47 protein-coding genes are annotated in these 44,342 nt (G+C 67.4%); 27 read left to right on the top strand and 20 right to left on the bottom strand.

The window, feature by feature from the left end; translation table 11 throughout:
- The 6 genes from VF643_RS06730 to VF643_RS06705 all read left to right on the top strand — a co-directional run.
- Nucleotides 1–625: hypothetical protein (locus VF643_RS06730; RefSeq protein WP_331042601.1), on the top strand; the 625-nt coding region annotated here is incomplete at its 5' end.
- Nucleotides 626–636: 11 nt separating this feature from the next.
- Nucleotides 637–1,149, top strand: a complete 513-nt coding sequence (locus tag VF643_RS06725; RefSeq protein ID WP_331042600.1) for a hypothetical protein — start codon at nt 637–639, stop codon at nt 1,147–1,149.
- Nucleotides 1,146–1,526, top strand: coding sequence for a hypothetical protein (locus VF643_RS06720; protein WP_331042599.1), 381 nt, complete (start codon nt 1,146–1,148; stop codon nt 1,524–1,526). The genes VF643_RS06725 and VF643_RS06720 overlap by 4 nt, the downstream gene beginning before the upstream one ends.
- The gene (locus VF643_RS06715; RefSeq protein ID WP_331042598.1) at nt 1,523–2,293 is read left to right on the top strand and encodes a hypothetical protein; all 771 of its coding nucleotides are present in this window, start codon (nt 1,523–1,525) and stop codon (nt 2,291–2,293) included. Before VF643_RS06720 ends, VF643_RS06715 begins: the two co-directional genes overlap by 4 nt.
- A gap of 22 nt (nt 2,294–2,315) precedes the next feature.
- The gene (locus tag VF643_RS06710) at nt 2,316–4,196 is read left to right on the top strand and encodes a Calx-beta domain-containing protein (protein ID WP_331042597.1); all 1,881 of its coding nucleotides are present in this window, start codon (nt 2,316–2,318) and stop codon (nt 4,194–4,196) included.
- An 11-nt stretch (nt 4,197–4,207) separates the two neighbouring features.
- A complete protein-coding gene (locus VF643_RS06705) occupies nt 4,208–5,245 on the top strand; it encodes a right-handed parallel beta-helix repeat-containing protein (protein WP_331042596.1) in 1,038 nt (345 codons plus the stop codon).
- Nucleotides 5,246–5,432: 187 nt separating this feature from the next.
- On the opposite strand, the gene thrC is transcribed toward VF643_RS06705, so the two are convergent.
- The 7 genes from thrC to VF643_RS06670 are packed head-to-tail and all read right to left on the bottom strand — an operon-like array spanning nt 5,433 to nt 10,382.
- Complete coding sequence (thrC, locus tag VF643_RS06700; RefSeq protein ID WP_331042595.1) at nt 5,433–6,833, bottom strand: threonine synthase; 1,401 nt, start codon at nt 6,831–6,833, stop codon at nt 5,433–5,435.
- A gap of 10 nt (nt 6,834–6,843) precedes the next feature.
- Nucleotides 6,844–7,419 carry an SURF1 family cytochrome oxidase biogenesis protein gene (locus VF643_RS06695; RefSeq protein WP_331042610.1) on the bottom strand — a complete coding sequence of 192 codons (576 nt, stop codon included), beginning with the start codon at nt 7,417–7,419 and terminating at the stop codon, nt 6,844–6,846.
- Nucleotides 7,420–7,424: 5 nt separating this feature from the next.
- A complete protein-coding gene (locus VF643_RS06690; RefSeq protein WP_331042594.1) occupies nt 7,425–7,793 on the bottom strand; it encodes a DUF983 domain-containing protein in 369 nt (122 codons plus the stop codon).
- Nucleotides 7,790–8,722 (bottom strand): cytochrome c oxidase subunit 3, encoded by a 933-nt coding sequence (locus VF643_RS06685; RefSeq protein ID WP_331042593.1) that lies wholly within the window; start codon nt 8,720–8,722, stop codon nt 7,790–7,792. Before VF643_RS06685 ends, VF643_RS06690 begins: the two co-directional genes overlap by 4 nt.
- A gap of 45 nt (nt 8,723–8,767) precedes the next feature.
- A complete protein-coding gene (locus tag VF643_RS06680) occupies nt 8,768–9,316 on the bottom strand; it encodes a cytochrome c oxidase assembly protein (RefSeq protein ID WP_331042592.1) in 549 nt (182 codons plus the stop codon).
- Nucleotides 9,313–9,474, bottom strand: a complete 162-nt coding sequence (locus VF643_RS06675; RefSeq protein ID WP_331042591.1) for a hypothetical protein — start codon at nt 9,472–9,474, stop codon at nt 9,313–9,315. The genes VF643_RS06680 and VF643_RS06675 overlap by 4 nt, the downstream gene beginning before the upstream one ends.
- Nucleotides 9,471–10,382: a heme o synthase gene (locus VF643_RS06670; protein ID WP_331042590.1), complete on the bottom strand. Its 912-nt coding sequence runs from the start codon at nt 10,380–10,382 to the stop codon at nt 9,471–9,473. Before VF643_RS06670 ends, VF643_RS06675 begins: the two co-directional genes overlap by 4 nt.
- A 182-nt stretch (nt 10,383–10,564) precedes the next feature.
- On the opposite strand from VF643_RS06670, the gene VF643_RS06665 reads away from it, so the two are divergent.
- On the top strand, nt 10,565–11,215 hold the full coding sequence (locus tag VF643_RS06665; protein ID WP_331042589.1) for a DUF2490 domain-containing protein: 651 nt from the start codon (nt 10,565–10,567) through the stop codon (nt 11,213–11,215).
- A gap of 74 nt (nt 11,216–11,289) precedes the next feature.
- On the opposite strand, the gene ctaD is transcribed toward VF643_RS06665, so the two are convergent.
- Together ctaD and coxB are read right to left on the bottom strand one after the other, a co-directional pair.
- On the bottom strand, nt 11,290–12,975 hold the full coding sequence (gene ctaD / locus VF643_RS06660) for a cytochrome c oxidase subunit I (protein ID WP_331042588.1): 1,686 nt from the start codon (nt 12,973–12,975) through the stop codon (nt 11,290–11,292).
- Between the two features lies 1 nt (nt 12,976).
- Nucleotides 12,977–14,149, bottom strand: coding sequence for a cytochrome c oxidase subunit II (gene coxB / locus VF643_RS06655; RefSeq protein ID WP_331042609.1), 1,173 nt, complete (start codon nt 14,147–14,149; stop codon nt 12,977–12,979).
- 226 nt (nt 14,150–14,375) lie between these two features.
- Between coxB and pyrE the strand changes: the two genes are divergently transcribed.
- The 7 genes from pyrE (at nt 14,376) to VF643_RS06620 (ending at nt 19,332) form a co-directional block, all read left to right on the top strand.
- Complete coding sequence (gene pyrE, locus VF643_RS06650; RefSeq protein WP_331042608.1) at nt 14,376–14,957, top strand: orotate phosphoribosyltransferase; 582 nt, start codon at nt 14,376–14,378, stop codon at nt 14,955–14,957.
- A complete protein-coding gene (locus tag VF643_RS06645; RefSeq protein WP_331042611.1) occupies nt 14,954–15,205 on the top strand; it encodes a hypothetical protein in 252 nt (83 codons plus the stop codon). Before pyrE ends, VF643_RS06645 begins: the two co-directional genes overlap by 4 nt.
- Nucleotides 15,103–16,026 (top strand): serine hydrolase domain-containing protein, encoded by a 924-nt coding sequence (locus VF643_RS06640; protein WP_331042587.1) that lies wholly within the window; start codon nt 15,103–15,105, stop codon nt 16,024–16,026. Before VF643_RS06645 ends, VF643_RS06640 begins: the two co-directional genes overlap by 103 nt.
- A complete protein-coding gene (locus tag VF643_RS06635) occupies nt 16,023–16,751 on the top strand; it encodes a pyridoxine 5'-phosphate synthase (protein ID WP_331042586.1) in 729 nt (242 codons plus the stop codon). Before VF643_RS06640 ends, VF643_RS06635 begins: the two co-directional genes overlap by 4 nt.
- 151 nt (nt 16,752–16,902) lie before the next feature.
- Nucleotides 16,903–17,313 carry a holo-ACP synthase gene (gene acpS / locus VF643_RS06630; protein WP_331042585.1) on the top strand — a complete coding sequence of 137 codons (411 nt, stop codon included), beginning with the start codon at nt 16,903–16,905 and terminating at the stop codon, nt 17,311–17,313.
- A complete protein-coding gene (gene lepB / locus VF643_RS06625) occupies nt 17,310–18,266 on the top strand; it encodes a signal peptidase I (RefSeq protein WP_414713809.1) in 957 nt (318 codons plus the stop codon). Before acpS ends, lepB begins: the two co-directional genes overlap by 4 nt.
- Entirely contained in the window at nt 18,256–19,332 is a 1,077-nt protein-coding gene (locus tag VF643_RS06620; protein WP_331042583.1) for an AI-2E family transporter, read from the top strand. The genes lepB and VF643_RS06620 overlap by 11 nt, the downstream gene beginning before the upstream one ends.
- A 281-nt stretch (nt 19,333–19,613) precedes the next feature.
- On the opposite strand, the gene VF643_RS06615 is transcribed toward VF643_RS06620, so the two are convergent.
- The gene (locus VF643_RS06615; RefSeq protein WP_331042582.1) at nt 19,614–20,828 is read right to left on the bottom strand and encodes an LL-diaminopimelate aminotransferase; all 1,215 of its coding nucleotides are present in this window, start codon (nt 20,826–20,828) and stop codon (nt 19,614–19,616) included.
- A 352-nt stretch (nt 20,829–21,180) separates the two neighbouring features.
- Here VF643_RS06615 and VF643_RS06610 point away from each other — a divergent pair, with 352 nt between their 5' ends.
- The 5 genes from VF643_RS06610 (at nt 21,181) to VF643_RS06590 (ending at nt 26,231) form a co-directional block, all read left to right on the top strand.
- A complete protein-coding gene (locus VF643_RS06610) occupies nt 21,181–22,770 on the top strand; it encodes a class I poly(R)-hydroxyalkanoic acid synthase (RefSeq protein ID WP_331042607.1) in 1,590 nt (529 codons plus the stop codon).
- An 88-nt stretch (nt 22,771–22,858) separates the two neighbouring features.
- Entirely contained in the window at nt 22,859–23,578 is a 720-nt protein-coding gene (phaP, locus tag VF643_RS06605; RefSeq protein ID WP_331042581.1) for a TIGR01841 family phasin, read from the top strand.
- Between the two features lie 171 nt (nt 23,579–23,749).
- The gene (clpS, locus tag VF643_RS06600) at nt 23,750–24,088 is read left to right on the top strand and encodes an ATP-dependent Clp protease adapter ClpS (RefSeq protein ID WP_331042606.1); all 339 of its coding nucleotides are present in this window, start codon (nt 23,750–23,752) and stop codon (nt 24,086–24,088) included.
- 101 nt (nt 24,089–24,189) lie between these two features.
- Nucleotides 24,190–25,473 (top strand): UDP-N-acetylglucosamine 1-carboxyvinyltransferase, encoded by a 1,284-nt coding sequence (gene murA / locus VF643_RS06595; protein WP_331042580.1) that lies wholly within the window; start codon nt 24,190–24,192, stop codon nt 25,471–25,473.
- Nucleotides 25,474–25,562: 89 nt separating this feature from the next.
- Nucleotides 25,563–26,231, top strand: coding sequence for a DUF4893 domain-containing protein (locus VF643_RS06590; protein ID WP_331042579.1), 669 nt, complete (start codon nt 25,563–25,565; stop codon nt 26,229–26,231).
- A 92-nt stretch (nt 26,232–26,323) separates the two neighbouring features.
- Here the strand turns inward: VF643_RS06590 and VF643_RS06585 are convergent, their stop codons facing one another.
- The 6 genes from VF643_RS06585 to lgt all read right to left on the bottom strand — a co-directional run bounded on the left by VF643_RS06585 (nt 26,324) and on the right by lgt (nt 32,357).
- Nucleotides 26,324–26,842 (bottom strand): phosphoribosyltransferase, encoded by a 519-nt coding sequence (locus VF643_RS06585; RefSeq protein WP_331042578.1) that lies wholly within the window; start codon nt 26,840–26,842, stop codon nt 26,324–26,326.
- A complete protein-coding gene (locus tag VF643_RS06580; protein WP_331042577.1) occupies nt 26,842–28,158 on the bottom strand; it encodes a cystathionine gamma-synthase family protein in 1,317 nt (438 codons plus the stop codon). Before VF643_RS06580 ends, VF643_RS06585 begins: the two co-directional genes overlap by 1 nt.
- An 819-nt stretch (nt 28,159–28,977) precedes the next feature.
- Nucleotides 28,978–29,736 (bottom strand): peptidoglycan editing factor PgeF, encoded by a 759-nt coding sequence (pgeF, locus tag VF643_RS06575; RefSeq protein WP_331042576.1) that lies wholly within the window; start codon nt 29,734–29,736, stop codon nt 28,978–28,980.
- Nucleotides 29,733–30,242 carry a GNAT family N-acetyltransferase gene (locus tag VF643_RS06570; protein ID WP_331042575.1) on the bottom strand — a complete coding sequence of 170 codons (510 nt, stop codon included), beginning with the start codon at nt 30,240–30,242 and terminating at the stop codon, nt 29,733–29,735. Before VF643_RS06570 ends, pgeF begins: the two co-directional genes overlap by 4 nt.
- Nucleotides 30,239–31,219 carry a class I SAM-dependent methyltransferase gene (locus VF643_RS06565; protein ID WP_331042605.1) on the bottom strand — a complete coding sequence of 327 codons (981 nt, stop codon included), beginning with the start codon at nt 31,217–31,219 and terminating at the stop codon, nt 30,239–30,241. The genes VF643_RS06570 and VF643_RS06565 overlap by 4 nt, the downstream gene beginning before the upstream one ends.
- Nucleotides 31,220–31,427: 208 nt before the next feature.
- The gene (gene lgt / locus VF643_RS06560; protein WP_414713808.1) at nt 31,428–32,357 is read right to left on the bottom strand and encodes a prolipoprotein diacylglyceryl transferase; all 930 of its coding nucleotides are present in this window, start codon (nt 32,355–32,357) and stop codon (nt 31,428–31,430) included.
- A 65-nt stretch (nt 32,358–32,422) separates the two neighbouring features.
- Here lgt and VF643_RS06555 point away from each other — a divergent pair, with 65 nt between their 5' ends.
- The 4 genes from VF643_RS06555 to phbB all read left to right on the top strand — a co-directional run bounded on the left by VF643_RS06555 (nt 32,423) and on the right by phbB (nt 38,206).
- Nucleotides 32,423–34,099, top strand: coding sequence for a class I adenylate-forming enzyme family protein (locus VF643_RS06555; RefSeq protein ID WP_331042574.1), 1,677 nt, complete (start codon nt 32,423–32,425; stop codon nt 34,097–34,099).
- A gap of 136 nt (nt 34,100–34,235) precedes the next feature.
- Nucleotides 34,236–36,449 carry a molybdopterin cofactor-binding domain-containing protein gene (locus VF643_RS06550; protein ID WP_331042573.1) on the top strand — a complete coding sequence of 738 codons (2,214 nt, stop codon included), beginning with the start codon at nt 34,236–34,238 and terminating at the stop codon, nt 36,447–36,449.
- Nucleotides 36,446–37,450, top strand: coding sequence for a ferrochelatase (hemH, locus tag VF643_RS06545; RefSeq protein ID WP_331042572.1), 1,005 nt, complete (start codon nt 36,446–36,448; stop codon nt 37,448–37,450). Before VF643_RS06550 ends, hemH begins: the two co-directional genes overlap by 4 nt.
- A 33-nt stretch (nt 37,451–37,483) precedes the next feature.
- The gene (gene phbB, locus VF643_RS06540) at nt 37,484–38,206 is read left to right on the top strand and encodes an acetoacetyl-CoA reductase (RefSeq protein ID WP_331042571.1); all 723 of its coding nucleotides are present in this window, start codon (nt 37,484–37,486) and stop codon (nt 38,204–38,206) included.
- Nucleotides 38,207–38,350: 144 nt separating this feature from the next.
- Here the strand turns inward: phbB and VF643_RS06535 are convergent, their stop codons facing one another.
- Entirely contained in the window at nt 38,351–38,707 is a 357-nt protein-coding gene (locus tag VF643_RS06535) for a GFA family protein (RefSeq protein ID WP_331042570.1), read from the bottom strand.
- Between the two features lie 465 nt (nt 38,708–39,172).
- On the bottom strand, nt 39,173–39,565 hold the full coding sequence (locus VF643_RS06530) for a glycine zipper 2TM domain-containing protein (protein ID WP_331042569.1): 393 nt from the start codon (nt 39,563–39,565) through the stop codon (nt 39,173–39,175).
- A 160-nt stretch (nt 39,566–39,725) separates the two neighbouring features.
- Between VF643_RS06530 and VF643_RS06525 the strand changes: the two genes are divergently transcribed.
- Entirely contained in the window at nt 39,726–40,754 is a 1,029-nt protein-coding gene (locus VF643_RS06525; RefSeq protein WP_331042603.1) for an esterase-like activity of phytase family protein, read from the top strand.
- A 37-nt stretch (nt 40,755–40,791) separates the two neighbouring features.
- Here the strand turns inward: VF643_RS06525 and rpmB are convergent, their stop codons facing one another.
- Nucleotides 40,792–41,118, bottom strand: a complete 327-nt coding sequence (rpmB, locus tag VF643_RS06520) for a 50S ribosomal protein L28 (RefSeq protein ID WP_331042568.1) — start codon at nt 41,116–41,118, stop codon at nt 40,792–40,794.
- 174 nt (nt 41,119–41,292) lie between these two features.
- On the opposite strand from rpmB, the gene VF643_RS06515 reads away from it, so the two are divergent.
- Together VF643_RS06515 and VF643_RS06510 are read left to right on the top strand one after the other, a co-directional pair.
- The gene (locus VF643_RS06515; RefSeq protein ID WP_331042567.1) at nt 41,293–41,502 is read left to right on the top strand and encodes a hypothetical protein; all 210 of its coding nucleotides are present in this window, start codon (nt 41,293–41,295) and stop codon (nt 41,500–41,502) included.
- A 56-nt stretch (nt 41,503–41,558) separates the two neighbouring features.
- A complete protein-coding gene (locus VF643_RS06510) occupies nt 41,559–41,987 on the top strand; it encodes a nucleoside deaminase (RefSeq protein ID WP_331042602.1) in 429 nt (142 codons plus the stop codon).
- A 489-nt stretch (nt 41,988–42,476) separates the two neighbouring features.
- Here VF643_RS06510 and VF643_RS06505 read toward each other — a convergent pair whose 3' ends face one another.
- Nucleotides 42,477–43,157 carry an OmpA family protein gene (locus tag VF643_RS06505; protein WP_331042566.1) on the bottom strand — a complete coding sequence of 227 codons (681 nt, stop codon included), beginning with the start codon at nt 43,155–43,157 and terminating at the stop codon, nt 42,477–42,479.
- A 195-nt stretch (nt 43,158–43,352) separates the two neighbouring features.
- Between VF643_RS06505 and VF643_RS06500 the strand changes: the two genes are divergently transcribed.
- The coding region (locus VF643_RS06500; protein ID WP_331042565.1) for a hemolysin family protein at nt 43,353–44,342 on the top strand (990 nt) is incomplete at its 3' end.

Below are 44,342 nucleotides of genomic sequence, written 5' to 3'. Positions count from 1 at the left end.
CGCGCAGACGGCGGCGGCGCGGCTCACGCTCGAAGCGGTGTCGCCGGGCGGCCGCGCATACTTCTCGCTGTTTTCGAGCTCCGCGATCGGCGCAAAATGGGCGCTGGGCGGCGACGGCGAGATCGACGGCAATCTTACCGTTAACGGCACGATCGTCGCGCGCAAGTTCGACCGCGCCTCGATGTCGCGCGTCGCAACTTCGTCTTTCAGCGGGAGCATCACACCCGCGCTCGGGCAGACAGTCTCAGTCCCGTGGAGCCTCGCTCTCGGCGTCCTGCCGCCCGTAGGTCGGTTTATCTATGAGATGGCCGTCGCGCTGACCACCAATGCGGGACAGCAGAACGTCACCACCTACAACGGCGAGCCGCTCTACACCAACTTCGTAGCCGATGGCGGCTTGGTGCTGGGCGCCAGCGATGCGCAAGGCAACGGCTATGCGCCGCGTGCCAACAGTTCGGACCCGGTCCTGGCCACGACGGACTTCAACGCGGTCTTCACCGCTTCGGTCGTCCGCGGCAGCGCTGACAGCGGCATCATCGACGACGGCGACTATTACTATCGCGACGTCAGCGCGACCTACACCCTGACCGACATTTACCTGCGCGTGACTTGGGTCGCCGTCTGAGGAGGAAGACTGTGGAATATTGGATCGTGTACGACATTGAAAGCGGCGCCGAACTCTATCGCGGCAGCGGTAGCGTGGGTACGTCGGCGTTCCAGCAACTGCCAGAAAGCGCAGCTTTGGTTGTCGTGCCGCTGGCCGTAGTTGCCAGGCCGGTGCTAGACCTCGCCGCGCTGCGCGTCGCGCTCTCGGCCAAGGTAGATGTCGAAGCAGAGAGTGTCCGCATGCGCTTCCTGACCGCCGGCGCCGGTCAGGCGAAGACCTATCAGCGCAAGGAAGCCGAGGCTCGCGCGTGGATCGAGGACAACAGCGTCGTCACGCCGTTCCTCTCTGCCGAGGCACCGGCGCGCGGCATGACCGTCGCCGCCCTTGCGGCCGAAGTTGTAGCGCGCGCGGATGCGTGGACGGTGACCGGTTCGACGATCGAGGCGCTACGCCTGGGCGCCAAGGATGCGATCGAGCAGAACGCTTCGCTGGGCGCTATCATTGCGGCGAGCACCATCGACTGGTCGGCCCTGGGGGCATGAGCGCGGTCGATCCTCTCTTTGCGCAGTGGCTCCAGGCGCCGGCGGACTATGCGGTTCGCGCGGATGCCGCTGCGGTCGCGCGCTGGGGAGCGACCGCGCTCACGACCGAGCGGCTGACGGGCATCGCCACCAAGGCTGCGGCTGAGGCCGAGGCGAACCGGCAACTGACGTTCTTCGGTCGCGGACCTTTCGCGATCGACGTCCACCAGTTCGTGGGAACCGACTGGATCGGCGCGCTTGGCAGCGTCGTCACCATCGCGATCGACCAGCTCGGCTATGACGCGGGCATCGACGTCTTCGTGCTGGAGGCGGAGATCGACCGGGCGAGCGGCACCAGTAATGTCACCGTTTTGCGCCCGCTAAGAAGCCTCTCATGAGCCTCTTATTGATCGTCCAGCCGTTGCCGATCGCGGCCATCGTCGCCTCGCGCGGCAGCGGCGCGGCGAACCTGGCGACGCGCGATCCCAAGGAAGTGTGGGCCGACACCGTGGTCGGAAGCGCCGCCACGCTCACGATCGACCTGGGTGCGGTGCGTACCATCGACACGATCTTCCTCGGCTACGTCCGTCCGCCCGCCGCAGACGCGATCTGGTCGATCACCGGCGGGGTTGCCGACGCCGCTGAGACACAGATCCTGGCTGCCTCGACGCTGCGCGTCCCCGACGTGGCGGGGCACGCACCGGCGCTGACCCATGCTTTGTGGCACGGCGCGCCGCTCGCGGTCCGTTACCTGGCGGTCTCGGTGAACCAGCCTGGCGCCGCGCCGTCGCTGACCGCCGGTGTGCTGGTCGTGGGCAAGTCCTTCGTGGCCGAGCTGGGTCAGGAATGGGGCGCGGGACGCCAGCCGATCGACACCGGCACCGCCACCGCGCTGCCGTCCGGCGGATTCTCGACCGTCGAGGGTGTGCGCAAGGTGCTCTTCAGCTGGACGTTCGGCGATCTCACGCGCGACGAGGCCGACCGGCTGGAGCTGATCGGGCTGGGGCTGGGAGAGACGCTCCCCGGCCTCGTCATCGAGGACGCGAGCGCGACCGCGGGTCTGCGCAGCCGCATCCACTACGGCCTGTTCAAGCGCTGGCGCGCCTTCGAACGGCGCAACCATCGCCAGACGCGCTGGGAAATCGGGATCGAACAATGGGTGTGACGCCCGAACATCAGGAGCAACCATGACCATCGCCAGCCTTCTATTTGCACGCGCCGAAAGCGTTACACCTGGCTCTTTCGGCGGCGTCTACACGATCTCCAGGGCGCTGGGGGCCGCGTCCACCCTCTCGCTGGGCGTAGGGACGAACGGCAACCTCTCGCTTGTCGGGACCACGATCAATGCAGCCGCGGCGATCGCCGCTGGCGTGACCCAGAAGGCAGTGGTCTTCGAGGAGCTGGGCGACCAGGCGCAGCGATACGCCGTGCTGATCACCGGCCGCAGCGCGGCCGCCACGCCCACGCCGCCGGCCACGACGCCGACCGTCACCCTTTCGGCCGCGCAATCGGCGGCTGAGGGCGCAAGCGGCGCGACCGTCTACACCTACACCGTCACGCGCTCAACGATCGCAGGTGCGGTTGCGGTGCCTTGGTCCTTCACCGCCGGGACCACCAGCGCCGACGACTTCACCGGCGGTGTCTATCCTACGGGTGGCGCGGTCAACCTCGCGGACGGTGCGGCAAGCGGTACGTTCCAGGTCAGCGTGAACGGGGACGCGGTGGTGGAGGGGAACGAGACCTTCACGGTGATGATCTCGACGCCCGCGGGGTACGCGGCAGACGCGACGACGAGTGCGACCGGCACGATCCTCAACGACGACATTGCGGGTGCCCCCGCAACCTACCGTCAGGCCGCGAACGCCGGATCGACGCCGGACGGGGTCAGCGCGATGGCGGCGACCAAGCGGCGCACCCGCACGATCAGTCCGATTTTCGTCGCGGGCAACACCGGCCCGTGCAGGATTACGATGAACGGCCACTACATCAACAGTAGCTGGCAAGAGGTCGAGGTCAGCTGGGCGGGCGTCACCGCCTACGGCGTCCAGGTCCAGCTCCTGAGTTCGACCGGGACTTCGCTCGGCGTCTTCCGCGCAAAGGTCGGCGGACAGGAGTCGGTGGTCCCGGCACCCGGTGACGTCGTCCTCGATCCCTTTCTGCCAGCCGACTTCGGCCAGACGACGTGGCCGATGGGCGGCTCGTTCGCGCTCATGACCGAGATCGACGGCGCGATCGGCACGCTGATCCCCGTTTCGTACATCGCTGGCAGCGTGGGTGACAGCGGCGAGTCGAGCTTCTCTGGAGGCACCACGTCGTTCGGTCAGATCGGATCGCTGTCCGCCAACGGCGGCTCCTCGACAAACGCGCTGTGCCGGCCGCTCAAGATCGAGTTCCAGCATACCGCACCGGCCGTCATGTACATCGCCGACAGCCGGGCGAACGGCAAAGGCAACGAGCCATCCGGTCGCGGGCTTGTTCGCGGCGGCTACGCCTTCCAGTCCGCAAAGAATGCTCAGCGGCCGCTTACGAAGTATGCGATCGACGGGGACCGGCTCAGCTACTGGGTCGCAGGCTCGACCTGGCGCCTGGCGCAGGCTGCCAGCTACACCGACTTCTACATCGACCTCGGCTACAACGACATCAACAGCGTGGCTGCTGCAACGGCGTTTTCGAGCCTGACCGCACTCTGCGACATGATCAGGGCCGCGAACCCGACCGCGCGCATTCATATCGTCGCGATCGGCCTGCGCACCTCGTCAGCCACCAACAACTGGCTCGCCCCGCCCGACCAAACGCCCAACGTCGAATACGCCGACGGGGCTGGCACCAGGCGATCGGTCTACAACGACAGCCTCGCGGCGCTCGTCGGCACACGCGGCATCGTCGAGGTGATCGACCTGAAAGCCGACTATTACCACGATGCGGCCAACCCGGCGGTCTACTTCAGCGACGGCACGAACAAGAAGACGACGATCGACGGGGCGCATCTCAGCGCGTTCGGCGAGGCGCGCGTCGGCGGCGTCGGGACCGTGCTGACGAACTCCCTCACCAACCTTCCCAACTCATAGGACATTGCGGCATGATTTATCGCCTCGGAAGTGTCGCGATCATCCTCTGGCTGGTCGCTCCCGCCTTTGCTCAAACCGTGACCGCCGAAGCGCCGCTGCCCGACGTCAAACGCGACGGACGTATCAAGGTCGTCGCGATGGCGGCTCGGCTGGGCGTGCCGAAAGGTACGGTCCTCACCCGCTGCGGCGAGACGCTGGTTTACGTCTATGGCAGCGCGGCGTGTCCCCAGGCGGACCCGTTCGCCGGATTGGCGGCGAAGCGCGGCACGGCCAAGCGCGGCAGCTATGCGGTCAAGGCAGCGAGCGGCAAGGCGATCGGACCTGTCTGGTACGACGGCTGGTATCGGGCCATTGAGGGCAGCAACACCGCGCCCAGCGTTGGTGTGACGGTGCGGGGCGTAAAGATCACCAACGCCGCGCGCGACGGGATCAGCTTCTGCGCGGCGCGTGAGGTAACGGTCGAGGACTTCGACATCAGCCACGGCGATGCATTCAATGTCGGCGCGGACCTGCCGACCGGGATCGGGTTCGGGCGATCAGGCTGCGGCGTCTCCGGGGGCAACATCACGATCCGCAACGGGCGTGTGTCCGGCTTCCGCATGGGCAAGCAGGCGGGCGTTTACCTCAATGGTGATGGCATGGCGATCGAGCGCTACACCGGCGTGTTGATCACGAACGTGACCGCCGAAGACAATGCCGATGCTGGGTTCGACCTCAAGAGCACCGGCACCCGGCTCGATGCCCTCGTCGCGCGGCGCAATGGCCGCAACTTTCGGTTTTGGGGCAGCGGCGACGCCGGAACGCTCACGAGCGAGGAGCCGCGATCGGCGCACGTCTGGATCAATGCCAAGTCGGCTCAGACCTGGACGATCGCCAAGCTGGTCGCCCGTTCGACGACGACGGCCCCGATACTGCGCATCGAGAACAGCTTCCCCGTCACCATCATCATCAAGCAATGCGAGCTGGCCGTCCCGGCGGGCACGCCGATGCTCTGGGGTGGCAGGAAGGCGAAGGTGACTTGGGGTGTCGGGTGCGAGGTCCGCCGCTAAGGGGCTTCTCATTGACCTCTGAGCGGCAGCTTGCGAAGAAGCGAAGTGCTCCAGACTCTGTTGTCAAAGACTCCAGAAACTCTTGTCACGCTACACTCACCCTTCGACGCTGCGCGTCTCTCCCTCTCCCGATGGGAGAGGGAGGGAGCGGCGTAGCCGCGGAAGGGCGAGGGCGGCAAACGGCGGTTCATGCCGACGGGCTGGCGCGCTCGGCGATGTAGGCGGTGACCGCTTCGTAGGTGGCGGGCAGCGTGGCGTAGCGTTCCTCGCGGTCGAACAGGTCGCCGAGGCGCGCGGGTAGCGCGGGGCGGAAGCCGGTGGCGCGCTCCACCGCGTCGCGGAACTTGGCCGGGTGCGCGGTGGCGAGGGTCACGATCGGCGTTCCGCGGTCGACCGTGGCGCGGCGGGCGGCGGCGAGCGCGATTGCGGTGTGGGGATCGAGGATCTCGCCGGTCGATTCGCTCGCCCAGCGCATGGCCAGCGCCATGTCGTCCACGCTGACGCTGTCGCTGACCAGCAGGGGTGCGCAGCCCTGTCCCTGTGCATTGGTCAGCCGCATCGCGCCCGACGCCTCGAACCCCGCCATCTGGCGGCCGAGCGCGGCGCCATCCCGCCCGCCGAGATCGTGGAGCAGGCGTTCGAAATTGCTGCTGACCTGGATGTCCATCGACGGGGTCGGGGTCTGCTGCACCGTGCCTTTGGAATAATCGCCCGACGACAGCGCGCGGTGGAGGATGTCGTTGACGTTGGTGGCGACGATCAGCCGGGCGATCGGCAGGCCCATCTTTGCCGCGACATAGCCCGCGAAAACGTCGCCGAAATTGCCGGTGGGGACCGAGAAGGCGACCGGGCGACCGGGGGCGCCCAAGCGGACGGCGGCGTAGAAATAATAGACCACCTGCGCCATCAGCCGCGCCCAGTTGATCGAATTGACCGCCGACAGCGCGAAGCGATCCGCAAAGACGCGATCGTTGAACATCGCCTTCACCAGCGCCTGGGCGGTGTCGAAGTCGCCGTCGATCGCGATATTGTGGACGTTGGGGCTGAGCACCGTCGTCATCTGGCGGCGCTGGACGTCGGAGACGCGGCCTGCCGGGTGGAGCATGAAGATGTCGATGCCGCTGCGCCCCGCAACCGCGTCAATCGCCGCCGAGCCGGTGTCACCGCTGGTCGCGCCGACGATGGTCAGGCGCTTGGTCGTGCCGGTCAGGAAGCGTTCGAAGAACTGGCCGAGCAGCTGGAGTGCCACGTCCTTGAAGGCAAGGGTGGGGCCATGGAAAAGTTCGAGCAGCCATTGGTCCGAATCGAGCTGGACCAGCGGGGTGACCGCGACATGCGCGAAGCGGGCGTAGGCGGTATCGCACAGGCCGCGCAGTTCGGCCGGGGTCAGCACGCCCTCGACAAAGGGCGCCATCACGGTGACCGCGGTATCGACGTAGGAGAGGCCCGCCAGCCCTGCGATCGTCTCGGGCGACAGCATCGGCCAATGTTCGGGGACGTACAGCCCGCCGTCGGCGGCGAGGCCGGTCAGCGTGGCGTCGCGGAAGTCGAGGATGGGGGCGTTGCCGCGGGTGCTGACGTAGCGCATGGCGCCGCCGTTAGCCGTGCCGCCGCCTGAGCGCCAGCACGTAGATCACGCCTGCGACACCGGCGAAGAAGAACCACTGGATGCCGTAAGCCAGGTGGCTGTTGGGGATGGCGGACAGATCCGGGCGGGCATTGGCGGTCAGCCCCGGCGGCGGGGTGTCGGCGACCAGCATGAGGGGGGTGGGCGCCAAGTCGAACAGCCCGGCGATCAGCGGGCGGGCATCGGGGGCGTGGGCGATGTAGCCGGTAACCGCGTCACCACCCCAGGCGGCGTCCTTGGCGGGATCGCGGGTGGTGCCGAGCTGGACCTGCAGTCCGCTAGCGCAGGTCGCGATCAGGCGGAATCCGGATGCACCGGCGCCGGCGCGGCGGATGGCGGCGGGGGGCGGGCATGTGGCGGTGGCGCGGCGGAAGAGCAGCCGCTCGTCGGCCACCGCGGGAAAGGGGATGGCGGGCTTGGTCGGATTGGCGGCGAGCTGGGCGAGAAAGGCTTCCTTGCGCGGCAACCGGTCGAATAATTGCCAGCAGCCCAGCCCGATCATCGCGCAGACCGCGAGGACGACCACGATCGTCGCCACCACCGGCACGCGCTTCAAAGGATGCGCCCCTCGGCCACGGCGTTGCGATATTCAACCGCCATCAGCGCGCCCTTCGCCAGCCGCAGTGACCCGATCACGCCGGCGGCGGTGAAGGGAATCCAGATCAGCATGTGGAGCCACAGCGGCGGGTGGAGTGTCAGTTCGAGCGTGATCGCGAGCGCGACGACGATCGCGCCAAGGATCAGGGTGAGGAATGCGGCGGGGCCGTCGCCGACGTTGAAGCTGGAGAAGTCCAGTCCGCAGCGCGGGCAGTTATCGGCGAAGCGCGCGGTGCCGGCGAACAGGGTGGGCGCTCCGCACCTGGGGCACAGTCCTTTCAGCGCCGCGTCGACAGGACGCGGGGCCGTGAAGGATGTGCTCACCCGCCCTCGACCGGTGCGCCCCAGCCGCCCCAGACATAGACGGTGACGAAGAGGAACAACCACACCACGTCGACGAAGTGCCAATACCAGGCGGCGGCTTCGAACCCGAAATGCTGGCGGGGCGTGAAGTCGCCCCTATAGGCGCGGATCAGGCAGACGATCAGGAAGATCGTGCCGATCAGGACGTGGAAACCGTGGAAGCCGGTCGCCATGAAGAACGCCGCGCCGTAGTTGATGCCCTTGAACGGGAACGGCGCGTGGGCGTATTCGAACGCCTGGATCGCGCTGAACAGCACGCCGAGCAGCACCGTCAGCCACAGCCCCTTGAGCACGCCGTCGCGGTTGCCCACGCCGACCATGCCCCACAGCCCGGTCTTCTCGCCGCCGCGCTGACCGTGGATCAGCGCGTGGTGCGCCCAGGTGACGGTGGTGCCGCTGGTGAGCAGGATCAGGGTGTTGAGCAGCGGGAGTTCGAAGGCGTTGATGACCTCGATCCCCTTGGGCGGCCAGCTGGCCGCGACCGCCGCGGCCCCTTCGGCGGCGCGTTCCACCTGACCATCGACGAAGGTCATCGCGGTGGGGAAGAGCGAAAAATCGAAGAAAGCCCAAAACCAGCCGACGAAGAACATCACCTCCGAAGCGATGAAGAGGATCATGCCGTAGCGGAAATGCAGCTGGACGACGGGCGTATGGTCCCCGTGATGCGCCTCGCGCACGACATCGGCCCACCAGGAGTACATCGTGAACAGCACGCCCGCGAGACCGGCGAAGAATATCCAGCCGCCGCCGTTGGCGTTCTCGGCCGCCTTGTGCGCGCCGTGCATCCACATGATGCCGCCCGCCGCCATCACCAGCGACGACAGCGATCCGAACAGCGGCCAGATGCTGGGGGGCAGGATATGATAATCGTGGTTCTTGGCGCCGGCCATCGTCGCTTCCCTTGTACGTCGGTCTTTTACGGTCTTCGCCCTGCTCTAGCTTGCCGCCTTGCCGGAATCCACCGGGTAAAACGTGTAGCTGAGCGTGATCGTCTCGATGTCCTTGGCGTCGGTGTCGGCGAGCATCTTCGGGTCCACGAAGAAGATCACCGGCATCCGCTGCGTCTCACCGGGTTGCAGCGTCTGCTGGGTGAAGCAGAAGCATTCGATCTTGGTAAAATATTTGCCCGCCTGTGCCGGGGTGACGTTGAACGTCGCGGTGCCCGTGACCGGCCGGGTCGAGCGGTTGGTCGCGGTGAAGAACACCATGTCGCGCGCGCCGACGTCGACGACTTCGTGCGAATTTTCGGGCTTGAAGACCCATGGCAGCCTGGCGCTGACGTTGGCGTCGAAATCGACGCGGACCTGCGCGTTGACTGCGCCCGGCGCACGCTCACCGCGCTGGGTGGTGCCGTTGAGGCCGGTCACCTGGCAGAACATGCGGTAGAGCGGTACGCTGGCCCAGGCCAGGCCGGTCATGAAGCAGATGAAGACCACCGCCAGCAACGCGGTGCGGACCTGCCGGGTGGCGAGGGACTGGGTCACGGGTGCGGCATCCCGGCGCGGATCTTCACGATCGAGATGGCGAAGATCAGGATCACCAACGCGCCCATGATGATCGCCATGACAGTGGCGCGCGCCTGTTGACGGCGGCGGATTTCGTCCTGGCTGGACAAAGGAGCGTCATCCTGGGGGGGCGTCATGCGACCCACCGGTCGGCGACGAGCGCGCCAAAGACGACGAAAAGATAGAGGATGGAATATCTGAACAAGCGCTTCTCCGGGATCATCGCATCGCTGGCCGAGGTGGTGCGGGTCGCGACGACCAGTGCCAACGCGGCGAAAACCGCGGTCGTCGCCACCGCCACCCAGCCATAGATGGGGCCGGCAAGCCCCAGCGGCCAGGGGGCGACCGCGCAGATCGCCATCGGAACGGTGTACAGGCCGATCTGCGTGCGGGTGACGCGTTCACCCGCGACGACGGGGAGCATCGGCACGCCGGCATTGGCGTAATCGGTCTCGACGAAGAGCGCGAGCGCCCAAAAATGCGGCGGCGTCCAGAGGAAGATGAGCGCGAACAGCAGCAGCGGCAGCGGCGCGACGTCGCCCGTCGCCGCCGCCCAGCCGATCAGCGGCGGGAACGCCCCCGCCGCGCCGCCGATCACGATGTTCTGCGGCGTCCGGCGCTTCAGCCACACGGTATAGACGAGGACGTAGAAAAGGATCGAGACGAGCAGGATCGCCGCCGCGGTCAGATTGATCGCGAGACCCATCAGGATCACCGAGAACACGCTCAAGCCGACGCCGAAGTGCAGCGCCGACTGACGCTCCATCCGCCCGTCGGGCAGCGGCCGGCCGCGGGTGCGCCGCATCGCCGCGTCGATATCGGCCTCATACCATTGGTTGAGCGCCCCCGCCGCGCCCGCACCGAGCGCGATGCACAGGATCGCGGTGAAGCCGAGCACCGGATTGATGATGTGCCTGTCGACGGCGGGGGCCGCGAGCATTCCGCACAGTCCGGTGAAGACGACGAGTGTCATCACCCGCGGCTTGGTAAGTGCCAGGAAGTCGCGCCATTCGGCGGGTGGGAGGAGGGGGGTGGCAGGAGTCATCGGTCGCACGCGGCTTACTCGCATGGGGGTGCCGTGGGAAGCGATGCTTCGCGTGGTGGGCGCGTCTACTACCCTGAAAGGTTTTTGCGGCTATTGGGTCAGGCATGACTCGTCCCCCTTCATCCGACCGCTCGTCACGCCGCCGCATCAGCAGGCGCGCCATAGCCGTCGGACTGGCCGTGGTGACAGCCAGCGTCGCGGCGCCTGTCACTGCGCAGACCAGCGAGGATCACCAGGTCTGGGTGAATGCCACGCTGTTTGGTTCGATCTCCGACAAGGTCGTCTATTTCCTGGAGGCGCAGCCTCGATTCGGCAGCGAAGCGTCGCGGCTGGAGGCGCTGCTCCTGCGCCCGGCGATCGGCTGGAAGCTCTCCAAGCGCGTGACCGTTCATCAGGGCTATGTCCATGTCATCCTACCGATCGAAGGTGGCCGCGACCGCAACGAGGAGCGTAGTTTCCAGCAATTGCTGTGGACGCGCCCCATCGGCGCGCGGTTCGAGGTCCAGGCGCGCTCGCGGTTTGAGCAGCGATGGCGCTCCGACGGTGACCAGATGGGTCTGCGGCTGCGCCAGATGATCCGGGGGGAAATGGCCGTGGCACGGCCGGGCGGCGTGGCGCTGATCGGTTCCGTGGAAGGGTTCGCGGCGCTCAACGACACGGATTGGGGTGTGCGCTCGGGGTTCGACCAGGTGCGCAGCTTTGCCGGGGTGGAGATACCGGTGGGAGGCAGATCTACCGTCGAGGCGGGCTATATGAACCAGGTGGTGAACCAACCCGGGGCGCGGACACGGGTGAACCACATCGCCGCGCTGAACATCTTCATCCGGCGCTGACGCAAACTACGCTGCCGAATCAAAAAAAGCCCCGGCGTCGCTGCCGGGACTTTTTCACGACGAGCCTGACCGGCTCAATGGTGGCGGTCATCCTCGATCACAGGCAGCGTCTCGAACTGGTGATACGGCGGGGGCGAGGACAGGGTCCATTCCAGCGTCGTCGCGCCTTCGCCCCACGGGCTGTCGCCTGCGGGCTTGCCGGCCGCCAGCGACCAGATGAGATTGATGAAGAACACCACCATGCTGACGCCCATGACCATATAGCCGACGGTCGCGATCGTGTTCCAATGTTCGAATTGCGGCGTGTAATCCGGGATACGGCGCGGCATGCCCTGAAGCCCGAGGAAGTGCATCGGGAAGAACAGCAGGTTCACGCCGGCGAAGAAGACCCAGAAGTGCACGTGGCCGAGCATTTCATTGTACATCTTCCCGGACATCTTGGGGAACCAGTAATAGAAGCCGGCAAAGAGCGAGAAAACGGCGCCCAGGCTGAGAACATAGTGGAAATGCGCCACCACGTAATAGGTGTCATGCATGTAATCGTCGATGCCGCCATTGGCGAGCACGACGCCGGTGACGCCACCGACGGTGAACATGAAGATGAAGCCGATCGCCCAGACCATCGGCGTCTTGAAGCTGAGTGAGCCGCCCCACATCGTTGCGATCCAGGAGAAGATCTTGATGCCGGTCGGCACCGCGATCACCATCGTTGCGGCGGTGAAATACATCTTGGTATTTACGCTGAGGCCGGTGGTGAACATGTGGTGCGCCCACACCACGAAGCCGACGACGCCGATCGCGACCATCGCATAGGCCATGCCGAGATAGCCGAACACGGGCTTGCGGCTGAAGGTGGAGATGATCTGGCTGACGATGCCGAAACCCGGCAGGATCATGATGTACACTTCGGGATGGCCGAAGAACCAGAACAGATGCTGGAACAGCACCGGATCGCCGCCACCGGCCGGATCGAAGAAGGTCGTGCCGAAATTACGATCGGTCAGCAACATCGTGATTGCCGCCGCCAGCACCGGCAGCGCGAGCAGCAGCAGGAAGGCGGTGACCAGCACCGACCACACGAACAGCGGCATCTTGTGCAGGGTCATCCCCGGCGCGCGCATGTTGAAGATGGTGGTGATGAAGTTGATCGCGCCCAGGATCGACGAGGCGCCCGCGAGATGGAGCGACAGGATCGCCATGTCGACCGAGGGCGAAGGTTCGCCATAGGTCGAGAGCGGGGCATAGATCGTCCAGCCGGTGCCGGCGCCGCCGAAGAACGGTGAGGCGAGCAGCAGGGTGAAGGCGGGGATGAGCAGCCAGAAGCTGACGTTGTTCATCCGCGGGAACGCCATGTCCGGCGCGCCGATCATGATCGGTACGAACCAGTTGCCGAAGCCGCCGATCATCGCGGGCATCACCATGAAGAACACCATGATGAGGCCGTGCGCGGTGATGAGCACGTTCCACAGATGGAGCGATTCGTCGAGGCTGGCCGCGCCGCCCTGCATCATCCCGGCCCAGCCCTGAAGATACTGGATGCCCGGATGCGCCAGTTCGGCGCGCATCAGCCCGGATATCGCACCGCCGATGACCCCCGCGACGATCGCGAAGATCAGGTACAGCGTGCCGATGTCCTTGTGGTTCGTCGACATGAACCAGCGGGCGAAGAAGCCCGGTTTGTGATCCGCGTCATGCGCATGGTCGTGCGCATCGTGCGCGACGAAGCCCAGGGTGGACGGGTGGAGTGCGGTGTCGGTCATATCACTGTCCAGCGTTGCCGGTGCCGCCGCCGTTGCCGGAGGCACCCTGGGTTGTGGCGGGCGCGATCGTCGTCGCGTTCTCGGTCGGCCCGGTCATGGTGTTGGTGGTGGCGGCTTCGTCCAGCTTGGCGGCCGAACCGGCGGCGCCCGGCTGCGGGATCACCTTGTCGGAAGCCTGGCCCGGCGTCGGCATCGTGCCGCCCTTCGCGCGCACCCAGGCCGCGAACTGCGCCGGGGGCACGGCCTCGACCGCGATCGGCATGTAGGCGTGACGCGCGCCGCACAGTTCCGAACATTGGCCGAAATACAGGCCGGGCTTGTCGATCGTGAAGCTCGTCTCGTTCAGGCGTCCCGGAATCGCATCCAGCTTCATCCAGAAGGCGGGCACGCCCCAGCTGTGGATGACGTCGTTGGCGGTGGCGATCAGGCGGATCGGAACGCCGACCGGCAGGACGATGCGATTGTCGGCGGCGAGCAGCGGCGGGCCGTCCGCGTCGGTGCGGAAGCGGGTGCCTGCCTGAACCTCCCCGCGCTCCTTGAGCATGTTCGCGGTGACCTCGAACCCGCCGTGATCGGGGTATTGATACGTCCAATACCATTGGTTGCCGATGGCCTTGAGCGTCACGGCGCCCGAGGGTGCGGGCTTGAACTGCGCTTGCAGCAGCCCGATCGACGGCACCGCGATGAGGACGAGGATCACGACCGGGAGCAGCGTCCAGAGCACCTCGATCAGCGTGTTGTGCGAGGTCTTCGACGGGATCGGATTGGCGGCGCGGCGATAGCGGAACACCACCCAGAACAGCAGGGCAAGCACGAACAGGCTGATCGCGGTGATGACCGGTACCAGAATGGCATCGTGCATCCAATGCGCGAACACGCCGTTCCTCGTCACCTGCGGCTGAATGCCGTAGCGGCCGTCGACCGGCTGGCCGATCCCCGCCTGCGGCACCATCGCCGGTGCGCCGTCCATCGCGAGCGTGGGCGAGGCGGCATCGGCAGGCGGCGTCGCGGCGGACGTGGTGGGCGCGATATTCGACACGCCCGCCGGAGCCGCCGCCGCCTGGGGAGCGGGAACGACCGCCGCCGGGGGAACCGGCGCAGCGGCCTGCGCGCCCGCGACGCTGGCGAGCGCCAGGCCCGCGGCGACCGCGATTCTCAACCCCAGATTGCGCATGCGTGTCACCTTCGTGTTCCTGTCGCGTGGGCTTCGCCCGGCGTGTCGGGCGTGGATGAACGGGGTTGCAAGGCCCCTTGGTCGGCACTGCCTTTACGGGCTTTACGGGGCCTATACGCGCCGCTGCCCCCCGTCTCAATGGCACGATCCAACATTTTTGGGGAAGTTCCGACACGTTGCGCACCGGCGGTGCGATCCGTAGAGGAAGGCGATGACCCAAGCCGCGATGACCGAAGCCGATGTGCTGGCCGAATTCCGTGCCGCCGATGCGCTGCTGGAGGGCCATTTCATCCTGTCGTCGGGGCTGCGATCATCGCGCTATCTGCAATGCGCTCGGGTGCTGATGGACCCGGCGCGGGGGAGCCGGCTGGCGCAGGCGCTGGTGGCGATGCTGCCCGGCGACATCCGGGCGCGCATCCAGGCGGTGGTCTCGCCGGCGATGGGGGGGGTGATCGCGGGGCATGAGATGGCGCGCGCGCTGGGTGTCCAGGCGATGTTCCTGGAGCGGCCCGAAGGCACGTTCGAACTGCGCCGCGGGTTCCGGCTGGCACCGGGCTGCCGCGTGCTGATGATGGAGGACGTGGTAACGACGGGCCTGTCGAGCCGCGAGGCGATCGCTGCGATCGCGCGGGCCGGCGGCGAGACGGTGGCCGCGGCGGCGCTGGTCGATCGGTCGAACGGCATGGCCGAGCTGGGGGTGCAATTCTTCCCGCTGATCCGGCTGGACGTGCCGACCTATGCCGCCGACGGGCTGCCGCCCGAACTGGCGGCGGTGCCTGCGGTGAAGCCGGGGAGCCGGGCGGCGTGATCGGCAAGTTGATGCTGATGGCAGCCGCGCTGCTGCTCGCGCCCGCGAACGCGCCGGTTCCGCCGGGCGGCGGACAGGTGGCCGACGTTCTTGCTGCCAACGGCTTCGAAGGCTTCGCTATGGTGGCGAGTGCCGACGCCGTGCTGTGGCAGACCCCGCGCAGCGCCTGCCGGCGGTCCAAACCGGCGACGTTGTCCTTTGTCACCCGCGCGCCACCGATCAACTGCGCTGGCCGTGGGCCTCGGTGAGCAAGCAGGTGCTGGCGATTCTCATCATGCAGCAGGTCGATGCGGGGGAAATCGCATTGGACACCCCCGCCGATCGGTATCTGCCCGCTTTGAAGGGGGCGCCCGCACCGACGATCCGTCAACTGCTCCAGCACCGCGCCGGCCTGCGCAACCCGAATGATTCACCCGTCGATAAGAACGGCAACCCATCGTTCTATTCGGATGGAGCTACCGGTCTCGAGTGGTGCGTGGCCGGGCGGAGCGCGCCGGGTGGCGACTGGCGATACAACAACTGCGATTCCATCGTGTTGGGCGCGATGCTCCAGCGGGTGAGCGGCACGCCGCTGCCGGCGTTGTTCGCCGCTAGGATTGCGGCTCCCTTGGCACTCGACGGCACCGCCTATGCCGGTCAGCCCGCCACGGCGCTGCCCGCGCTGGCCGGGCCGCTGCCGCCGGGCTATGAGACATCGCTCGAACGTTATGGCGCAGCGGGTGGGCTGATCGGCACGGGGGCGGACCTGCTTGCGATCGACCGGGCGTTGCTCGCGGGACGGCTGCTATCGCCCGGCGCGCGGGATGCGATGTGGGCGGGAGACGCCAAGCTCGGCTACATGGCGCTGGCGCAATGGGTATTCGATGCGCCGATCAAGGGATGTCCCAAGCCGGTGCGGATCGTCGAGCGGCGTGGCGCGATCGGCCGGTATCAGGTGCGCAATATCATCCTGCCCGACCGCGATCGCATCATCATCCTGTTTACTGCCCGAGAGAAGCAGGAGTTTGGCGAGGTATGGCAGGGCAAGGGACTTGCCCATGACCTGCTCTCTGCTGCGGCCTGCGCATGAGCCGGAACCTGCGCCTGGGCGTCAACATCGATCACGTCGCCACTGTGCGCAATGCGCGCGGGGTTGGCTATCCCGATCCGGTGCGCGCGGCCTTGCTGGCGGCCGAGGCGGGGGCGGACGGGATCACGGCGCATCTGCGCGAGGATCGGCGGCATATCACCGACGAGGATATCGCGCGGCTGTCGGCCGAACTGACGATCCCGCTTAATCTGGAGATGGCGGCGACCGAGGAAATGCTCGCCATCGCGCTGCGCCACCGTCCGCATGCTGCGTGCATCGTGCCGGAGAAGCGCGAGGAACGCACGACCGAGGGCGGGCTGGACGCGGCCGGGGGGAACAACCACCTCGCGCCGATGGTCCGCGAACTGAAGGGCGCGAACATCCGCGTGAGCCTGTTCATCGAGCCTGATGCGGCGCAGATCGATGCCGCGATCCGGCTCGGGGCGCCGGTGGTCGAACTGCACACGGGCCGCTATGCCGAACTGTCGGGGGACGCGCAGGCCGACGAACTGCGGCGGCTGGCGGATGCGGCGGCGCTGGCGGCGAAGAACGGCATAGAGGTTCATGCCGGGCATGGGCTGACCTTCGACAATGTCGCGGCCATAGCGGCGATCCCGCAGGTGCGCGAGTTGAACATCGGCCATTTCCTGATCGGCGAGGCGTTGTTCACCGGGCTGGGCGCGGCGGTGCGGCGGATGCGCGATGCGATGGATGCGGCGCGGTGATCTGTGCAAAGCCCATTCCTCCCCGGCACGGCGAGGGGGACCGCGCGCGCAAGCGCGGGGTGGAGGGGGTTTGCCACATGCGTCTCGCCCGTGGAGGCCCCCCTCCACCATGCTTCGCACGGTCCCCCTCCCCGTGCCGGGGAGGAACCCGGTGATCCTCGGACTCGGTTCGGACCTTTGCAATATCGAGCGGATCGCGGCTTCGCTGGCGCGCTTTGGCGGGCGGTTCGAGCAGCGTGTGTTCACCGACGTCGAGCGTGCCAAGGCCGATCGGCGACCGTTCACCAAGGCGGGGACGCTGGCCAAGCGCTTCGCCGCCAAGGAGGCGTTTTCCAAGGCGGTGGGCACCGGCTTCAAGCGCGGCGTGTTCATGCGCGACATCGGGGTCGTCAACGCGGCATCGGGCGCGCCGACGCTGTCGCTGACGGGTGGGGCCAAGGCGAGGCTTGACGCGTTGACCCCGCAAGGCCACGTCGCCCGCGTACATCTCACCATGACCGACGATCATCCCTGGGCGCAGGCCTTTGTGGTGATCGAGGCGATCCCGGACCGGATTCTATGAAGGACGCGGCGTTGGACGCTCATCAGTTTCCCGACAGCGCCGCTGCCGATGCTCCGCACGAGGTGCCGCGAAAGCGCACCGATTGGTGGGCGGAGATCAAGGGCATCTTCTGGCTGATCGTGATCGTGCTCGGCTTTCACAGCTTCATCGCCAAGCCCTTCTATATCCCCAGCGAGTCGATGCTGCCGGGGCTGCGCATCGGCGACCGGCTGGTGGTGTCCAAATGGGCCTATGGCTGGTCGTTCGTGTCGCCGACGATCCCCGATCCGGCCGCGATCTTCCGCAGCCTGGTGTTGCGCCAGCCGCAGGACAGCTGGATCGTCGGTCTGCCGCGCTGGAAGGGCCGGCTGCTCGGATCGCTGCCCGAGCGCGGCGACGTGGTGATCGTCACGCCGCCGGGCACGCGCAACGATTACATCAAGCGGGTGATCGGCCTCCCCGGCGATCGGCTGGCGGTGCGCGGCGGCCGGGTGTGGCTGAACGGCGTGGCGCTCACGCGCGGGCCGGTCCATTCGCTCGACATACCGGTCGATACCAACAGCCCGTGCGGCGCCGATTATTACGGCGCACGCCGGACGACGCCGGACGGCCGCATGGTGTGCCGCCTGCCGCTGGTCACCGAAACCCTGCCCAACGGCCGCCGCTACGACACGGTCGAACTGGGCCAGAGCCAGGGCGACGACTATCCCGAAATCCGCATTCCCGCCGATCACGTCTTCCTGATGGGCGACAACCGCGATCGTTCCGCCGACAGCCGCTTCTCGCTGACGGAAGACGGGCTTGGCGGGCCCGTGCCGTTCGAGAATCTGGGCGGGCGTGCCGAGTTCGTGACCTTCAGCATGGACGGCGACGCGGTCTGGTGGAACCCGCTGACGTGGCCGGGCAGCTTGCGGGGGGGGCGTGCCGGAACGTCGCTCCATCCCGAGCGGACGGGAATCAGCGATGGTCGGTAGCCCCAAGCCGGTCGAGCAGGACGCAGCGCCTGCCGAAATGCGCGACCCGTTCGTCCGCCGCGAACTGAGCCGCGCGGCGATCTGGCTGGGACTGGCGGCGACGATGGCGGTGGCGGTGCTGCTGGTCCAGCCGCTGCTGCTGATCTTCGCGGGACTCGTCTTCGCCTCGCTGCTGGACGGGGGGGTGCGTTTGCTGGGGCGGGTGCTGCCGATCGGGCGCGGGTGGCGACTGCTGATCGTCGTCTTGCTGGTCATGTTGTTCCTGATCGGCACCTTCTATCTGACCGGCGTGCAGGTGACGCAGCAGGTCACGCAATTGCGCTCCACGCTGGAGATACAGGCCGCGCGTGCGGCGGCGTGGCTGTCGGGGCAGGGGCTGATGCCCGGAGCGTCGGACGTCGGCGGCATGGTGCGCCAGGCGATGGGATCGGTCGGGCGGCTGACATCGTGGGTGGGCACCGCGATCGGCGCGCTCACCAGCATGTTCATGATCGCGGTCATCGGGTTGTTCGTGGCGATGGAGCCGCGCACCTATGGCCGCGGCATCGAATGGATGGTGCCGACCGACAAACGACCCGAGTTCGCGCTGGTCGTCGACCGGATGAGCAAGACGCTGCGCCGCCTGCTCGCCGGGCGGCTGCTCGGCATGGTGGCAGAGGGTGTGCTGACCTGGTTCGCGCTGATGATCGGCGGGGTGCCGATGGCGATGATCCTGGGCGTGCTGACCGGGCTGCTCGCCTTCATCCCCAACATCGGCGCTTTCGTCAGCGGCGCGCTGATGATCGCGGTGGGCTTTTCGGCCGGCAGCGATGCAGGCATCTGGGCGATCGGCACCTATCTGGTGGTGCAGACCTTCGACGGTTACGTGCTGCTGCCGATCGTCGCGCGCAAGACCGTCGACCTGCCGCCCGCGCTGACGCTGGGCGCGCAGATCCTGGCGAGCGCGCTGTTCGGGATCATGGGGCTGGCGCTGGCCGACCCGATGACCGCAATGATCAAGGCCGCGCTGGAGCGCAGTTCGGAGCGGTCGGAGGAAGACTTGGGCGATGACGCTCGCGCTGTATGATGACGGGTGGTCGTCAAACAGGCAAACCCGGGGCGGGTCACCGGATACGCCTTAACGTCGCCAGCGCGACACGATCCCCCGTATCGTGAGTGCCACGCCGAGCCCGAGCAGGATTATCGACCAGCTCGAATAATCATCGCCGCCTTGGCATGCCGGATCGTCAGAGCGGCCCTCGCAACGTCCGAATGTTGTGAGGAACGCGTTTATGAGCAAGAGCGCGGCCAGCAGAACGCCGAATCCGCATCCGATCTTCATCCCCGCCGTATCCGGCGGCCGGTAGGTCAGTATCCCGCACCTTGTGCCGGCGTATTCACCCCCATGGACTGCAGATACCGTTTCACGTTGCGCGCGGCCTGGCGTAGCCGCTGTTCGTTTTCGACCAGCGCGATGCGGACATAGCCTTCGCCGTTCTCGCCGTAACCGACGCCAGGGGCGACCGCGACCTTGGCGTGGGTCAACAGCTGCTTGGAAAATTCGAGGCTGCCGAGATGCGCGACCGCGGGGGGCAGGGGCGCCCAGGCGAACATGCTCGCCGCGGGCGAGGGGATGTCCCACCCCGAGCGCGCGAAACTCTCCACCAGCACGTCGCGGCGCTTGTGATAGAGGGCGCGGTTCGTCTCGACGATGTCCTGAGGCCCGTTCAGCGCGGCGCAGGCCGCCGCCTGAATCGGGGTGAAGGCGCCGTAATCCAGGTATGACTTCACCCGCGTCATCGCGGCGATCAGCTTTGCGTTGCCGACTGCGAAACCGATGCGCCAGCCTGCCATGCTGTAGGTCTTGCTGAGCGAGGTGAATTCGATCGCGACGTCCTTGGCGCCCTTCACCTGGAGGATCGAGGGCGTCGGATTGCCGTCGTAATAGAGTTCCGAATAGGCGAGGTCGGAGACGATCCACACCTTGTTCTCGCGCGCCCAGGCGACGAGGCGTTCGTAGAAGGCGAGATCGACCGCTTCGGCCGTTGGATTGGACGGGTAATTGACCACCAGCACCGACGGCCGCGGCACGGTGAACGCCATCGCGCGCTCCAGCGATGCGAAATACGCTTCGTCGGGCGTCGTCGGCACTGCGCGGATCGTCGCGCCGGCGATGATGAAGCCGAAAGTGTGGATCGGATAGCTGGGATTGGGGGCCAGGACGACGTCGCCCGGCGCGGTGATCGCGGTGGCCAGGCTCGCCAGCCCCTCCTTCGACCCCATCGTCACCACGACCTCGCGCTCGGGATCGAGATCGACCCCGAAGCGGCGGCCGTAGTAATTCGCCTGCGCACGCCGCAGCCCAGGAATACCCTTGGATTGCGAATAGCCGTGCGCGTCGGGCTTGCGCACGACCTCCACCAGCTTCTCGATGACGTGCGGCGGCGGCGGCAGATCGGGATTGCCCATGCCCAGGTCGATGATGTCTTCGCCACCGCCACGCGCCGCGGCCCGCATCGCATTGACTTCGGCGATGACATAGGGGGGCAGGCGCTTGATGCGGTAGAAATCGTCGTCGGACATGGGTTCGCCCCTTTCGGAGGGGTGCTGTACCGGCTGCGGTCCAAGGGGGAAAGCGGTTGTGGGCACGATCTGCACCGCCTTCCGCCACCCCGGCGCAGGCCGGGGCCCATTGTTCAGCATACGAAGAGCCTGGAGCCCCTTTACACTGCGCCCGCCGCACGATGGACCCCGGCCTGCGCCGCGGTGACGGAATGGGAGGGGGCAGCGTTTAGACGCAGATCATTATATTCGCCTGCGATCTTACGAATGCTTCGCTTTCGCGTGCGGCCACGCGCGGCTAGGGTGCTCCGCAAAAGCCGAGGTTATGCCCATGTCCGACCCATCCGAGCGTGACGGCGCCGAGACGCCACAGATGCCGGTCATTCCCGGCTTCACCGACCCTGGGACGGTCGAGCGGATGGGCAAGTTCTGGCTCGATGGCCTCAACTTGTGGCAGCAGATGCTCAGCCCCAAAAGCGCTGAGCCCGAGGCGCAGGCCAGGGACAAGCGCTTCAACGCGCCGGAATGGCACGAAAACCCGTGGTTCGATTTCCTGCGTCGCAGTTATCTCACGCTGTCGGACCATCTGCTGCGCGGTGTCGATGCGGTGGAGGGCGTCAGCGAGAAGCAGAAGGAACAGATGCGCTTCGCCGCGCGCGGGTTCCTGGATGCGATGAGCCCGTCCAACTTCCCGATGACCAATCCGCAGGTCATGGCACGCGCGGTCGAGACCAAGGGCGAGAGCCTGATGACTGGCTTCAAGCATCTGCTCGCCGATTTCGAGAAGGGCCAGTTGACCCACACGGCGCCGGACGCGTTCGAGGTCGGGCGCAATCTGGCGACGACGCCGGGCAAGGTCGTGAAGCGCACGCCGCTCTATGAGTTGATCCAATACACGCCGACCACCGATCAGATGAATGCGGTGCCACTGGTCATCTTCCCGCCGTGGATCAACCGTTTCTACATCCTGGATCTGACGCCGGAGAAGAGCTTCATCCGCTGGGCGGTGGCGCAGGGCTTGAGCGTGTTCATGGTGTCGTGGAAGTCCGCCGATGCCAGCATGAAGGACGTGATCTGGGACGATTACGTCGCCGCACAGCGCGACGCGATCGACACGGTGCGCGACCTGCTCGACGTGCCCGCCGTTCACACGATCGGCTATTGCGTGGCGGGTACGACCTTGGCTGCGACGCTGGCGCTGATGGCCGCGCGCGGCGAGGGGGACCGGGTGGCAAGCGCCACCTTCTTCACCGCGCAGGTGGATTTCCAGGCACCCGGCGAACTGGCGCACTTCATCGACGACGATCAGCTGAGCGCGATCGAGAAGCTGTCCCCGGAAGGGTTCCTCGACGGGCGCTACATGGCGCTGACGTTCAACCTGCTGCGCGGGCGCGATCTGATCTGGAACTATGTCACCAACAACTACCTGCTGGGTAAGGACTATACTGCCTTCGACCTGCTTCATTGGAACGGCGACACGACCAATCTGCCCGCGAAATGGCATCTGTCGTATCTGCGCGACCTGTATCGCGACAATCTGCTGGTCGAGCCCGGACGGCTGAGCGTCGACGGCACCGCGCTCGATCTGTCAAAGGTGCACACCCCCGCCTATGTCCAGGCGGGGCGTGAGGATCACATCGCGCCGGCGGAGAGCGTCTGGCACCTTACCCATCGCCTGTCGGGGCCGGTGCGCTTCGTACTGGCAGGTTCCGGGCATATCGCGGGCGTGGTGAACCCGCCGGCGGCGGGCAAATATCAATATTGGACCAACGAATCCGATCCGCCATCCCTGGCGGACTTCGTTGCTGGGGCGACCGAGACCAAGGGCAGCTGGTGGCCGGACTGGATATCCTGGCTGAACCGCATCGACGCGCAAAAGGTGGCCGCGACCGGTGCTCGTATCCCCGGCGGTGGACGTGCGACGCTGGGTGATGCGCCGGGCGACTATGTGCGAGGACGTTAGGCCGCAAACTGACGATTGCTGCACTGCACAAACGTCTTGACCCGCGCGGAAGTTCCACTATGTTGCAGTGCAGCAAGAGGAGTGGATCATGGCGGACGACATCATCGGCACGCGCGCTGAGGGCGGCGAATCGATCCCGACTATGCTGGCGGCGACGCCCCCTGCCAAGCGCGTGAAGCCGGTGCGTGCACCCAAGGCCGTCGTGCCCGCCACGTCGGCAGACGTACCAATGCCTGCGGTCGCCGACGCGCCAGTGATGGCCGCGAGTCCTGCTCCTGTAGAAACTTCATCCTTTGAAACTCAGTCTCTCGAGACACCGATCGCCGCGGTTCCGGCGGATACCCACAAGGAAAGCACGATGGCTACCACGATCGAGAACGTCGCGAACACCACCACCGACAAGGCGCAGGCGATGTTCGCCGACGTCAACGACCGCGCCAAGGGTGCGATGGCCAAGAGCGCCAAGATGGTCGAAGAGATGAACTCCTTTGGCAAGGGCAACGTCGAGGCGATCGTCGAATCGTCGAAGATCGCTGCCAAGGGCATCGAGGCGCTCGGCCAGGAAGCCGCGGAATTCGCGCGCAAGTCGATCGAAGATGCGACGACCGCGATGAAGACGCTGGCATCGGTAAAGTCGCCGACCGAGTTCATGAAGCTGCAGAGCGATTATATGCGCTCGGCATTCGACGCGATGGTCGCCGAAACCTCGCGTTCGACCGAGACGATGCTCAAGCTGGCGGGCGAGGTCGTCCAGCCGATCTCGAACCGCATGGCGATCGCGGCCGACAAGATGAAGATCGCGGCGTAAGCCACACATCGCGGCGGCGTCAGCCGGGGAGGAAGAGCGGTCGCCCGACGGGGTGGCCGCTCTTTTCGCATGGTCGGCGGTTCCTGGCCCTTTCCTCGACCCGCGCGATGTCCTATTTTGCGGGACACCATGAACCTGCGAACCCCGATCCCGACCCAGACGCCAATCGGCATGGCCGACCGCCGCACCGGCGATCGCGAGGATGAAGGCACGGGCACCGGTACGGGCCTTGCCACGCGCACCCGTTCCAAGACCAAGCAGCCTACGCCGTACCGCGTGCTGATGCTCAACGACGATTACACGCCGATGGAGTTCGTCGTGCTGTGCCTGCAGCGGTTCTTTCGGATGAACATGGAAGAGGCGACCCGCGTGATGCTCCACGTCCACCAGAAGGGCGTCGGCGTCTGCGGCACGTTCAGCTACGAGGTTGCGGAAACCAAGGTGGGCCAGGTGATGGACTTCGCCCGCGCCAACCAGCACCCGCTGCAATGCACGCTGGAGAAGGCGTAAGCGCGCTGGCGCGAGACGCATTGACGGTGCCGTCGAACTAAGTTGCCCCCTACCTTCCGCCTCCTCTTGCACCTTGCGCCGCTCGCGGTAGGACCAGACCGATGGACCGTATCCTCATCCGCGGCGGCAATCGCCTGTCCGGCCGCTTGCCGATATCGGGCGCCAAGAATGCCGCGCTCACCCTGATGCCATGTGCGCTGCTCACCGACGAGCCGGTGACGCTGCGCAACCTGCCGCGGCTGGCGGATGTCGACGGCTTTGGCCACCTGCTCAACCAGCTTGGCGCCTCGACGGCGGTACAGGGCACCCGGCCCGAGGATTTCGGCCGGGTCATGACGATCCGCGCCGGCAATCTGACCTCGACCGAGGCGCCTTACGACATCGTTCGCAAGATGCGCGCGTCGATCCTGGTGCTCGGGCCAATCCTGGCGCGCAGCGGCGAGGCGCGGGTGTCGCTGCCGGGCGGCTGCGCGATCGGCAACCGGCCGATCGACCTGCACCTCAAGGCATTGGAAGCGATCGGCGCGACGATCGAACTGGCGGCGGGCTATGTGAAGGCCAGCGCGCCCGGCGGCCGTCTTGGCGGCGGGCGCTATCGCTTTCCGGTCGTGTCGGTGGGGGCGACCGAGAACGTCGTCATGGCCGCGGTTACTGCCAAAGGTTCGTCCATCATCGAGAATGCGGCGCGTGAGCCGGAGATCGTCGACCTGTGCCGCTGCCTGATCGCGATGGGTGCGCGGATCGAGGGCGTCGGTACCGACACGCTGGAGATCGAGGGCGTCGATCGGCTCCACGGTGCGACCTATGCGGTGATGCCCGACCGGATCGAGGCGGGCAGCTATGCCTGCGCTGCCGCGATCACCGGCGGCAGCCTGGACCTGATCGGCGTCGCGGAGGACGACATGCGCGCCACGCTCGATGCGCTGATCGACGCGGGCGTGACCGTCACCCCGCACAAGGACGGCATCCGGATCGAGGCCTCGGGGCCGCTCGGACCCTTGACGCTCTCGACCGCACCCTTTCCCGGCTTCGCCACCGACATGCAGGCGCAGTTCATGGCGATGCTGTGCAAGGCGAACGGGGCCAGCGTGCTGACCGAGACGATCTTCGAGAACCGTTACATGCACGTCCCCGAACTGGCGCGGATGGGCGCGGACATCCAGGTCCACGGCCGTACCGCGCTGGTCAAGGGCGTCGACCGGCTGGTTGGGGCGCCGGTGATGGCGACCGATCTGCGCGCGTCGATGAGCCTGATCCTCGCCGGTCTGGCGGCGGAGGGGGAGACGTCGGTGGCGCGCGTCTATCACCTAGACCGCGGGTACGAACGGTTGGAGGAGAAGCTGTCCGCGGTCGGCGCGGATATCGAGCGGGTCAGCGACGGGTGAGCTTTACGTTTCTTTAACCTTTGCCGTTTACACATATTTAGCGCGGCGGCGCCGAGCTGGCGCAATCATTCAGTGCCGGGAGATACCCCATGTTTCGCGCCGCGCTCGCGTTCGCCCTGCTGCCCTGTGCGCTGGGCGCGTGCACCACGCGCACGGCCGGTCCGGTCGGGATCGTCGAAGCCCCGCCCGCGCCGCCGATCGGCTGGCGCGCCATCGCGTCGGCCGCCGACCAGCAGCGGATCGCCGAACTGCCCGCAACCTGGGCGCGCGCCGTCGCCGCCGTTCCGCGGCGCATGCAGGCCAAACTGCGCGCGGAGACCAAGCTGGTGGAGCCGACCGCCGCACTCGAACTGCCCGCGCCACCCCCCGGCCCCTATCGCTGCCGCCTGATACGCTTCGGCGGGCGAGCGGGCTTCGCGACCTTTCCGCCCGACTTCTGCTACGTCGATGGCGGCGACAAGGGGGTGTCGTTCACCAAGCAGACCGGGAGCAACCTGCCCGGCGGCTGGCTCCACGCGGACACCGCCACGCGGCAGGTGTTCCTGGGCAGCCTGCGCGCCGCCGGGGCCGAGGGCGCGCCGGGCTATGGCGACGATCCGGCGCAGGACGTGGCGGGCGTCGTGGAGCGGGTGTCGCCGTTCCGCTGGCGGCTGGTGCTGACGCGTGGCGGCAGGGGTGCGCTGCTCGACGTGTACGAACTGGTGCCGGTGCCGCCCGAGGTGCCCGGCGCCACGCCGGCCGTCCCCGCCGAGAAGTGAAAGGAAACCCCGTTGCCGCGGGGTCTTTCACTGACGGCGCGACGAGCGGACAGGCCCCACCCCAACCCCTCCCCTGAAGGGGAGGGGCTATGTCAGGCGATCCGTTCGGGCATTTCGGCGGCGTCCTCCTCAAGCGCGGCGGTGGGCGCGATGGCCTCCCACGGGAAGACGAACCAGTCCTTCGTCATCCGGCGGTCGATCGTGCGGGCGGTGTAATCGACGCGTTGGGCGGAGCCAATGTTGTCGATCAGCGTGGCGATGCGGATGCTGCCCTCTACCGCGCCCGCGTCGGCCAGCGTGGCGCGCAGCGTGCCGATCGTATGGCCGGAATCGTTGATGTCGTCGATAAAGAGCAGCCGTTCGCCCGCCCGAGTCCGCGCGGCGAGGCGGACGAGCACATCGTCGGCGAAATCCTTCACCTGTGCCGACAGGTCGCAGCTGAGCGTCGGCGTCCCTGTCGCGTGGCTGAGGAATACCGCCGGCACCAGCCCGCCGCGGCCGATGCCGATCAGGAACGTCGGCTGCCAGTCGCGATCGGCGGCGAGCGCGGCCGCCAGGGTGCGGACATGGGCGACGAAATCGTCATGGGGAATGTTGGTGAAGACCGGCATCAGATCGCCGCCAGCGCCTGTTCGAAATCGGCGATCAGATCGTCGGCATCCTCGACCCCGATCGAGATGCGCACCAGATTGTCGGTGATCCCCAGCGCCTGCTTGCGGGCATCGGGCACCGACAGGTGGGTCATCGAGGCGGGGTGGCTGGCCAGCGTCTCGGTGCCGCCGAGCGACACTGCCAGCTTGGCGATGGTCAGCGCGTCGAGGAAGGCGAACGATTCCGCCTCGCCGCCGTTCAGGAAGAGCGAGAAGGTCGAGCCGGCACCGACGCAGTGGCGGCGGTAGATGTCCGCCTGACGCTCCATGCCGGGTTCGTCCGCGAGAAAGCCGAGATAGCCGACGCGCTCCACCTTGGGATGATCGCGCAGCCAGGTGCAGACCTTCAGCGCGTTCTCGCCCGCGCGGGTCATCCTGAGTTCCAGCGTCTCCAGGCTGCGCAACAGCATCCAGGCGGTGTGCGGATCGGTGATCGTGCCGATCGTGTTGCGCATCGAGCGGATGACGTTGATGTGCGCCTTCGATCCCAGCACGCCGCCGGCGACGAGATCGGAATGGCCGCCCGCATATTTAGTCAGCGAATAGACGACGATGTTGGCGCCATGTTCCAGCGGACGGTGCCAGAGCGGCCCGAGGAAGGTGTTGTCGATCGCGATCGGGGGTTTGTCATCGGTGAATGTCGCGTCGCGGCTGGCGGCGACCGCTTCGACATCGACCAGCGCGTTTGTCGGATTGGCAGGCGATTCGAGATAGATCAGCGCGACGTTGCCGGTCGCGGCCTCGCGCATCACCGCGTCGATTTCCGCGCGGGTGGCGCCGGCGGGAAAATCGAGCCACTTGACCCCGAACTTGCCGAGCACGCGGCCGATCAGCGTTTCGGTCGCCGCATAGAGCGGGCCGGAATGGACGATCGTGTCGCCCGGTTTGACGAGCGCCAGGAAGAGCGTCGCAATCGCGGACATGCCGCTGGAAAAGGCGAGCGCGTCCTCGGCACCTTCCCAGATGCCGAGGCGATCCTCCAGAATCTCCTGGTTCGGCCCGTTGAAGCGCGAATAGACGAGGCCCTCGGCGCCGCCGGGGCGCTTGCCGGTGACGCCTTCGAAATGCCGCTTGCCCGCCGCGGCATTGGGGAAGACGAAGGTCGAGGTGAGGAAGATCGGCGGTTTCAGCGAACCCTCCGACAGCGCCGGATCGTAACCGTGGCCCATCATCATCGTCGACGGCTTGAGTTTGCGTCCCGCGATCGTCCTGGGCGTTGTCGCGCGTTCCTGCGGCGTGCCGCCGGTGAGATCGGCTTCGGTTTCCGGGTCGTTCATACATGGTCTCCCTGCGCGAGGCGTAGCCCATCCGCCGGTTGAGCGGGAGTCGGCAACGCGGCCGGCGGTGTGCGCCATGCGCTCACCATACCCGCGGTTCCAAACCGGACGAACCACACGCTACGTCGCGAGCGAATCGCTTCCCTTGCGAACCGTCCCCTTCGAAAGCGGTGATGTGCGAGAAGATATGGGGAAGCATGGCCGTGCGTCTCGCAGTTTCGGGTGCTGTAGGACAGAGGACGTCGATGATTTCGGGCTGGTCCGCGGCTGGAGTCGTTCGCGAGCAGGTTTGCTCTCCCCTTCAGGGGAGGGGCTGGGGGTGGGGGCTCTCCACGAGCGATATAGCCTGCGGAAACCCCCCACCCCAACCCCTCCCCTGAAGGGGAGGGGCTATGGCGTATCAACTTGGTCGCGAACAACTCTAGAGTATGACGAGGTTGGATTGATTCACTTCCGTTCGTCCTGAGGTGGCCTCAAGCGCAGGCGAAGGCCCGGCTCAAAGGACGGTGGGTCTCACCTGTCCTTCGAGACGCCGCTTCGACTTCGCTCAGCGGCTCCTCAGGACGAACGGATCGGTACAGGTTACTTGAGGTGGGGATTTGGAGGAATCTCCGTCGGTGCGGCTGATAAGCCCGACCCCGAACCTGCCTGGTGAAGGGGGACTGATCCCCGCCGGACACGTACCACCCCGGCGAAGGCCGGGGCCCAGCCGCGGCCAGCGATCGAGGAGGGGAACAGGCAGACCGCGGGATCAGTGCAACTGGGCCCCGGCCTGCGCCGGGGTGGACCATGGTTCTATGACCACGAAGACTCGGGTCGTCAGCCAGCAATGCCGATGAGCGCGATCTGGCGGCCGTAGTCGGGCTCGCCGCGGTGGGTGGCGCGGCGGAAGCTGTAGAAGCGGGCTTCGTCGGCATAGGTGTCGAGACCGAGCGCATCGACGCGGCGGATGCCGGCGGCGGCGAGGCGGTGGGCGACATAGGCTTCGAGGTCGAAACGGTGGTGGCCATCGCGGGCGGGTGCGAAGAAGCGGTCGTTCTCGGGATCGGCCCGCGCAAAGCGGATCAGGAAGGCGTCGTCGACCTCATAGCTGGCGCGCGCGATGCACGGGCCGATCGCGGCGACGATCCGGGCGCGATCGGCACCCAGCGCCTCCATCGCGGCGATCGTCGCGTCGGTGACGCCGGCGAGCGCGCCCTTCCATCCGGCATGGGCAGCGCCGACGACGCCGGCGGTGGTATCGGCGAACAGCACCGGCGCGCAATCGGCGGTGAGGATGCCGAGTGCGAACCCCGGGCGATCGGTGACGAGCGCGTCGCCGGGGGGGCGATCGTCCGGGGCTTGCGCGACGGTGACGACATCGTTGGAGTGGATTTGATAGCAGGTGACGAGCGCCGCGCCGGGCAGCACCGCGGCGCAGGCACGCGCGCGGTTTTCGGCGATGGCGGCCGGATCGTCCCCCGATCCGAGGCCGACGTTCAGCCCGGCCACGATGCCGGTCGATACGCCCCCGCGGCGCCCGAGGAACCCGTGCGCGACGCCTTCGAGCGCGGTCGAGCGGATGACATCGGGCGTCACAGCGTCAACATCATCACGTCGTCCTCGTCCGCCTGTTCGCCGACCATGAAGGCATAGCGGCCGATACGCGTGAAGCCGTGGCGTTCGTAGAAGCGGCGCGCGCGCGGATTGTCGACGAACACCGACAAATACATCGCCGCTGCGCCGCGGGTGCGCGCCTCGCGGATCGCCCAGGCCATCATTTCCGCAGCGACGCCGCTGCCGTGATATGGCGCGCGGACGTAGAATTGGCGCAGCTCGATGGCGTTTTCGGGTGGGGTGAAGGGGAGTTTGGCGGGGCCTAGCTTGGCATAAGCGGCGGGCGTTCCGGCGTCTTCGCCCAGCACGACGGCGTAGCGCGCATCGGCGAGTTCTTCCGCCCAGTTCTCGGCGGTGTGCGCGGTGAGGAAGGCGGCGAGATCGGCGGGGCGATAGAGGTGACCGAACGTCTCGACGAAGGTCGCGGCACCGATTTCGGCCAGCGTGGCGGCGTCCGACGGGGTGGCGGGGCGAAAGATGACGGTCATGCGAAGCCTGCCGGTTGCGGCCATGTCGGCGCGGTGATGGCGAATGCCTTGAACAGAAGCCCCATGTCGGTGACGAGCCGGGCGCGATCGGCCGCGAGCGCTTCGCCGCGATCGGGCGCCGCCTTGAACAGCGCCGCGACGCGGGCGTCGATGCCGAGCGCGACGAGCAGCTCGCCCTGCGGCACCGGCCCCCAGGCGACCGCGCCCGACACCTGCGCGGCGGCGGCCAGCGTCGTGAAATCGACGTGCGCCGACAGATCGACCTCGCCCGGCGTCTCGAACGGATTGGCGAAGCCGTGGCCGCGTACCGCCTGCAACGTCTCGCCGAGCAGTGGCCCCTCATGCCCGTAATCGACGACGAGGCACCCGCCGCCCTGGCGCGCGATCCGGCTCGCCAGCCCGCGCATGACCGCGACGGCCGCGGGTGAGACTTCGAGCAGCGACCCGGCGGGTGCGTCGCGCAAGGGTTCGGGGATGATCGCGTCGGGGACGGGTGGCCCGGCGACCGGCAGGAACAAGGTGTCCTGACACGCGACCAGCCGTTCATGCCACTGGGTGCGGCGGACGAGCTGGCGGATCGGCAGGGCGTCGAAGAATTCGTTGGCGACGACGATCAGCGCGACGTCATCGGCAAGCGTGTCGATCGTGTCGTGCCAGGTCGCGTCCGGCACCCGGTCTGCCTGCGCCGCGCGCAGCAGCGGGCTGGTCTCGACGAAGTGGATCGCGGGGCTGAAGCCCGCCTTCGCCATCGCGCGGCGCGCGTCCGCCGCCAGCGTGCCGCGGCCGGGGCCGAGTTCGACCCAGGCGGTGTCGGGGCGGCCCGCGCGGTCCCACAGGTCGGCGCACCACAGGCCGATCAACTCGCCGAACATCTGGCTGATCTCGGGCGCGGTGGTGAAATCTCCGCTCGCGCCCAGCGGATCGCGGGTCGCATAATAATGCGCGTTGGCGGCGGCCATGAACTGCGACACCGGCATCGGCCCGGCGAGCGTGATCGCGCGGGCGAGGCGGTCGGGGAGGGAGGAGGTCACGCCTTTCCTTATCCTCCCCGAACTCGTTCGGGGAGGGGGACCGTTCGCGAAGCGAATGGTGGAGGGGCAGCCTCCCGGGTTTGCGCTTGTGGCTGCCCCTCCACCACTCGGCTGCCGCCGAGCGGTCCCCCTCCCCGTACCGGGGAGGATTTCCTCACGCCACGCTCGCCGGCCCCGCGATCGGCTCGACGCGGGTGCGGCGCCGCGCGGCGGTGGCCATCAGATAGGCGCCGCCCCCGATCATCGGCACGCACAGCCATTGGCCCATGTGGATGCCGGTCGCCTCGACGAAGGTGCCCTGGAATTGCGCATCGGGTTCGCGGAAGAATTCGGCGATGAAGCGTGCGACGCCGTAGCCGATGAGAAACAGCCCGACGAGCTTGCCCGGATCGTAGCGCGCCTTGGTACGCCAGAAGGCGAACCACAGGATCGCGAAGAGGACGATCCCCTCCAGCCCGGCTTCGTAGAGCTGGCTGGGGTGGCGGGCCGGCTCGATCTGGTCGAAGGCGACGGTGCGTTCGAAGACGATGGCCCAGGCGACGTCGGTCGGCTTGCCCCAAAGCTCGCCGTTCACGAAATTGGCGAGGCGGCCGAAGAACAGCCCGAAGGGGACGCAACAGGCGATGTAATCATGGACGCGCAGCCAGTTGAGCTGGTGCTTGCGCGCAAAGAGGATGAGGCCGATCGACGTGCCGATCACGCCGCCGTGGAACGACATGCCGCCATCCCACAGCCGCACGATGCGCAGCGGGTGGAGGATCATGTCGGGGGCGTAGAAGAGGACATAGCCGATCCGGCCGCCCAGGATGATGCCGAGCGTCGCGTAGAAGACGAGGTCGTCGGCATGGCGCCGGGCCATCGGCGCACCCGGCTGCGCGATCAGCTTGAGCAGATACCACCAGCCGATCAGGATGCCCGCGATATAGGCCAGGCTGTACCAGCGCAGCGTGAAGAAGCCGATCGAGAAGACGTTGGGATCGAGCCCCAAATCGGCGAAGCGGATATGGCCGGGCGCCACCCCGGCCATCGGGCCGACGATCGGGCCGACCGCGGGAACTGCTGCGGCAAGTGTGGTCAGGATCAAGGCTTTCCCCCCAGGCGTCGCGCCTGCATAAGGGGAGCGGGCACGAAGGCCAAGCGGAGAGAGCGATGCGGACCGAACTCGACGGCATCATGGACGCCGTCCTCGCCGAAGTGACCGGGCCGGACGGCCCGCTGCGGCTGGGCACGATCGAGCGTTATGGCGTGACGCTGCCCGTGATCGCCACCGCGCCGCCGTCGCTGCCCGCCTATTTCGCGCATTATTGTGCGCAGCATGCCGATGCGACCTTCCTCGTTTCCGGCGACGAGCGGCTGACGTTTGCGGAGGTGTATGAGCAGGCGCAAGGGGTGGCGCGGGCGCTGGTCGCACAAGGGGTCGCCAAGGGCGACCGCGTCGGCATCGCCATGCGCAATTCGCCGGCGTGGATCGCGCTGTACATGGGCATCGCCATGGCAGGCGGGGTGGCCACGCTGCTGAACGGCTGGTGGCAGGCGGAGGAACTGGCGACCGCGATTCGCGACGTCGGTTGCGATCTGATCCTGGCCGATGCGCCGCGGGTGAAGCGGCTGGACGGCCTGGCGGCGCGGGTGATCGCGATCGACGACACGCTGCCGCTGGCGCACGCTCTGGCGCCGCTGACCGCCGGTGCGGCGGACGTCGCGCTGCCGGTGGTGGCGGGGGACGATCTGGCGACGATCCTCTTCACGTCGGGCTCGACCGGGCAGTGCAAGGGGGCGGTCAGCGATCACCGCGCGGTGACGCAGGCGGTGTTCAACTATCTGGCCTCCGCGCTGACGATGCTGGGAATCGCCGCGCGGGCGGGCAATCCGCCGCAGGGCCAGCCGTGCACCCTGCTGACCGTGCCGCTGTTCCATGTCACCGCCGAGGTGCCGGTGATGCTGCAGAGCTTCGCGATGGGCAGGAAACTGGTGATGATGCCCAAATGGGATGCCGAGGAGGCGATGCGGCTGATCGCGGCGGAGGGGGTGACCTATTTCGTCGGGGTGCCGCTGATGAGTTTCGAGATGCTGACCCATCCGAACCGCGCGAAATACGACCTGTCGACGATGGCCGACATCGCCGCGGGCGGTGCACCGCGCCCGGTGGAGCATGTCCGCCGCATCGCCGAGGAAATGGAGGGCGCGCCGCTGATCGGCTATGGCCTGACTGAGACCAACGGCGTCGGCACCGGCAACTGGCGGAGCAACTACACCGCCAAGCCCAATTCGGCGGGGCGACCGACGCTGCCGCTGGTCGATCTGGCGATCCTCGACGATGCGGGAGTTGTGCTGGGGCAGGGCGTGCGCGGCGAGGTCGCCATCCGATCGGTCTGCAATTTCCAGGGCTATTGGGGGAACCCGGATGCCACGGCCGCGGCGATGACCGCGGAGGGATATTTCCGGACCGGCGACATCGGTTATCTGGACGACGCGGGGTATCTGTTCATCGTCGACCGCAAGAAGGACATCATCATCCGCGGCGGCGAGAACATCAGCTGCCAGGAGGTGGAGGACGCGCTCTACGCGCATCCGCTGGTCGCCGAGGCGGCGGTGTTCGGCCTGCCCGACGAGCGGCTGGGCGAAGTGCCGGGCGCGATCGTCGCGCTGCGCGAAGCGGTGGCGCCGGAGACGTTGCGCGCGTTCCTGGCCGAGCATATCGCAGGCTTCAAGGTGCCGCAGCGGATCTGGATCGCCGACGGCCCGCTGCCGCGGCTGGGCACCGAGAAGATCGACAAGGTTACGCTGCGCGCGCGATATCGGGCGCTGGCGGCGGCGGAGGGGTAGGCGCCGCTCTCTTCCGTTCGTGCTGAGCGAAGTCGAAGCACCTTGGCTTGGGGCTTGCCCCCTTCGGCTAACCGCTCAGGGCAGGCTTCGACTGCGCTCAGGGCGAACGGAGTATTTGAACGTACCGAGGACTCAGATGCGCCCCACCCGGCGGAAAATCCTGATCGGCGGTGGCGCTGGCGTCGGGCTGGTCGTCGCCTGGAGCCTGTGGCCGCGCAGCCATGCGCCGAACCTCGTCCTCAATCCTGGCGAGCATGGTTTCGGCGCGTGGCTCAAGATCGGGAGCGACGGGCATGTGACGGTCGCGGTGCCGCAGGCCGAGCATGGCCAGGGGAGCTGGACCGTGCTGCCGCAGATCGTCGCGGACGAACTGGGTGCCGATTGGCGCACCGTCGGGGTCGAGCCTGCGCCGATGAACCCGCTCTATGCCAACCGCCTGGCGCTGAGCGAATTGCTGGAGGGCGTGCTCGACCGCATTCCCGCCGGGTTTCGGGATGACTGGGTTCGGCGCGAGGGGGCAATGCTGACCGGCGGATCGACATCGGTGCGGATGTTCGAGGCCGCGTGCCGGGAAGCGGGTGCGGCGGCGCGCGCATTGCTGACGCAAGTCGCGGCGGCACGCTGGGGCGTGACCGCGCAGGCGTGCACCGCGCGCGACGGCTTCATTCTCCACGGTGCGAACCGGCTGCGCTTTGCCGAACTGGCCGACGAGGCCGCGGCCGGCACGGTGCCCGAACCGCTGCCGATCGGTGTCGGCGGTGCCGGGCGGCTGATGGGCAGTTCCGTCGCGCGGATCGACGCACCGTCCAAGGTCGATGGTTCGGCGAATTTCGCGGGCGACGTGCGGCTGCCCGACATGGTCCATGCGGCAGTGCGCGGCGGACCGCCAGGATCGCGCCTGATCGCGGCGGACCGTGCGGCGGCGGACCGCGTACCGGGCGTCGTCGCGGTCGTGACCAACGATGGCTGGGCGGCGGCGGTGGCGACGACCGGCTGGGCGGCGCAACGCGCGCTCGATGCGATGCACCCGCGTTTCGAATCGCACGGGCCGCTGCCGACGACCGCCTCCATGGATGCCGCGCTGGATGCGGCGTTGGCGCTGGATGGCGTGTCGATGGTGTCGACCGGCGCGGCCACGACAGGTGGGGCGACGACGGGGGGGCGGGAGATCGTCGCCCGCTACGACGCGGGAGTAGGCGTGCACGCCGCGATCGAGACGCCGAGTGCGACCGCTTCCTTTCGCGACGGACGGCTGGAATTGTGGCTGGCGACGCAGGCGCCCGCTGCGGCGCGGGCGGCGGCCGCGGCCGCGGCGGGGGTGAGCGTCGAGGCGGTCATCCTGCATCCGATGCCGATCGGCGGATCGTTCGGTGCCGCGCTGGAACATGACGCGGCGGCGCAGGCGGCGCTGCTCGCGGTCAAGCTGATGCGCCCGGTCAGCCTGATCTGGTCGCGTGGCGAAGCGGTCCTCCACGATCGTTATCGTCCACCTGCGCGCGCCCGGATGCGGGCACGGCTGGGCGCGAATGGTGCGATCCTGGGTTGGCACGCGGCGATAGCCGCACCTGACACGGGCAAGGCGCTGGCACGACGGCTGATCCCCGGTGCGGTCGCCGAGGCTGCGCTCGCGGCGGGCGGGGCGGGGGATCGCTATGCCGTTGCGGGGGCGCTGCCGCCTTATCGGATTCCGGCGGTGACTATCCACCACCACCCGACCGACATCGGCGTGGCCACCGGCCATCTGCGCGGCGGCGCGCATGGCTATACCGCCTTCTTCACCGAATGTTTCCTGGACGAGATCGCGCGCGCCGGGGGCAACGAACCTTTGTCGTTCCGCATCGGCATGCTGGGCGGCGAACCGCGGCTCGCGCGTTGCCTGTCCACCGCCGCGGCGCTCGGTGGGTGGGACGGCGGGGTGGCGGGGAGCGGGCAGGGGATTGCCGCTTATGCGTTTCGCGGCAGCTATATCGCGGTGCTTGCCGAAGCGCATGTCGTTGGCGGGCGCATCCTCGTCGACCGGCTGGTCGCCGCGGTCGATTGCGGACGGCCAGTCAACCCCGATCTGGTGCGCCAGCAGATCGAGGGCGGGCTGATCTTCGGACTGGCGCATGCGCTGGGCGCCTCCACCGGCTTTGCCGGCGCGCTGGCCGAGGTGCGCGGCTTCGGCGGACTGGCGATCCCGCGGCTTGCCGACACGCCCGATCTGACGGTCGAGCTGATCGGCAGCGACGAAGCACCCGGCGGGGTGAGCGAACTGGGCGTACCCGCGGTCGCACCCGCGGTCGCCAACGCGCTTTTCGCCGCGACCGGCTTTCGCGCGCGCACGCTTCCGCTAAGGACCGGTGCATGACCCCCGATAACCATCCCGTCATCCCCAAGCCCAGGGTCGGCGTGCTGCTGATGAACTTGGGCACCCCCGACGGCCCCGACACCCGATCGGTGCGGCGCTATCTGGGCGAGTTCCTCTCCGACCGGCGTGTCGTCGAGCTGCCAGCGATCGCCTGGCAGCCGATCCTGCGCGGCATCATCCTGACGACGCGGCCCAGGAAGTCGGCGCATGCCTACCAACAGGTCTGGCGCGCGGACGGATCGCCGCTGGCCGCGATCACGCGCGCGCAGGCGGCAGCGCTGAAGGACGCGTTCGGCGATACCGTGCTGGTCGATTGGGCGATGCGCTATGGCCGTCCGGCGATCGCGGAGCGGTTGCAGGCGATGAAGGATGCGGGGTGCGAGCGCATCCTGCTGGCGCCGCTGTATCCGCAATATTGCGCCGCGACGACCGCGACCGCCAACGACAAGGCATTCGCGCATCTCGCCAAGCAGCGCTGGCAACCCGCGATCCGCACCCTGCCGCCCTATCATGACGATCCGGCCTATATCGGTGCGCTCAAGGAATCGGTCGAAACCGGGCTGGCGCAGCTCGATTTCGTGCCCGACGCGCTCGTCGTCAGTTTCCACGGCATGCCCAAGCGGACGCTGGAACTCGGCGATCCCTATCATTGCCACTGCCAGAAGACCGCGCGGCTGCTGGGCGAGGCGCTGGGGCGCGAGGTGACGATCGCGTTTCAATCGCGGTTCGGCCCCGCCAAGTGGCTTGGCCCAGCGACCGACGAGACGCTGGTCGCGCTGGCGAAGGCGGGCAGGCGCAAGGTCGCGATCGTCGCGCCGGGCTTTTCGGCGGACTGCCTGGAGACGCTGGAGGAACTGGCGATCCGCGGACGCGAGTCTTTCGTGGACGCGGGTGGGACCGACTTCGCCTATCTGCCGTGCCTGAACGCCGAGCCGGGGAGCATCGCGATGCTCACCGCGATCCTGCGACGGGAACTTGCGGGCTGGGTAGCGTTTCCTTAGCTTGCGAGAAAACAACGAGAGAGGATGGCCGATATGACACGCGTAGCGATCGTGACGGGCGGAACCCGCGGTATCGGCGAGGCGATCAGCACCGCCCTGCACGACATGGGCATCACGGTGGCGGCGAATTACGCCGGCAACGAACAGCGTGCCGCGGACTTCACCGCCCGGACGGGCATTGCGGCCTACCGATGGGACGTGGCCGATTACGACGCATGCCAGGAGGGGGTGGCCAAGGTCGCCGCGGAGCTGGGGCCGGTCGACATCGTCGTCAACAATGCGGGGATCACGCGCGACGGCACCATCCTGAAGATGACGTATCAGATGTGGAAGGAGGTCATGGACACCAATCTGGGCGGGTGTTTCAACATGGCCAAGGCGGTGTTTCCCGGCATGCGGCATCGCAAATGGGGCCGGATCGTCAACATCGGCTCGATCAACGGCCAGGCCGGGCAATATGGCCAGGTGAACTATGCCGCCGCGAAATCGGGCATCCACGGCTTCACCAAGGCGCTGGCGCAGGAGGGCGCGCGTGCGGGCGTGACGGTGAACGCGATCGCGCCGGGCTATATCGACACCGACATGGTCGCCGCGGTGCCGGCGGACGTGCTGGAGAAGATCGTGGCGAAAATCCCGGTCGGGCGGCTGGGCCAGGCCAGCGAGATCGCGCGCGGGGTGGCGTTCCTGTGCTCGGAGGAGGGCGGGTTCGTTACCGGGTCGACGCTGAGCATCAACGGCGGGCAGCACATGTACTGACGGGCGCAGGCAGCGCTACGACGCTGCCGGTGCGCGCCCGCGAACGCGGGTCGCGCAGCGCCCGGCACGGCCGGCGAGACCGCAACGCGGGACTCGGCCGACGAAAGCGGCGGCTTTGCCGTCGCTCCTCCCCGCTCCCCGGGATCACCCCCGCACAGGGTGTCCCTCGAACTGCCGGGCGTCATCGCAGATCGCATACCAATCCGGCTTCTCGCGCACGAACTCGTGAAACCGGTTGCGGACACCGGGATCGTCATCCAGCGCGTTGGCGGCGATCGGGAAGGTGTCGCTTTCGGACAGAATTTCGCCGAGCGCGGTTCCGCAAATACGGCAGAAGCATCGCGCATAGGTATAGGGCGCGACCGGTTCGTAGCGAACCACGGCGTCCTGCCCTGCGATCCATTGCAAATCCTGCTTGCGGACGAAGACGAAGGTGCTTGCCCCCACCTTGCGGCAGCGTGAGCAATGACACGTGGCCATCATCGACGGCTCGGCCAGCAATTCGAACCGTATCTCACCGCAACAACAGCTTCCCTTCATCACGATCTCTCCTTTGCCGGGTGAGAACATTGGTGGAACATTGGTGGATCGTCAACCGGGGCGTCGGGATGGTGAAGTGGAAGAAGGAGCGACGGCAGAGCCGCCGCTGGTCGTCGGACGAACTGCGCTTCGCTGGTTCGCCGGCCGTGCCGGGCGCTGCTGCCGCTTCGCGGCTGCAGCGGCGCGGGCGTGGCCGCGCCTGCGCCCGGCAGAACAAAGGGGCCGGTCGTTACGCAACCGGCCCCCCGCTCCCGATACGCTACGCGGGAGCTGTACGCACCGCCTAGTGGCGGTAGCTTTGGAAATCGTGAACGGCGGCGGGAAGAGCGACGGCGAAGCCGCCGCTTTTCGTCGGCCGGGTTCGGCTTGCGCCGACCCGCCGGCCGTGCCGGGCGCTGCTTGCCGCTTTGCGGCTTGCAGCGGCGGTCAGCACCCCCTGGGATTGTTCGACCGGCCTACCGCGCGGCCGGCGAGCGCACCCGCGGCACCGCCCAGGATCGTGCCGGTCGCCCGGTCGCCGCGGCTGTCGATCGACCGGCCGAGCAGGCCGCCCGCGATCGCGCCGACGATGGTGCCGGTCGTGCCGCTGTTGCAGCGCTGATTGCGGTTGCGGTAATAGCCTCGATCGCCGCGATAGGTGCGATTGTTGTAGCCGCGCTGCTCGTAGCCGTCGCGACGGTTGTAGCCGTCCTGATAGGCATTGCCGTAAGCGCGCTCGTAGCGGCCGTGGTCATAACGCTGCGCGCTCGCAGTCGCGGGGACCAAAGCGGTCGCGCCCATGGCGAGGGCGGCGGCGGTCAGCGAAAGCTGCTTCAACATGATTCGTCTCCCGTATCGGCGGGGTGTCGGACCCTGCCTCGATGAAAGCCTTTTGGACGAGTCGCGTTGAGCCGACCCTGAATGCACTCGTTATCGCGGGTTCAGGCTTCCCCCTGCCGTCGCGGGTGGGCATGGCGGTGTCGTGCGCGTTCCCTTGACCATGTTGTCCGTCGCCTTGCTCGTGCTGGCCATCGTCCCCGGCTGGTCGGTGGAGGAGCGATTGCGCCTGCTGGGCAGCCGGGCACAGATGGATGCGACCCGCGTCGCGCTCGATCCGCGCGATCCGGGACGCCGCCGGGTGGGCGGGCTCGTCTTTCTGGGCGGGGTGTCGCTTACCAGCCGCGATCCGGCGTTCGGCGGCTTTTCCGCACTTAGCGTAGACGGCGACCGGTTCACCCTGCTCAGCGACGGCGGCAATATCGTGCGTTTCCAAATGGGCGCGGACTGGCAGCCGCATGCGCTTGCCTTCTCCAACCTGCCCGCGGGTCCGCGCACCGGCTGGGACAAGCGCGATCGCGACAGCGAGGCGATGGCGGTCGATCCGGCCACGCGGCGGGTGTGGGTGGCGTTCGAGAACACCAACGCGATCTGGCGTTACGACCCCGCGTGGACCCGCGGCGAAGCGCAGGCAAGGCCCGCTGCCATCAGAAAATGGTCGCAGAACGGCGGCCCCGAATCGCTGGCGCTGATGCCTGACGGCCGCTTCGTCGCAATCAGCGAGTCGTCGCACGTACCACCCCGCGCCTGGTCAGGCAGCAAGGCGATGCGGCTGCGCACCCGCGACGCTCGCATGTTCTTCGGCGATCCGACCGGCAGGAACGTGCGCCAGGCCCGCTTTGCCTATGTGCCGGCCGGACGCTACGATCCGGCGGATGCGGCGGCGTTGCCGAACGGCGATCTGATCGTGCTCGACCGCGATTTCGCCCTGCCGTTTCGCTGGTCCAATCGCCTGTCGATCGTCCGCGCGGCCGACGTCGCGGCGGGCAAGGTGGCGCGCGGGCGGCTGATCGCGACGCTCGCCGCGCCCCTGATCCACGACAATTTCGAAGGGCTGGCAGTGACCCGCGAGGGCGGCGACGCGATCCTGTGGCTGGTGTCCGACGACAACCAGATGGCGATCCAGCGTTCGCTGCTGCTCAAATTCCGGCTCGCGCTGCCCCGGCCAACGCCAAAAACCCGCCCGCGTTGAGCGGACGGGCTTTTCGAGCGGCCACCCTTTCAGGGGGTCAGGCGGTGGCGGCGACCTCGGGCTTTTCGGCCCCGATCTTCTTCACGCCCAGCTTCTTGACGATGTCGCGCTTGAGGCGGCGGGCACGCAGCGAAAGCGCGGTGTCCGACGTCTTGACCAGCCAATTGTCCAGCCCGCCATTATGCTCGACCGAGCGCAGGCCGTGCGTCGAGACGCGCAGGCGGATGCTGCGCTCCAGCGAATCGGAGATCAGCGTGACGTTCTGCAAATTGGGCAGGAAGGTACGCTTGGTCTTGTTGTTGGCGTGGGATACGTTGTGTCCCACCTGCCGGCCCTTGCCGGTCAGTTCGCAGATGCGCGACATGATTGCTAATCCTGGTTTCAGGCGAGAGGCCCGGAAAGGCCGCGCGGATAGCCGGGCTGGCGGTTCCCGTCAACCTTCCGCTCGAAGTCTGGCGTTGCCGCGGCCCATGTGAAACTCGCGCGGCACGGCCGCGTTGTTACGCTTACGAACCGTTTATTCGAGAGGATAAGTCCCATGCGTGCGCTGCTCGTTCTGGTCGGCCTGGCCGCCGTCATCCTGGTGGCGCTGATGTTCTTCGGCATCATCAACATCGACCAGACCCGCCCTGGCGTGGTCCAGGCGCCCACGTTCAAGGCCGACGTGGCCAAGGTCCGCATGGGCACCGAGGAAAAGACGGTGACGGTGCCGACGATGGACATCGACAAGCCGGGCAACGCCAACTGATTGACCCTGGCGTAGCGGGCGGGCAGGCGGACAGGGTGTTCCGCCTGCCCGAACCGATGGCCCAGGCACTCGCCGCCGCCCGCGCCGCCGCCGATGCGGGCGAAGTGCCGGTCGGCGCGGCGATCGTCCGCGAGGGACGAGTGCTGGTCGCGCTCGGCAATGCCCCGCGTGCGCTTCACGATCCCACCGCCCATGCCGAGATGCGGGTGATTCGCGAGGCCGCGCGGATGCTGGCGCGCGATCGGCTGCAGGATTGCGACCTTTGGGTGACGCTGGAGCCGTGCGCGATGTGCGCAGGGGCAATCGCGCATGCCCGCATCGCGCGGCTCTATTACGGGGCCGCGGATGCGAAGGGCGGTGCGGTGGAGCACGGGCCGCGGCTGTTCGCACAGCCGACGTGCCACCACCGGCCGGAGGTGTATGCGGGGATCGGCGAGGTGGCGGCCGGGGATTTGCTCAAGGGATTCTTCGCCGGGCGGCGGTGAACCGTGCCGCCCGGAAAGCTGCATTTAAAGGCGAAAGTTCGTCTCGAAGGACGGTGGGACTCACCTGCCCTTCGAGACGGCATTTCGACTTCGCTCAATGCCTCCTCAGGGCGAACGGAAGACTTTCCGGCCAGCCTCTCCGGACGAACGGGTTGAAGCCATTCAGCACAGTTCAGCACGAACGGGCGTTGGCCTGTTCTGAATTTCAGTCCGGCCAGGTTTGCTCTCCCCTCTCTTCTGGGGAAGAAAGTCGCATGTGGCCTGTTGCGAGGATGCAGGATCACCGCCTCCCCGGCGAAGGCCGGGGCCCAGGCTGGCATACTTGGATGGCAAGGTTGGTCCTGTCGTCGCACGACCTGTGCGCCTGGACCCCGGCCTTCGCCGGGGCGGCGTTCGCTACTCGAGGCGCATAAACTTCCAAAGGAGATGTGCGATAGTCCTGCCCTTCAGGAGAGGCGCTATCGCGTATCAACTCGGTCGCTAAGGGCTCTAATTCCCCCGGACATCGTTCTGGGTCACGGGCACGATCTTGATCTCCACCCGGCGGTTGGCCGCGCGGCCTGCGTCGGTGTCGTTGGAGGCGATCGGCTGGGTTTCGCCGTAGCCGCGGGTCGCGATCCGGGCGGACTGGACGCCGTTCGTGGAGAGATAGTCCGCCACCGACAGCGCGCGGCGGTTGGACAATTCCTGATTATAGGCGTCGCTGCCGGTCGAATCGGTGTGGCCGTAGACGTCGATATAGGTCTGGTTATACTGGCCCAGGGTCTGCGCGACCTGATCGAGGGTGCGGCGGAATTCGGGTGCGACGTCGGCGCTGTCATAGGCGAAGGTAATCCCTGAGGGGATGTTGAGCACCAGATCGTCGCCGCGGCGGATCACCTGCACGTCGGTGCCTGCGGTGCGTGCGCGCAGATCGCGTTCCTGCCGGTCCATGTACGCGCCGATCCCGGCGCCCGCGAGGCCGCCGATGCCGGCACCAACCAGCTTTTCGGTGCGATCGCGACGCCCGCCGACGAGATCGCCGAGCAGATAGCCGCCCAGCGCGCCGCCGATGCCGCCGAGCGCGGTCTTGGAGATGCTTTGCTTGCCGGTCTGGGGATCGGTGGTGCAGGCGCCCGTCGTCACCAGCGCACTCAGTGCGGCCATCGCCATCAGTTTCGAGGTCTTCATCGCTATACTCCTTGCGGTTCGCCCCGCAACTGGGGGCGGTTCACCCCACAACCCGGGGCGGTCCACCCCAAAACGCGGGGCGATTCACCCGATAACTCGGGCCTCCCGGCGCTTGTTCCACCTGCGATCTGAACCCTGGATTACAGGGTTAGCCGTTGTGGAACGTCGGAATGTGCGGCAAAGAAGGCCGCGCCGATGGCCCCGCTCCCCCCCTTTCCCTGGATCGACGTCGCGATCATCCTTGCGCTGGTCGCGCTGAACGGCGTGTTCGCGATGAGCGAGCTGGCGATCGTCTCCGCACGCAAGGCGCGGCTGGAGGCGATGGCGCGCACCGGGCGCAAGGGCGCGCGCGCCGCGCTCGTCCTCGCCGCCGATCCGGGCAAGTTCCTCTCCACCGTGCAGATCGGCATCACGCTGATCGGCATCGTCGCCGGTGCTTATTCGGGATCGAGTCTCGGCACGCCGACCGCCGCCCGGCTGGAACGGCTCGGCCTGGAGCCGGAGACCGCGCGCACGCTGGCGCTGACGATCGTCATCGGGCTGACGACCTATGCCTCGCTCATCATCGGCGAACTCGTCCCCAAGCAATTCGCGCTGCGCAAGCCCGAGCCGATCGCGGTCGTCATGGCGGCGCCGATGCGCTGGCTGGCGATCGGGACCGCACCGATCGTGTGGCTGCTCGATTCGACCAGCGCGCTGATCTTCCACCTGCTGCGACTGGATCGCGAGAGCGAGGACAATGTCACGGCGGAAGAATTGCACATGATCGTCGCCGAAGCCTCCAAGTCCGGGGTGATCGAGGAGCATGAACGCTCGATCATATCGGGCGTCGTGCGGCTGGCCGACCGGCCGGTGCGCGAGGTGATGACGCCACGCACGGATGTCGACTGGCTCGATTCCACGCTGGGGCCGGACGCGATCCGCGACACGTTGCTCGCCAGCATGCACACGAGATTGCCGGTGGGCGAAGGGTCGATCGACGCGGTGCGCGGCGTCGTCCAGGCACGCGACATCGCCGCGGCCCTGTTCCGCGGCGAGCCGCTCGATCTCACGAAGCTGATGCGCAAGGCGCCGGTGGTGATCGACCGCATCGACGCGATGGACGCGCTGATGGCGCTAAGGGCCGCCGACGTGCCGATGGCGCTGATCCACGACGAATACGGCCATTTCGAAGGGATCGTGACG

Source organism: Sphingomonas sp., from assembly GCF_036387595.1.
Lineage (GTDB): Bacteria > Pseudomonadota > Alphaproteobacteria > Sphingomonadales > Sphingomonadaceae > Sphingomonas.
This window is presented reverse-complemented; position numbering and strand designations above follow the sequence as displayed.

Bases quoted from the DNA above. Each gene is read 5' to 3' on its own strand.
- VF643_RS06505 (WP_331042566.1), bottom strand. From the start codon at position 43,157: ATGAAGACCTCGAAACTGATGGCGATGGCCGCACTGAGTGCGCTGGTG.
- thrC (WP_331042595.1), bottom strand. From the start codon at position 6,833: ATGCGCTACGTCAGCACCCGCGGCAACGCCCCCATCCTCGACTTCCGC.
- coxB (WP_331042609.1), bottom strand. From the start codon at position 14,149: ATGCGCAATCTGGGGTTGAGAATCGCGGTCGCCGCGGGCCTGGCGCTC.
- VF643_RS06515 (WP_331042567.1), top strand. From the start codon at position 41,293: ATGCGTGCGCTGCTCGTTCTGGTCGGCCTGGCCGCCGTCATCCTGGTG.
- VF643_RS06685 (WP_331042593.1), bottom strand. From the start codon at position 8,722: ATGGCCGGCGCCAAGAACCACGATTATCATATCCTGCCCCCCAGCATC.
- VF643_RS06710 (WP_331042597.1), top strand. From the start codon at position 2,316: ATGACCATCGCCAGCCTTCTATTTGCACGCGCCGAAAGCGTTACACCT.
- murA (WP_331042580.1), top strand. From the start codon at position 24,190: ATGGACCGTATCCTCATCCGCGGCGGCAATCGCCTGTCCGGCCGCTTG.
- hemH (WP_331042572.1), top strand. From the start codon at position 36,446: ATGACCCCCGATAACCATCCCGTCATCCCCAAGCCCAGGGTCGGCGTG.
- VF643_RS06720 (WP_331042599.1), top strand. From the start codon at position 1,146: ATGAGCGCGGTCGATCCTCTCTTTGCGCAGTGGCTCCAGGCGCCGGCG.
- VF643_RS06530 (WP_331042569.1), bottom strand. From the start codon at position 39,565: ATGTTGAAGCAGCTTTCGCTGACCGCCGCCGCCCTCGCCATGGGCGCG.
- VF643_RS06670 (WP_331042590.1), bottom strand. From the start codon at position 10,382: ATGACTCCTGCCACCCCCCTCCTCCCACCCGCCGAATGGCGCGACTTC.
- VF643_RS06550 (WP_331042573.1), top strand. From the start codon at position 34,236: ATGCGCCCCACCCGGCGGAAAATCCTGATCGGCGGTGGCGCTGGCGTC.
- VF643_RS06705 (WP_331042596.1), top strand. From the start codon at position 4,208: ATGATTTATCGCCTCGGAAGTGTCGCGATCATCCTCTGGCTGGTCGCT.
- VF643_RS06610 (WP_331042607.1), top strand. From the start codon at position 21,181: ATGCCGGTCATTCCCGGCTTCACCGACCCTGGGACGGTCGAGCGGATG.
- pyrE (WP_331042608.1), top strand. From the start codon at position 14,376: ATGACCGAAGCCGATGTGCTGGCCGAATTCCGTGCCGCCGATGCGCTG.
- phbB (WP_331042571.1), top strand. From the start codon at position 37,484: ATGACACGCGTAGCGATCGTGACGGGCGGAACCCGCGGTATCGGCGAG.
- clpS (WP_331042606.1), top strand. From the start codon at position 23,750: ATGGCCGACCGCCGCACCGGCGATCGCGAGGATGAAGGCACGGGCACC.
- VF643_RS06570 (WP_331042575.1), bottom strand. From the start codon at position 30,242: ATGACCGTCATCTTTCGCCCCGCCACCCCGTCGGACGCCGCCACGCTG.
- VF643_RS06525 (WP_331042603.1), top strand. From the start codon at position 39,726: ATGTTGTCCGTCGCCTTGCTCGTGCTGGCCATCGTCCCCGGCTGGTCG.
- lepB (WP_414713809.1), top strand. From the start codon at position 17,310: ATGAAGGACGCGGCGTTGGACGCTCATCAGTTTCCCGACAGCGCCGCT.
- VF643_RS06615 (WP_331042582.1), bottom strand. From the start codon at position 20,828: ATGTCCGACGACGATTTCTACCGCATCAAGCGCCTGCCCCCCTATGTC.
- rpmB (WP_331042568.1), bottom strand. From the start codon at position 41,118: ATGTCGCGCATCTGCGAACTGACCGGCAAGGGCCGGCAGGTGGGACAC.
- VF643_RS06580 (WP_331042577.1), bottom strand. From the start codon at position 28,158: ATGAACGACCCGGAAACCGAAGCCGATCTCACCGGCGGCACGCCGCAG.
- VF643_RS06675 (WP_331042591.1), bottom strand. From the start codon at position 9,474: ATGACGCCCCCCCAGGATGACGCTCCTTTGTCCAGCCAGGACGAAATC.
- VF643_RS06510 (WP_331042602.1), top strand. From the start codon at position 41,559: ATGGCCCAGGCACTCGCCGCCGCCCGCGCCGCCGCCGATGCGGGCGAA.
- VF643_RS06555 (WP_331042574.1), top strand. From the start codon at position 32,423: ATGCGGACCGAACTCGACGGCATCATGGACGCCGTCCTCGCCGAAGTG.
- ctaD (WP_331042588.1), bottom strand. From the start codon at position 12,975: ATGACCGACACCGCACTCCACCCGTCCACCCTGGGCTTCGTCGCGCAC.
- phaP (WP_331042581.1), top strand. From the start codon at position 22,859: ATGGCGGACGACATCATCGGCACGCGCGCTGAGGGCGGCGAATCGATC.
- VF643_RS06715 (WP_331042598.1), top strand. From the start codon at position 1,523: ATGAGCCTCTTATTGATCGTCCAGCCGTTGCCGATCGCGGCCATCGTC.
- VF643_RS06590 (WP_331042579.1), top strand. From the start codon at position 25,563: ATGTTTCGCGCCGCGCTCGCGTTCGCCCTGCTGCCCTGTGCGCTGGGC.
- VF643_RS06635 (WP_331042586.1), top strand. From the start codon at position 16,023: ATGAGCCGGAACCTGCGCCTGGGCGTCAACATCGATCACGTCGCCACT.
- VF643_RS06620 (WP_331042583.1), top strand. From the start codon at position 18,256: ATGGTCGGTAGCCCCAAGCCGGTCGAGCAGGACGCAGCGCCTGCCGAA.
- VF643_RS06585 (WP_331042578.1), bottom strand. From the start codon at position 26,842: ATGCCGGTCTTCACCAACATTCCCCATGACGATTTCGTCGCCCATGTC.
- VF643_RS06565 (WP_331042605.1), bottom strand. From the start codon at position 31,219: ATGCCGGTGTCGCAGTTCATGGCCGCCGCCAACGCGCATTATTATGCG.